This is a genomic window from Vibrio sp. 14G-20 (genome assembly GCF_026241515.1).
GTDB lineage: Bacteria > Pseudomonadota > Gammaproteobacteria > Enterobacterales > Vibrionaceae > Vibrio.
The window spans coordinates 230,686-275,206 of the sequence record NZ_JAPHPW010000004.1; the positions used below are offsets into that span (position 1 = coordinate 230,686).

Genomic DNA, 44,521 nt, shown 5'->3' on the forward strand with positions numbered 1-44,521 from the left:
TTTCACAATAGCCGTTGTCATCGCATTGCCCATTCATCTCTAGCAGAGAAAACGCAGCGTTTGATATCGAAATAAACGGCTCTTCGTAATCATCCATCATGACACGATAAAAGCTATCACCGACTTGCCCTACTCGAACTTCGATATGAGCAGGATAAAGTTCAGTCGCCTCGCTTTCCCCTTCTGACTGCGAATGAGCGACAAATGGAAACAATGAACAAAGCAATGCAACTCGACAAGCCAAATGTTGAAACATGAATCTTGTCGTTACTCAGTCGAGTGCACAATCACTGACAACACAGTTCAAGCTACAGAACACATTCGTACAAAGGCTGGTCGTTCTGCACCAATGAAACCTTCGAACCCTTTGGTAGCGGTTTGGTTAATTCTGCATTGCGAAGTAACACCACCTTTTCGCTGTGTTCGTCGACATTCAATTTAGCGCTGAACTGGAAATTACCGTCATTCGTAATCTTGAGGTTCTGATCATCACATTGAAACTTCACATCTTGTACCTGCTCGCCTTTTTGTACATAAACCGGTACATAGCTGTTGATATGAAAGTTGAGTTGAAACGCTGAACCGTTGTTAGAACGAACCTTTCTCGATAAATCTGGCGGGGAAGCTTCAGGCGCCTTCGCGATAGGCGAAAACCATAGATAAGCTCGATATTCGCCATCTGGCATGTCGTCTGGCAATGCGTTCATACGTAAGCGAACGGTGCGTCTTTGGTTGGGTTTCAATTCACGAATAATCGGCGGTGATACTTTAATCCAATCAGCGATATTTTCAGACTCAGCGATGTTTGCGTCGGTACGAACTAAGCCACTGGCCTTTACTGGTCGATAGATTGGTTTGATCTCCAATCGAATCGGTTCATCCGAATTGTTCTCCACCACGATTTTTTCCGTCACAGAGGTATCAGCATCTAAGACAAAACGAGTTGGAGCGATTAGGAGTTGAGCAGAGGCTTGTGCCGTGAAAAGTAAGCCGAGAGCACATGAGATAAACAACTTCATTTATAATTAACCTCAAAAGGAATTGTACTGGTATAAACGCCAGCGGGATGATTAGCGCCGATTTTCACTCTTGCACCAATGCACAGTAATTTGCTTCTTCCATTGCCTTTTATCTTGGCTCTGCCTCGCTTTGATAAGCCGCAACCAAAATAGAACTTTTTAATACGAAGACGTTTGGATTTACGAGAATGGTTGAGGTACTGCTTAGAGGGGAGCGAAACCACGATCTTTTTACCCGGCTCACCTTCTACATAAAAGCGAACTACGTAAATCTGACTATTAGCCGGATTAGCATCAGCATTTTGACCCGATCCAGAGATATACATACCCGGAAATTTCACCTCCATATTTTCAGGAATGATTTCGAGTGCATGAAACGGACTTGAATAAAAAGTCAGACCGATATAAATAGCGTATTTGAATAGAAACTTCATCGTAAAAATGGCTGCTCTACAACAGCCACAATATTATACTGGTTTCATTTAATTACTGGTAAGTTACATCTACTGCAACGTTTGCAGTATAAGTACCAGCAACTAATGTTGCACTTGAAGTACGTGCAGTGCCGCCAATATTAAGATTCGCATTGCCACCCGTTAGGGTTATAGCGCTATTAAAGTCGAATTCAGCCGCAATCGTATTTGCACCGTTAACTAAGTTAGTGTCAGAAATACTTACTGTTACTGCATCACCTGATTCTCCAGAAAGCGTAAACGCCGCAGCTCCCGCATCACCTTGAGCGATAACAACATCAGTTGTGTTATCTGAAGTGATGATACCGAAGTCTAGATCACTGGTTTTTGTCATTGTAATTGCTTGTTTTACTTCTAGTGTTGCATCAAAAGTGTCACTCACAGCGAAAACGTTCGCTGAAGAGATAGAAAGTGCAGATACAGCAACAACCTTAAAGACTTTGTTCATTTCTTTAATCCTTTATATAAATTCGGCTTTATTATTAGGGTTACCTAATAGTCAATCAGAGTTAACAATTAAGTAACAACAATCCTATTTAGAAAATATATATATTGACACTTATTTATAAAGAAATGAGGCGCAGTGAGAATAAGATCACGCAAATTGATATAAATAACACTAACAAAAATAGTGGTATTTAGGTGTTTTTATTAATTAGATATAAAACTGGTTTTACACTTAATCCCTTTAATTTTATACGTCATTATTTTTATAAAACACGCTTGATTTAAAACATCCGAATAACAAACAAAAATAATAACCAAGAACTTTATTTAAATGAATAACTATATAGATCACCGTGTTGCAATATAGTCTCACAAATGAAACAAACCAGCATTAATATCAAATTGTAATAAAAGTGAAATAATAGATTTTCGTATTAAAAAGTCTAGACCTAAGTTTTAAACATTGCTCTTAAACAGTATTAAAAATGAGACACGTAGATCTATCCAACTTAATTCCCCCTGCAATCATAAATACCCAATGACTCATCAAAACTAAGTGAATTATATTGCCGAAAGACTACTAAATTGGGGAGAGCATTAGACATTAGGATATGACGGTTTAAACGGTCGTCTGATAGCTTAAACATCTGTACCTTGATAGTGCCCGTGACTCTCGACCACCGCCGCTCATGTAAACCGTAAACAGGCAGAACCGTTACGAAGAAATCGCCACAATTCGATTCAAAAGCTTCCCTGTTGACTCGATTGAATAGTAAAGCACCGTTTTCCGGCAATTTATTTGTGATCTGGGTTGCACGCGTACCGCATACTATCAGATACTGAACAAAACTAACCTTCAGCCACAGTAAACGTCATCCGCTTACTGTTCAGGAAATTCAATGAGTTCAGATAATCAGCCAACCTACTTCTTTTTCGATTACGAAACATGGGGCGTGAGCCCAGCGAAAGATCGTCCGAGTCAATTCGCAGGTGTTCGTACCGACCAAGATTTCAATGTTATCGGAGAACCTTTGGTTATCTACTGCCAACCTCCTGCTGATTATCTTCCTGCACCTGAAGCTGCGCTGATCACTCGCATCACACCACAAAAAGCCATGTCTCAAGGCCTACCTGAGCCTGAGTTTATCGCCAAGATTCATGCAGAGCTTGCAAAGCCAAACACCACAAGCCTTGGCTACAACAGCATTCGATTCGATGACGAAGTAACGCGATACACTTGTTACCGCAACTTTATTGACCCGTACGCATGGAGCTGGCAAAACGGTAACTCACGCTGGGATCTACTCGACGTGATGCGTGCCGTACACGCACTTCGCCCTGAAGGTATTGTTTGGCCAGAGAATGAAGAAGGTTACCCAAGTTTCAAACTGGAACACCTATCTGTGGCAAATGGCATTGAACACGAAAACGCGCACGATGCGATGGCCGATGTTATTGCGACTATCGAATTAGCGAAAAAGCTGAAAGCTGCACAACCTAAGATGTTTGACTACCTCTACAACATGCGCCACAAACGCAAGTTGAACGAATTAGTCGACATCGTAAACATGACACCTCTTATGCACGTGTCAGGAATGTTTGGTCGTGATTGCAATTACACAAGCTGGATTGTTCCTATGGCTTGGCACCCGACCAACCAAAACGCCGTTATCGTGGTGGACTTAGCGAAAGATCCTAGCCCACTGCTTGAGCTAGATACTGACGAACTAAGAGACAGACTCTACACCAAGCGTAGCGAGTTAAATGAAGATGAGTTGCCAGTGCCGATTAAACTGGTACAGCTCAACAAGTGCCCTATCCTCGCACCAGCAAAAACCCTGACGGCTGAAAACGCGGAAACGATCGGTATTGACCGTCAGCAGTGCTTGAAGAACCTAGCACTACTACGTGAACACCCAGAGATTCGTGAAAAGCTGATTGGCTTGTACTCACAAGAACGTGAATACGAAAAAAGTGATGATGTAGACACACACCTTTACGATGGCTTCTTCTCTCCAGCAGATAAGACCGCGATGAACATCATCCGTGAAACTGACCCGAATAACTTGGCTGCTTTGGACATCACTTTCAGTGACGAGCGTATTAAGCCGCTGTTGTTCCGTTACCGCGCTCGTCATTTCCCATGGACACTTGATGAAGCTGAGCAGCTGAAATGGGCGAACCATTGTCGTGAGTTTTACGAGAGTCGCTTAGAAGAGTACATGCTGAATCTAGAAAACCTCGCACATGAAAACGAAAGTGACGAGAAGAAAATGGCTATCTTGAAAGCGGTTTATCAATACGTAGAAAAGCTAGCTAGTTAATTCATTATCAAGAGATGTGACACTTTGAAAGAAAGATTGATCAAACTCGTTTACTGCTTAATCTCCTTCACCTTAATCATAGGTGCTCTCACTGCAGGTAACGCGTTACAACAATATCTAGAGACCTCAATTCCAGGCAGTATTTTTGGCATGTTGATTCTGTTTGCTGCCATGGTGATAGGTATTGTTCCATCACACTGGGTACAACCCGGTGCCAGTCTGATTATTCGTTTGATGATCTTATTGTTCGTCCCAATCAGTGTTGGGTTAATGGATCACTTCGACATGCTTATCGCCAATGCATTGCCAATCATGGCGAGTGCCGTTGGTGGCACGCTCATCGTATTGGTGTCTTTATCATGGTTCTTAGACCGCTTGCTTTCGAGAGGTAAATAATCATGTGGATTCTACTGACCATCGTTGTGTTCCTGTTTGCTCGTTGGGTAAGCCAAAAAGTGAACTCACCACTGTGTAACCCTTTACTGATCAGCATTGGCATCATTATTCCAATTCTGTTGTTCTTCAAAGTGCCTTTCGAAACTTACTACGCAGACAACACTTGGATCACTTATATGCTTCAGCCTGCGGTTGTGGCTCTTGCTTACCCTCTTTATGAGCAGTTGCCTCAAATTCGAGCTAACTGGCGCATTATTACCTTTGCCTGCACGTTAGGCAGTGTGATGTCGATGACAACCACAGCTATCATTGCGGTAGCTTTTAAAGCCGACCTTAGCTTGATTGCGAGCCTGCTAGGTAAATCGGTTACGACGCCGATTGCGATGGAAGTATCGAGCCATTTAGGTGGTGAAGCAGCCATTGCGGCAATATTGGTTTTGATCGTAGGTCTGTTCGGGGCGATTTTTGCTTACCCTATCTATAATCTGATTGGTATTAAGAGCCCTATTGCCAGAGGTTTAACCATGGGTACGGTTTCTCACGCTTTGGGCACCGCGACTTGTGCGGAAAAGAACCAAGAAGATGCCGCATTCAGTTCATTGGCTTTGGTGCTCTGTGGCGTTATCACCTCAATCATTGCACCTAGCGTGTTCTCAGTTGTGATTTGGTTCTATTCTTAACCTAAACGATCACTGCGCGATTCAGCCCAACCAGAATGCTGTGATTACAGTGTCTGTTTGGGCTTTTTATTCGCCTTTATTCAGCAATAGCTGTCAAGTCACGGTCTTTTACGAGCAATAAGTGCGATATCAACTGTATAAATGGCTCTTGTAATCGATTTCAAGTGTGACCTCACTCTAATTATGCAAACCAATGTAACAACAACAATTCAATAGTGATCGTTATCACAGAAAATTCCTGAGTATTGCATAAACTTAAAGCCTAAGGTCAATTAAGGATTCAACATGAACAGTCGTATTACCCTGGCGCTGGAAAGTGCTCCATCATCAATGAAAGCGCTTTTGAGTGACATCGTATTAGCAGACAACTTTGACGCGACATTGTCTCCAGAACAGTTCTCTAGCCTACTTCAAGCAAGTGGTTTAGCAGATGACGAACTACGTATCGCACTACTTCCTTTTGCTGCTGCGTATTCATACGCTCCATTATCTGACTTTTACGTTGGTGCAATCGTGCGTGGTTTGTCTGGTACTTTGTATTTTGGTGCAAACCTTGAAATCGCTGGTGCTCAACTTGGCCAAACAGTACACGCTGAGCAATCTGCAATAAGCCATGCATGGATGAAAGGCGAGCAAGGCATCTCAGATATCACCATCAACTTTAGTCCTTGTGGTCACTGTCGTCAGTTTATGAACGAACTGACCACAGCGAAAGAGCTTAAAGTTCAGCTTCCACAACGCGATGAGATGTCACTACAAGAATACCTTCCAGACTCTTTTGGCCCTGCTGATTTAGGTGTGACGACTGGGCTAATGACTAAGCTTGATCATAAGTACACGACTGAAGAAACAACTCCTATTGTTGTAGAAGCACTAGCAGCACTAAACCGCAGTCACGCTCCTTACACCAAAAACCTAAGTGGTGTTTCACTACAGCTGACGTCGGGTGAGGTTTTCACCGGTGCTTACGCTGAAAACGCAGCATTCAACCCTAGCCTACCGCCTCTACAAGTGGCATTGATTCAACTCAAACTGGCGGGCTTCGACTTTGAACAAATTGAAAGTGCAGCTTTGGTTGAAATTGCTGAAGGCAGCATCAGTCACCTAGCGGATACGCAATCTACATTAGAAGCGATTAATCCCGACATTCCAGTGACTTACTTAGCAATCTAAGTACATCTATTTAACATAATTTTAAATAAGCGGCCCTATTTAACGGGGCTGCTTTTTTTATGCTTGTAATTAACACTGCAAGTTGCGCAAACGTTTGCTTTTGTCATTTAAATAAGTATGATCACCCCGTTTTCAATCAATCGTTCAAAAGATCGGAAGGAATTTCTATGTTTGGTACTGCTACTCGCGAAAATGCTACTCGTGTACTTCTATTAGGTTCAGGTGAACTCGGAAAAGAAGTTGCTATCGAGTGCCAACGTTTAGGTTTAGAAGTTATTGCTTGTGACCGTTATGCAGACGCACCAGCAATGCAAGTTGCGCATCGTAGCCATGTATTAGACATGTTAGATGGTGATGCTCTTCAAGCTATCATTGAGCTAGAAAAACCAGATTATGTGGTTCCTGAAATTGAAGCTATTGCCACCAGCAAGTTAGTTGAACTTGAAGCACAAGGCTTAAATGTTGTTCCAACGGCGAATGCAACCAAACTAACGATGAACCGCGAAGGTATTCGTCGTTTAGCTGCTGAAGAGTTGAAACTAAGCACTTCGCCTTACCGCTTTGCAGACACCTTTGAAGATTTTTCAGCCGCTGTTGAGTTCGTGGGTATGCCTTGCGTTGTTAAGCCAGTAATGAGTTCTTCAGGCAAAGGCCAAAGCGTTATCAAAACCGAAGAAGATATCCAGAAATCTTGGGACTACGCACAAGAAGGCGGTCGTACTGGCGCGGGTCGTGTGATCGTTGAAGGCTTCATCGACTTTGATTACGAAATCACACTGCTTACCGTTCGTGCAGTCGACGGTGTTCACTTCTGTGCGCCAATCGGCCACCGCCAAGAAGACGGTGATTACCGTGAATCATGGCAGCCACAGGTCATGTCTGACAACGCACTGAAAGCGGCACAATACACGGCAGAGCAAGTGGTTAACGCACTAGGCGGTCACGGCATCTTTGGTGTTGAGCTGTTCGTTAAAGGCGACCACGTTATCTTCAATGAAGTCTCCCCTCGCCCACACGATACTGGCTTGGTGACTCTGATGTCTCAAGACTCATCGGAATTTGCACTACACGTACGCGCATTTACAGGTATGCCGATCAGATCAATTACTCAGTATGGCCCTTGTGCCTCTGCGGTAATCCTTGGTCAAGGCACATCAACGAATATTCGCTTTGAAGGCCTTGCAGAAGCGCTAGACGCACCACAAACACAAGTTCGTCTGTTTGGTAAGCCTGACATTGATGGTCGCCGTCGTCTTGGTGTGGCGCTAACTCGTCGCAATAGCACAGAAACAGCAATTGAAGACGCGATTGAAAGCGCTTCGAAAGTAAAAGTGATTTACTAACCCGCGATTCAATTCTGAACAATCGCGAGTTCAAATCTGAACAATAAAAAAGACGGGCTATCGAGCCCGTCTTTTTGTTGGTGTTATCTTTTTATTTGAACAAACTGAACTTAAACGTCTGACTCAATCAAATACACTTCCTCACAGAAGCGAGACAAACCTTTCTTCGCAATCTTAGGATGTTCATCGTCTGCGATGTCCTGATTCAACAATGTGATCTTATAACCTGCGAACAGCTGATCGATTTCTAGCTTAGGTACGCTAAACGGAGGCCCTGCCATTTCGTTTTGATTGTAATCCAGCGTCACCAGAAGAATCTTGCCACCCGGTTTCAGTAGTTGTTTCAAACGCTCGACATACTGCACTCGCATCTCTTGAGGCAATGCCACTAAAGAAGCGCGGTCATAAATAATGTCGACAGGCTGAATAGGTGCTGTGAAGTAATCTCCTGTGTAAACACTCAATTCATCGAATTGGTAAAGCTCATGCTGACCACTGATTTGAGTCACAGTCGGCGTGTAAAAATGCTCTGAGAAAAATGCGCGTACCGCGATTTGGCTAAGCTCAACTCCTTGAACCTCTTCATGCTTAGACGCTAACCAAATAAGATCTTCGCTTTTGCCACAAAGTGGGACAAACACACTCTTCTCGTAGCTAGGGTCGGTTTTTTTCCAAAATTCAATCAGAAGTGGGTTTACATCTTCAAGGTGGAAACCAATTTGGTTGGCTGCCCATTTATTGTGCCAAAATTCAGGATTATTCATCTTTCGTTCATGTTAAACAGTCATAATGCAAGGGTACAGTATAGAGAGGTAAGAGCAACCTTAGCTTGGTTTAAAGTTCCAAATTGGTTTCAATAAAATCAGAAACTGGCCGAGTTCAAAGTTCTTAAAATTGCGGAACAAACGCTTGAATTATTTGTCTATATGTTCACATTTTAAAGCAATATTAAACGTTAGAGTTGGTTTCTGCCTTAGCTAGCCCCATTTAATATGTAGTGAGTTTAGTTAAGCTGTTTTTACTCTTATGCGTTACTGGTTACCCCTTTTGACTACCCGTTTTTGTAACCTTGTATTTTGGAGTTTGAATGAGTGTATTTCTCCGTACGACGGCCCTAATGCTTCTAGTATTGAGCCGAGCGCCTGCATTCGCAGCAGCACCTGTTTCAACGAGTTCAACTGATCAATCGCGCACTCCAGCGCAAAACCAAGTTTCATCAAACGTATTCCGCCATAGCCTAAGCGGTCTATATGGCATTAAAGCATTCGACTCACGTCCGACTCAGCCTTATACCGATTTCGACATCCTTTACAGCAAAGCTCACCAAGCACAAGCTGAGCTAGAAACTATCTGTAAAAGTACTGCCCTACTAACCAATTCAGAAGCCCTGTTCGCAGGTGTTAAATCTCAAGCTCGTGCAGAAGAGAAAATTGACCTTGAGCTTGATGGCGATGTAACAAGAATTACCGATCTAGCTCGTGCAACGATTATCGCAAACGACGTAGAAAGCTTGGTTGAAGTGTATGAATCACTAAGCCGTGAAGCGGACGTTGTGAAATTGAAAAACAAGTTTAAGTCACCTGCTGATTCTGGCTACCGTGACCTTAACCTGTTAGTTCGTTTGCCTAAAACCAACATTATTGCTGAAGTTCAGCTTCACTTGAAAGCAATCGCTGACGTGAAAAGTGGCCCTGAGCACGAGCTATATAAAATTATCCAAGGTATTGAGCGTCACGCCATTGCAGAACATCGCCCAATCAACGATATCGAAGCGGCGCAAATTAATAGCCTAAGACGCCAATCTTTAGAGCTTTACCAACAAGCATGGCAACCGTATATCACGACTCATATTAAAGCCGCGTAAACCGTTTAGAACACCACAGAATATCAACTCAAAGGGCTGCCATTAATTTGCAGCCCTTTCTTTTTGGCTATATTACATTCTGGAGATCAGTTAGGCAGCGTAGCTAGCCGAAAAGCTCAAAGTGAATCTATCGGCTTATAGCTCTAGAAAGCTAGACGAGATAGAGATAGAGATAGAGATAGAGATAGAGATAGAGATAGAGATAAGAATAAAGGGAATAGTTTTAACGCAGTTTAAAATTAGACGTCACATACAAAAAGACCACGCTAGGCGTGGTCTATTGCTTGGCTACTTCTCGATTTTAATATTTTCGACACGGGCCTTTAGTTTTTGTCCCGGTCTAAAAGTAACAACACGTCGAGCAGAGATTGGAATGTCTTCACCAGTTTTCGGGTTACGACCAGGTCGCTCGTTTTTCTCGCGAAGATCAAAATTACCAAAACCAGACAGTTTTACCTGTTCGCCATTTTCGAGCGCTTTACGAACTTCTTCGAAAAACACTTCCACCGTTTCCTTGGCATCCCGCTTGCTGTATCCGAGTGTCTCAAACAGGTTCTCAGCCAAATCGGCCTTCGTGAGTGCCATAAAACTTTCCTCAAAGCTATGTTAAACATTGCTACCATCGCCAGTAGCGCCAAAGCATTTACCCTATTCAATCAATGAGATAAGGTCATTTACAAGGAAAGTGTATGCCAAGCTTCTGATTTTCGCCAACTTTTTTATCCTAACTATTTAATTATTCTTTCAAATCAGAAAGATAACTCACTTAAAATTTCACACATATAGCTAAAAACCATCTAATCCATAGCTACCAAATGGAATTATACTCCACACAAACACCACAATACAGAATTTAAAACTTTAGCGATCTAAATAATAATTTTTGAGACTTTTCTCTGATACCCAATAAAATCAGCCACTTGATTTGATATGAGACTCAACAGAGGTTACTAAATAAGCGTTATTAAATATGAGATTTGTATCATTTCAGAATTTAATTCGAATTCACTTATAATAACCCATGTTCTTTTAGGCTTTTAATCAGTAATTCAATCATTATAGGAAAGCTTCTTTGGCACAACATGCAAATGGTGGGCAATAAATAGCTCATGTTCGTCTATGTGCATCTACGAGGTACGCACCAAAAGAGAGATCCCACCTAAAAGATTCTTGAAGTAAAAGTTCGTTTCTTGAAATTGATTGTTATGTTATAACATATCTGTATTATCACTAATTTTGTGGATTGAATGAGAGACATCGAAGCGATCATTGAGCACGTAAAACAAGGCTGTAAAACAAACGGAAAACAGTTTACCGCTAAGAGACTGTTGATACTGCGAGCACTGGTTCATGCCGACAAAGCTCTGTCTGCGTATGAAATCGTTGAATACTGTAAGGAACACTTTGATCAACACGTTCAAGCGATGTCGGTTTATCGAGTGTTGGAGTTCCTAGAAGAGCACCACTTAGCGCATAAACTGAAAGTCTCCAATAAGTTCATACTTTGCGACCATATTCTTTGCGAACATGAACATGGCATCCCCCAATTTTTGATCTGCTCCAAGTGCGACAAGATCAGCGAGCAAACCATCCACCCTGCCATTATTCGTGACCTTCAATCTCATGCTAAACAAGAAGGCTTCACCGTTGTTAGCCCTCAGTTAGAGATAAGCTGTGTGTGCGACGAATGTGCGAACCAAAATGAGCCCGCTTCCACTCAATGATGCTCCTACTCTCTTAAACACTCTCAACAGTATTAGCCCTATCAACAAGGAGAAAGTGAACCGCTATGTCTGCAACACTCATCAAGAATGCCCGTTTGGTCAATGAAGGCATCATTACCGAATCGGATCTATTGATCATTAACCAGCGAATAGAAAGAATAGCCAACAACATCGAACCAAAGCCAGATGATGAGATTATTGACGCTCAAGGTTGCTACCTCCTTCCTGGAATGATTGACGACCAAGTCCATTTTCGCGAACCGGGATTAACACACAAAGGCTCAATCGCCACTGAGTCACGAGCTGCGGTTGCAGGCGGTATTACCAGCTATATGGAGATGCCAAACGTAAACCCTGCTACAACGACCATTGAAGCCTTAGAAAGAAAGTTTGATATTGCAGCACAAAGCTCGTTAGCAAATTACTCGTTTTATCTCGGAGCAACCGAAGACAATCTCGAACAAATTAAACGTCTCGACCCAACCAAGCACTGCGGTGTAAAGGTGTTTATGGGCGCTTCAACGGGCAACCTGTTGGTTGAAGATCCTCAAGCACTCAATGCCATATTCCGTGATTCTCCCGTCCTAATTGTCACTCACTGTGAAAGCGGGCCTGTTATCGCGAAAAACCAAGAACAATTAAGAAAAGAGAAAGCGGTTTTCACGATTGAAGATCACCCCATTCTAAGAGATGACAAAGCTTGTTATGCCTCTTCTTCCTATGCGATTGAGCTAGCCAAAAAACACAACAGTCAACTTCATGTGCTGCACATCACGACAGAAAAAGAACTCGCTCAGTTTGAAGCCGGCCCCATTCAGGGAAAACGTATTACCGCAGAAGCGTGTGTCCATCACCTATGGTTTAGCAATAAAGATTACGCAACGCTCGGTAACCAAATTAAGTGCAACCCTGCCGTCAAATACCCTAGTGATAGAGACGCTCTATTAGCAGCATTGAGCACGGGCCAAATCGACATCATCGCGACAGATCACGCGCCACATACATGGGAAGAGAAACAAGTTCCTTACGAACAAGCACCTGCAGGATTACCTCTGGTACAACATGCCCTGTTGAGCCTATTTGACCACGTACGCACTGGAACCTTAACTGTCGTTCAGGTGGTCGAGAAAACCGCACATAACCCAGCGATCCGTTATGCGATACAGGAACGCGGCTATATCCGTGAGGGCTACTTCGCCGATTTAGTATTAGTCGATCCACAGACACCAACTCTAGTCAGCCATGACAACAGCTTGTATCAATGTGGGTGGTCACCGTTCGCAGGGCACGAATTCTCTGCTCAGATAAAACACACATGGGTCAATGGTGCCAAGGTTTATAGCAATCCAGAATCCCCTGATAACCAAAATACGCATATCGCTGATGCACCAAAAGAAATATCGAGTGACATGGTCACTCCAGCAATGAGGCTGTCATTCGAGCGCTAGTTCAGCAGTTATTACCATCAATAAAAAGAAATCAATATGTTAAGAAGAAATCCAAGCGGTCATATGCCAGAAGTATCGGAGACCGCTTTCATTGACCCGACCGCCATCATCTGCGGCAAGGTCATCATTGAAGACAACGTGTTTATTGGCCCTTACGCTGTGATTCGAGCTGACGAGGTCAACGAACAAGGTGACATGGAAGCCATTGTGATTAAGCGCGACACCAACATTCAAGATGGTGTGGTTATTCACTCTAAAGCTGGCGCTGCCGTCACTATTGGTGAACGCTCATCCATCGCTCACCGATCGATCATTCATGGTCCTTGTAAGGTCTGTGATGACGTATTTATTGGCTTCAACTCAGTCGTCTTTAATGCGGTGATTGGCAAAGGTTGTGTGATTCGCCATAACTGTGTGGTGGACGGACACGACTTACCTGAGAACTTCCATGTACCACCAATGACTAACATCGGTTCAGGGTTTGATTTGAACAATATCTCAAAAGTACCACCCGAGTATTCTGCATTTTCAGAGTCCGTTGTTTCGGCAAACCATACCCTTGTGCAAGGTTATAGGAGAATTGCCAATGAGCTCTGATAAAAAGCCTCTCTTGGGTATTCCAACCAATATCATTACCGGCTTTCTCGGCGTAGGTAAAACGACCGCAATTCTCAATCTAATGAAGAATAAACCCGCAGATGAAAACTGGGCTATTTTGGTGAACGAATTTGGAGAAATCGGCGTAGACGGCAGTTTGATCCAAGGGAACGACAACAAACAACAAGTGTTTATCCGAGAAGTGCCTGGCGGCTGTATGTGTTGCGCGGCTGGTTTGCCGATGCAAATCGCACTGAATCAACTACTGTCTGAGGCGAAACCAGACCGCTTATTGATCGAGCCGACCGGGCTTGGTCATCCTAAGGAAGTGCTAGAAGTCTTGTCTTCAGAGCACTATCGTAAGGTGTTGTCACTACAAAAGAACGTCACTTTGGTCGATGCCCGTAAGCTTTCTGACACACGCTACTCTGAACACGATACCTTCAATCAGCAAATCACCATTGCCGATACTATCGTGGGTAATAAAGTCGATCTGTACAAAAGTGGCGATGCAGAAAAACTGGCTGAGTACGTCGCGCAGGTTTGTCACCCAGACACCAAACTCATATTTGCCCATCACGGTAAGATCCCTTCTGACGAGTTTGATGGAAACACCAACTTTTACCATCATCAAGCTCATGGGCACCATCATCACCATCATCATAAGGAAGACAAGCCACTCGCTTCAGAATTACCGATGCCAGAAAGCGGCATGATCAAAGCGACCAACCAAGGTGAAGGTTTTGAAAGTGTTGGTTGGCGATTCGCGGCTGATAAACTGTTCGATCGCCAGCAATTGCTTAAGGTATTAGTTGGACTCAAAGCCGAACGAATGAAAGCGGTGTTCATCACTCAAAGCGGCATCTTTGGTTACAACCTAACGGAAGATGGCCTAACAGAGTGTGAGTTAGATGAGTGCAATGAAACCAGAATAGAAGTCATTGGTTATAGCATCGACAACGATCTAGAAAACCAATTGTTGGCGTGTCAGATCTAACCAGAACTGGTTAATTCTCCCGCTCCCTAAAATCAAAACCCTATGAATTGATACATTCATAGGGCTTTTTAACTAATCCGTTATAGGTTCAAAACGCTAGTTCACTGAGACCAAGCGCTTGTCGGCCAGTGCCATAGCAATGTTGGCTTTAGCGTAAGCACTTTCATTAATGAAATGTGGATAGATGTCTTGTTCACGCTCCCAGTAAATATCATAGCCAAAGAAAGTCGCCAGTATCGGCTCACCTTGCTTCACTACCTCGAAATTTCGACCACAGATCGCTGGATGCACAGTAGCAACACGCATACCGTCTGGGCCAAGCGGAACATTCACCTCTTCAACATAAAAGAAAGCATCGTAGTCTTCTAACGCTTGTACTTGGTTGAGGTTGTGCTTCTCAACGTAATCAAGAACCATGGTCAGCATCTGCTTCATCAGTTTAAGAGTATCGAATTTAAGTGAGCCATGTGCCTGAGCGCCAACTTCAATCATTACTCCACACTTCCCAGCAGTACAAAGGTAAGGCTGCTCATCCCAAGGCTTTCTATCTTCAAACAGAATATTGGCTTCAGGCATTCGTTGTTTCACATACGCACCCATTTTCTGATAGAAAGCATCATTGGAAAGCAAGATTAATGTCGCCCCCATATTGCTGGTCGTGTTGTGTAAATCCACAATCAGTTGTTGTTCTTTGCTTACGTGTCTATCTATAAACTGTCGCGCCACTGTGTATTCAGCTAAACCAGCAGTGTCGTCGTGGTTAGCATTAGAGAACTGACGGTTTAGGTCCGTATCAAGGTATCGTACGTTCTGCTCTACCGCTTTAGGGTTTGCGATAACTGAATTCGTAGAGAATGTCGAACGATCGGCGGCATACATACGCTCTTTAATGAGTTTGTTTAAGTAGATTCCAGAAAGCTCGTTACCGTGAGCTCCGGCAACCAGTAAGACTTGATTGATGTTATCCATGTAATTGATTTCCAAGTATCGAAAGTGCAAGTCGCCCTTGCATTTTTGTTACGATATAACATAACAACAATATACCAGTTTCTCCAGAAGACTTAACGAGCAAGCATCAGATAATTCCAAGGAACCACAAGAACGCTAGACCGTAACGATATTTCACCTCGAAATATACACATGAAAAGGCCCCGCGATTGCGAGGCCTTATTTCATTAATCAACACTGTAGCTTCAATGATTAGTTTACATTGCGCTTCTTTACCGCGAACGACATCATGATTGTTTGGCGAGTTTCCCTTCCGCTTCTTTGTCATCTACTGTTTTTGAGGTCGCTGCCTTCGCAGGTTTCACGATTAAGCCAATCCCAACTAAAAACAGCACCGATGCAACCACTTGGGCGACTGACAATACTTCGTCATACATAAAGTAACCGCTGATCAATGCGAAGATTGGTACTAGTAAGGTTAATGGTGCGGTCGTGCTTAACGGATATTGGATTAACAACTTATTCCACACCCAGTAACCAAACAATGTGGTTGGGTAAGCCTGAAACAACACAGCAATCGTTGTGTTCCAATCCCATTGTTCAATCCCCTGCCAGATGATTTGCTCACCGTGTAACATCACAGCAAACAACACCAACGGCACTGGCGCAAACAACATTCCCCATACATTGAATGCAAAAGCCTGCTTAGTTTTAGATGCCTTAACAATTACGCCCATTAGTGTCCAACTGCACGCCGCAATCATAATCAAGACAACACCATTAACGGTGACATTACTCTTTGCCGCCGAGACTAAGACCGCAAGTGCACACATAGCTAACAGAGCACCCATTAACTTACGAACCGACGCACTTTCTTTGAAAACCCATACCCCAACGGCCATACCGATTAATACGTTGGTAGAAAGCAATACCGACGACAACCCTGATGAGAGTCCTGCTGTTATTGACCATGAAGCCATACCCCAAATACCCACACCAAACACGAAGCCATAACTCACTAAATAGCGCCACGCGACATTCGGTCTGGCTACAAAAAATATCACTGGAATCACCGCTAGCGAGAAACGCGCAGCCGTTGCCAACAAAGGATGCACATTGGTCACACCCATTTTTATCATCGAGAAATTGAATCCCCATATTGCCATCACGAACACCGCTAACAACAAATCATTTCTTTTCATACTGACCCCTCCTATGTTTTGAAAGAGTATCCCTTGAACAATAAAACCGGTACAGATACAATTTTTACAATAAAAACCAGTACAGTTAACAACGGTCGTGACCATGAGCATCTACAGAAAACTTGCGAATCAGTTCATTGATGAGATTGAAACCGGGAAAAGGCCAGAGGGTGGGCGCATGCCTTCGCTTCGTCAATTAGCTAAACAGCAAGCCATCAGCATGTCGACCGTAGTAAGCTGTTACCAAGAGTTAGAATCACAGGGTTGGATTCACTCTCGCCCGCAAGCGGGGTATTTTGTCTCACCTCACAAGCCTGTTCATTCAACGCCTGAGTGGGCACAGTTTGAGAGTAAAGTTTCCAAAGTTAGACAAACTTCATCGACTCACAACTCAATCAATGGACCTTTAGGAGTCTCTAGCACCACCAATGATGAACAATCGATTGTTGAGCTAGAACGCAGCTTCCGCCGTTCTATCAAACGTATGGGCGACAGGCTTAATCACTACCCTGATACACAGGGCGAGCCGATGTTAAGACAAGCTTTGTCCACCCACTTTGCCAAGCTTGATATCCACTTTTCACTTGAAGATATGGTGATCACTGCAGGCTGCATGTCGGCGATTAAAGCCGCTCTCGAATCCTGTACCAAAGAAGGCGATACCATTGCCATCAGTTCTCCTTGCTTCAACGGTATTTTGGAGTTGCTCGGCAAGATGTCACGCCAGATCATCGAGATCCCGTCTTTGGATGACGGTATCGACCTAAAACAACTGGAAGCACATCTGAAAAACAAACGTGTGAATGCCGCTATCTTCTGTACCTCTCATATGAACCCTCAAGGGATCAATATGTCTGCCAGCCAAAAGCAGAAATTGGCGGCACTGGCGAATGAATATCGAGTACCGATCATCGAAGACGATGTGTATTTGGAGTTGTCATACTCATCACACACGCCACTGCCAGCGAAATACTACGACAAAGGCGGATACGTGTTGTGGTGTGGGTCGGTATCGAAAAGCCTTTCACCCAGTTATCGTTTAGGCTGGTGTTTACCAGGAAGGTACATAGACGAGTACAAGGCTCAGTTTTCTGCTGCGAGTTATGGTGTTGCCCTGCCGACTCAACTTGCGGTTGCTGACTTTATCGAGTCTGGCCAATACGCCAAACACGTTAGAAGAAGGTGTACACAGATCCTCTCTTTGCGTCAGCAATACCTCAGCTATTTAGCCCAACACCTTCCTAAGGATGTGAAGATCAGTAACCCACAAGGTGGCATGGTGCTTTGGCTACAAATACCCAATCTAAATCAACAAACTTTTACTCAAGCGGTAGCTGATCAAAACCTTGATATCAGGCTTGGCCATCTGTTCAGCACTCTTGATCTCTATAGTAACTGTCTACGCATCAATTTTGGTTATTCGTTAGAGGAGGAAGCTAAGCAGCAGTTAGATGACTTGATTAGGCTTATCCACCAATGCGTGAACGGTTAGCCTGACCTAATCCAATTTACTCATAATAAGCACGCATTAGTTGTTTGAGTTCGACTTTATCATGGCCGTCTTTGATGGCTTTTGTTCATAACTTTTTCATAGCTATTTGTCATAAAGGAAGAGGCTATTATTCCGATTTAACCTAGGCTAAAGCCCCAAACCGTAAGGAAATCCATTCGCCTCAAAACCCTTAAATGCTGAGTTTGCAAGCACCCACAAAATTATGCAACTTGGCTAATGACACATCACTTTTTATCTTCAATATACAGCCGTCAGCGCTGGCGTTATCCTGTATTTGAAGAGAACTATTATGAGTGATAAAACCAAAAACAAACCATTACCTTCCTTTATTGAAGAACGCTTGAGCTTCTATATTCAAGACCTAATTACCCAGAACCAAAGCCAAAAACACTTGGTATTGGGTAAACGTCCATCGCGCGACGCCGTTGTCTTGCAAAGCAATGATTATTTGTCTTTGTCGCACAACAAAGCAATCCAACAAGCTCACCAAGCTGCGATCTGTGAGCACGATGACAACGTCGTGATGTCTGCGATTTTCTTACAAGATGCAGACTCTAAACCTGCGTTTGAAACCGAACTCGCGAACTATGTTGGAATGGAAAGTTGCCTACTTTCTCAGTCTGGTTGGGCAGCCAATATTGGGTTGCTTCAAACGATCTGTCCGCCAAATACGCCTGTGTATATCGACTTCTTTGCACACATGTCGCTATGGGAAGGTATTCGCGCGGCGGGTGCGACGGCTCACCCATTTATGCATAACAATATGAGTCATTTACGTAAGCAACTGGAACGTCATGGTTCCGGTGTGATTGTTGTCGACTCGGTTTACAGCACCATCGGTACCATTGCCCCGCTCCGCGACATCTACGAAATGGCGCATGAGTTTGACTGCGCTGTTATCGTCGATGAATCGCACTCATTAGGAACGCACGGTGAAAAAGGTGCAGGCTTGGTGCAAGCTCTCGGGCTCAATGACCGAGTCGACTTTATCACGGTCAGCTTAGCCAAAACCTTCGCTTATCGTGCAGGCGCGATCCTTGGGCCCAAACAGCTATCCGATACTTTGCCGTTTGTCGCTTATCCCGCCATTTTTAGCTCAACTGTGTTGCCGCAAGAGGTGATTCGTTTAGAGAAAACATTGGAGGTGATTAAAGGTGCAGATGACAAACGAGAAACCCTGTTTAAGCGAGCACAATCGCTCATTACGGGTTTAAAGCGGATCGGCTTTAACATCCGTAGTGAATCTCAAATCGTCTCGCTAGAGTGCGGTAATGAAAGAAATACAGAGCGAGTACGCGATTTCCTTGAAGAGCGGGATGTGTTCGGCGCAGTGTTCTGCCGTCCAGCGACGGGTAAGAATAAGAACATCATCCGATTTTCAGTGAATGCTGACATGACGCTACGAGACATTGACCATGTGCTCACGGTTTGTCACGAGGCGTACCATCACCCAGAGTTAGAATTCGTGTAACTCTGTACGCACAAATTCTATAACTAACGGCAGGACTGAATGGACGCTATCATGTCGCGATACAAAAAGAGCCCAGCAATTCGCTGAGCTCTTTCTTGAATCCATGCCTACCCAATACCCCTGTACTTCAGACTGTTACATCCACTAAATCCATGCCTACCCAATACCCCTGTACTTCAGACTGTTACATCCACTAAATCCAGTGAGCTATTTTATCGAACAGTCGGTTTTTATCTGCGGGCTTGACGATGAAATCAGACATGCCTGATGATTCCATTTTCTCCAAAGTGACCGGCGAACTGTCACCGGTATGGGCAATAATCGGTACAGAAGAGTATGCCTTGTTGGCACTTCGAATTCGGCGGGATGCTTCCACACCATCCATGATTGGCATTTCGATATCCATGAGAATCAAGTCAATATCATCATTATCCAAAGCGTCTAATGCTTGTTGGCCATCCTCTTTCTGCACAACATCAAACCCCTGTTTTTCCAATAACATCGCAGTAAATCGGCGTAGAGATTCGTTGTCATCCACCACCATGATCGTACGCTTATTCGTAGCCTCTAGCGGTTTTACCGGCACAGACGGCATCACGTAATTGGAATCAAACAGTAAACGATCGATGGTCGCTTTGGTATTGAGTAGCCAAACTTGTGTTTCCACCCAAATAGGCTCGAAAGAAACGTTACGTACACGCCTAATCGGATGATGCTCATAAAGGTAAATGATTCGAGCTTCGGTAAACGAAAGCAGTGACTCAATTCTCTCCAAACAGCTAACTCGTAGATCCAAGCTCTCCATATCCACGAATACCAAATCAAATTCGAACTGATATTCCTTATTTTTAAGCGCAGAGGCGACATCCATAATAGTGACGTCAAAGCCCATAAAACGCGACATCTCGGTCATTTTACTGGTCAGAACCTTCTGGTCACTGATCATCACTACAGTCTTTAACTTAGTCAGTTCGCTCTTAATTTCTTCCACTGAATTGGATGTCAGAGATGGGAACGTCATCGTGAACTGCGTCCATTGTTCCACTTCCGACTGACATTTAATTTCGCCACCAAATGAGCGCATTACCTTCTGACAGAAGGGCAAACCTAAACCGTAATTACCCGATTGGCCTGTGGTGTAGAAATCTTGGAAGATGCGGCGAATCACATCGCTTGATATGCCAGATCCGTTATCCGTCACCATGATTTGATTGGTTACTTCATCACTGCACATCGTGACATGAATATGGAAATCTTCAGGGCTGCGATGATGGAATGCGTTCTTGAACAGGTTATACATCACATACTTCAACAAGGTATCGCTGCCTAAGAAGTCAAAGCCGCTTTGTACGTCTAAAGAGATTGCAGATTTATCGGCTGCGCGCTTGTAGTTAAAGCTGACTATCGAATCCTCAACGACCGCTTGCGCCGAATGCTTTTTAAAGGTCGAGCGAGATACACGATTTTCATCAATTGAAGTCAGTAGCAGATCAATCGTTTCGTTACCGGAATGAATGATCTCCATCGCTTCATCACCCACTTCTCGCAACTGGATAACGTCTTCATTGCTCAGCGCATATTGCCCTTTATGGTCGCCACTTTTAGGGTTCGGCAGTATGGATTGTATGACATCTATCGAGGTCAATAAACCACTTAACGGGTTTCGCATCTCATGGGCAATACCGGCACCAAAAGACTTCGCCAGTGACACCTTATTTTCATGTTCCATCTGATTACGGAAGTAGAATAAGTTACCGAATAAGTAGATAAACAAAAAGATTGGCACATGCGTCCAATCCATTGTGAGCTCTAGGTAGAAACCTTGTGCCACCCAAGCACATAACGTCGCAATTCCGATTCCGGCAAAAGTTTGAGCGAACATAACTTTAGTGACGTGCACCAACAAAATATGCAGGAATATAGCCGACATGAAAGACATGACCCAAACGTTGGACCAATTGTTCATCAGCAACATATAAAAGAAGAAACCCGGCAAACAGATAGTTACAGCGACTTGATAATAAGCCGGAAGGTATTTTCGCCATTCAAATGGGACGCGATTGCGAAATATAATGCCAAAAAACAATACCGAACACGCTAGACGCAGCGGTAGGTTTTCATAAGGTTGAGGGAACAAAAATTCCCACACAATGTAGTAAATGGGAAAGCCGACAAAGCCCATCCAACCCACGAGGGTAAGGTTTGGTTCTGCGTACTGGTAAACTTTACGAATCGCGTTCATACGAATTACTTTGTTCTCTAAGCCCTGACGTTTATCAATTCTATGATTTAGTTTTTATACTTATAATTTGGCGCCGATTATATTACACATCACCTCCGAGCAGTGAGGTTTCAATCAAATATGTATTAACGCTTTTGTTTTAATTATTGACTAGGTGAATGAAGTCTCAGTTTTATATTCTAATTCAGACACTAAACCTGAGTTCCTAAGATTTGTCCGCTAGCGTTTACACCAATTACCCCTCTTACTTACCATTATGTCACTGTAACGCGATGCATCTTTCTTGGGGTATCGCCGTAATCAATCACCGCATAATGTTGAGTGACTCTATTATCCCATATCGCCATTGAGCCTTTGCCCCATTTAAAACGAACTTGAAACTCGGGACGTCGTGCAATTTCAAACAGTTGGCAGAGCAACTCATCACTTTCTTGACGAGGCAGTTCGTTGATATAGCGAGTAAACTGCTCATTGATATAAAGCGTTTCCTTTCCTGTTTCAGGATGAATTTGAACAACGGGGTGAACCACTGGCGGATTCTCCTGTGCTGTTTTAATTAAGGATTTGTGCCAATCAAGCTCAATTTGATCTGACTCTATACCTTCAAAAGCCACCAGCGAGTGAGTCGCTGATAAGCCTCTCAGTTTTGTTTTCATATCTTCATTTAGAGATTCAAAAACCGCCGTCATAGAACACCAGATCGTATCACCACCGACGCTTGGAATGTGTTGAGCATGTAACAGGGAAGCTTTCGACGGCAAGCTGCGCCACGTTAAGTCGGTATGCCAATAACTTTCCATTGGCGCATTGCCTCGGGTTGTTTCAATCAGGCTCACCTGAGGCGCACTTTCCACATGAGGGAAGAAAGGATGTACAGGCTCTAACGTTCCAAAACGTTCTGCAATCTCCAAGTGTTGTTCTGGAGACAAAGTCTGCCCGTCGAGAAAGATCACTTGATGGGTAATAAGTGCCTGATACACCTTATCGAGTTCATCAGCACCGCAGGCCGAAAGACCTAATCCGTAGATGCGAGCGCCGATGTGAGGAGTAATGGGTTCTATTTTCAACATACTTTCGCTTTTTGGTGATATTGAGTTGCGGGGCTGATCTGGCTATTAAGCAAATCTGACTACTAACGAGTAAACCGGGAAAATGCAGATTTTCTTTCCCACTTGAAATAGAAAATCTCTTCTCCGAAACAAAAAAAGAGCCCCTAAGCTGGAGCTCTTTTTGTTTTTTGATACTTCCTGTATCCATAGACAAGTCCAATCTGTAGTACTTTCACTGAAAGCCAGATCATCGATATCTCCAGTTGTGTATCACCAATAAATCTAGCATACAATCTTCAAACTGTTCTGCGACACAACCGAGATTATCAACTCTAGTGCCAAACCATCTCGCCGCTCAGCACTTTCGCACCCAGTTCTAGGTCGCCTTCCGTCGCCTTGAATTGTGGGTATGCTTTCTTCATGTAATCACTGATATCAACAGACGTTGGCTTACTTGTACTTACCAGCGCATCTTCGATGTCAGCAACGTAATCCAATGTAAATTGAACGCCACTTGTACCCGTTGGCATTTCACCTAAATAGTGACCCGGAATCACCACCTCTGGCTCAAGAGCTTTCATACGCTCTAACGATTGTAACCACTGGCTACGAATCTCTTTCGATGCGGTATCTGCCATCCATACATGCACACCGCTATACACCGACACGCCACCAAATACGGTTTTTTCAGACGGAACCCATAGGTAAGCTTGGTGTGTGTTTATCTCTTTCACTTCGATGGTTTCACCTTCGATGTTCAACGTGGTGTCGTTAAGCACGGTTGGGACAATGACTTTAGACGGGGCGTTGTCTTCTAAGATTGGGCCCCAGTACTCTAGCTTTGCATCTTTAGTACGCTTGATGTGGGCAACGATCGCTTCACTGGCAACGACCTCAACGTTTGGAAATGCCGCAACAATCGGTTCTAAGCCAAAGTAGAAATCTGGGTCGCCACTGCTGATGTAAACCATCGATAGCTCTTTGCCTGTGGCTTTGATTTGCTCCACCAGCTTTTGCCCATCTGCGACGCTAAATTGTGTATCAAACAGAATCACTTCTTTCTCTCCCGAAACCAGTACAGAGGTTGCTGGGAATATCGCATTTTCACCCGGATTGTAATGAGTGATGTTTAGCTCAGCAGCAGAGACAATACTCGATGCCGCTAGCATGGCTCCTAAACTCATTGATCCTAAAAGCGCGGTTCTTGATAAAAGGATTTTAGATAACTTTTTCATAGCTTTATTCCGTTATTAAGAGCTGAACGCCTGCCAACTCATTGAGTGTGCAAATATCTTATTTGATTGGAATTAGATAAAATAGACATCAAATTAACTTTAACTGTTGCGGTTTTCGGACATATACTGAGATCTGTTTGACTCTCTAGGCAATAAAACAATGGATAAACTCGAGGCAATGAATGTCTTTGTCACCATCGTGGAACGTGGCAGTTTGAGCGCAGCGGCAGAGCACCTTGATCTCTCACGAACCAAGGTTACTCGCTATTTAGGTGAGTTAGAAACATGGATGGACACACGCTTGCTTCACAGAACAACACGAAGCTTGAGTTTAACCAATGCGGGGAAAGAGACGCTTGAAGTCGCGCGAGAGCTGCTTGCCCTTGAGGCGTCGTTAGCAGGTATCAGAAATCAAAGCCGCGAGCACTTAAAAGGCCAACTGCGTATTACCGCGAGTTATTCGATTGTCGACAGTTTCTTGATGGACGTGATCAGTCGCTTCATCGCCAAATGGCCAGAGGTTTCTATCGACATTATCTCGACTGATCAAACCGTCAATCTGGTTGAGTCACGCATTGATTTGGCCATTCGCATAACCAATGAACTCACGCCTAACATTGTTGCCAAGCAGTTAGGTGATTGTCGCTCAGTAATATGCGCATCGCCCCAATACCTAAAAGCGAAAGGAACGCCACAAAGCGTGCAAGATCTGGCGCACCACAACTGTTTATCGTTCAGTTACTTTGGCAAATCCGCTTGGACATTCAATGGCCCCAATGGACTCGAATCGGTTCCAATTAAAGGGAATATCAGTGCGAATACCTCAGAGGTTCTGCTTTCTGCCACCTTGAAAGGTAACGGGATCTGCTTACTACCCTTTCCTTCAGTGGAAGGCTTAATAGAAAACGGATTATTGGTGCCTCTGCTCTCCGAATGGAAACCTAAAACGCTGGGTGTACACGCGGTTTACGGAACGCGCAAACAAGTCACACCGTTGTTAAGAGCCTTTATCGACCATTTATCTGACGAGATGGAACATTCGACAAGTTGGTAGAAATACAATGCCATCAATAAAGAGGAAAACTTCTCATTAGCAAAACTGATGCAGAATTAAAATTATTAATTTTACTTAACTACCAGTTACTTCTATCGTGACTGCATACATCTTCAATAAGCTTATTAACGCAGGGAAACTGACTATGACTGCCATTACCGACCTAGACGTCCTACTGAAATCCATGTCACCAGAATTAATCGACGGGAATTATGTTTTTTGTACTGTCGACGGAGCGTTAGCAGACTATGTTCAGCTCAATCCAATCTCGACTTTTCGTGAGAAAGAAGGTTTAACGCTAGTTCTTGAAGAAGACGTTGCGAGCAAAGCTCAGCTAGACTTCGACGGTGTGTTTAACCTTATCACTTTATCGGTACACTCAAGTCTTGAAGCCGTTGGATTAACGGCTGCATTTGCGACAAAACTTGGCTCATACGGCATTAGCGCTAACGTTGTTGCAGGTTACTATCACGACCACATCTTCGTTCAAACAGACAAAGCAGAAGCTGCAATGAGTGCGCTGAAAGAGTTTTCAGAAACTGACTAATTAAGAGTTCGATTACTCACAAATACAAAAAAAGCGACGTAATCTACGTCGCTTTGCTTATTGCTTACCGCGCACTCACTGATCAGGCATCAGTGAGTGAACCAGTTAAGCAAGCTTAAAAGTCGCCACTTTGTCACTTAAGCCAGCGGCTTGACTCTTAAGTTCGTTCGACTCAGTTAAGCTGTCCTGTGCGCCCACAACTAAGTGGTCAGTAACATCTTTAATGGTCGTAATATTTTGGGTAATTTCACCCGTCACGTGTGTTTGCTCTTCAGCAGCCGTCGCAATTTGAGTCGCCATATCACTAATCAAAGCCACCGCCGAGTTGATCTCTTCAAGCGCATGCGAAGCTCTGTCGGCATCTTCTACTGAATGTACCGCCAGTTTAGAACTGCTCTGCATCAAATCAACCGCTTGAGCTGTCGTGCGCTGTAGGATATCAATCGTTGATTTGATCTCTTCCGTTGAAGAGTGAGTACGCTGCGAAAGCACACGTACTTCATCAGCAACCACAGCAAAGCCACGACCTTGTTCACCAGCACGAGCCGCTTCAATCGCAGCATTCAAAGCAAGTAAGTTGGTTTGCTCTGCGATGCCTTGGATTGTCGCTAATACTGTCGAGATCTCTTGAGCATGCTTGTTAAGTTCGCTAATCACACTACCCGCTTCGTTCACTTCATTGGCTAGGTTATTGATTGAACCTTTGGTATCCAAAACCAGAGCGTGACCGCTGTTAGTGCTTGTCGCTGAATCTTGCGCCGCTTTTGCTGTTTGCTCGGCATGCGATGCAATCTCTTGCGTTGCACTCGCCATTTCCGTTACAGCCGTCGCGACCATGGTGATTTCTTGCTGTTGATGATTAAGCTCATCCACCGAACGGTTTGCACGCTGAGCACTTTGCTCTGACTGACTGTTTAGCTGTTCTGACTGCCCACGAATATGGCCAATTAACTGCTGTAAACTCCCAACAAAGGTATTGAAGTTATGAGCCAGTTCGCCCACTTCATCTTGGTTTTCAACATGAATGCGTTGAGTTAAATCACCGCTACCATTCGCGATTTGCGCCAGTGCTTGAGAAACGTGGTTCAACGGGCGGAATAGAATCGTACACAGCAAGTTAAACAATATGGTACATACGACCACCACAAGTAGCGTCACCAACACTTGACCAATCACTGCATCAAATAGTGGCGCAACCAATGAATCATGATTAACAACGCTCACAGTAATCAAGCTCGTTCCATCAATCGTACGTGCGTACAGAACATAGTCGCTACCATTCAGGTCAATAGCCGTATCTTTACCACTCGCTAGTGCCTTTTGTACATCCGCAAAATCTAACCCAAGTGAGTTGATGTTTTTGTTCAGTAACTTGGTGTCAGGGTGCGTATAAACCGTGCCTTTATTGGTCGCGATGAACATGTAACCTTCACCCGGAAGAATCACTTGCTCTAGGCTATTAAGAATGTCGGTAATTTCAACATCCGCACCTAACACAACCTGCTGACCATGTAATTGCATGGCAGTACCCAGCGACACAACATTCGCCCCAGTTGCAGCTGCAACCGTTGGATTATCCATGAACACCTTACTTGGGTTCGCAACCGCATTGGTGTACCAGCCCCACAAACGAGGATCATCATTGCCCGGCGGAAGCACGACTCCATTCGCGTTCTTTTGCGAACCGTCAGGAAACGCCAAGAAGACATTATCAAAAGACGCAGAATCACGAACCTGTTTTAGGTGAGTCTCCAAGCTTTCTTGTTTGGATTCTTTCGAAAGAGAAGTAAGCGCACGCTCTTTGGATAAGATCCAATCCGATACATATTGATTGTACGAAGCCGATGCGCCCTCTAAGCGCTGTTCAACTTCAGTATCCAACCGTTGCAGTGAAGCACGAAAAGACAATGCCTCGACCAAAATCCCCCCCAGGATAATGGCCATACTGGCTGAAATCGCCAGTTTATTTTTAAGCGAGAGTTTCTTGAACATAGGAAACCTATAATTTGGAAGTAAAAAGACCGTGGCGAACAAATTGGTTGCCAAATCGGTTTGCAAGCGGGATATATTTTACGCTTTAAAATAAATTAATAAACCGATGAGGGACTGAATTATTGATATATGTGAGCAAGTGCACTCATCGTAACCCATTGATTTAAAGAATGGTAAACTCTAAATCTTGAATTAACACGCTAATTAAGGTCGGCTGATGGGTGTCTTTATTTGGGAATAATAACGGCACAGATCGCGCTATGCCGTTAGCTCATTTAGATAGGTATTTTAATGTGTTGAACACCTGAAAAGAAACAGATAGCAAACTAAATAGTCAAAAGTTGATCAGCCAAAGTCCAACGTTAACAGCAATCGTGTCTCGTCAGATGAAGTGACTGGTGAACGATGCACAAGACCTGCATTTTCGTTGCCACTCCAGCGCTCCCCTTTTAGTAATGCTACATCACCACTCAAGAGCTGTTGGATATCTGACTCATGATTGTATAAGCCTGATGCTGAATCTGCCTGTCCGTTTGATCCTCGCCCTAGCTTAGAACGGTCGACTAAGTCGTTTGGCAACCATTGAGTGGCAACACCATGATAAGTGGTCACCAAGCGGCAAGGCACTTGATCAAAATGGAAACGTGGGCACATCGCTTTATTCAGAACGGCTAAACGCAATCCGACGTCTTCAAGCTCGAACAAACAACAGAACATATCCACCAACTCCGCCATGTTTTCTAATAACGCTTTAGAGGCGGTGCCATCAGTGGCAAATTCCAATTTATCGAAAGCATTTTCAGGTGACACGTTAACAGACTTACTAAAGTTTGGATTCAAGGCGATAAATTCACTGATTGCCGCCGTTATACCTTCATCAAACTGTCGCTGCCATACCGCCATATTAATATCGCTTTGGTAGATATCCGTTAATACCGTCGGCTGATCAGAAACGCTAAAACCTGACTTGTGATTCGCCTGATCCTTGATATTCACAACTGAACTAATGTTGAGTGTCTGGTTATTATTACTTGCCAAAGGCTTGGTTAACAACGCATTCATTACGTCGTCTCCTTGATACATGCTTATCGCTTCCCTCCTACCAACACAATAACGATTCTAAGTAAGAGCGATTTTTAGTTATGTTATAACATAACTAAAAATAAGCAAGTCACATACCCGATCATGATTCCAGAAATACAGCGACGCCCTTCTTTGCCTGCGGTAATTTTTCGAATGCTGAACTAAGCTTCTATCAATCACTCTTTCCCAAAAGCCATTTTAAAGACGCACGACTCAGAACTTAAACTTGTGAATTCATCAATCCGGTGACAACTTATGAAAAAACTAATTTCTACATTCGGCCTCTTATGTACCGTTATCTCCGCTCAATCTTTTGCAGAAACGGGCTACACATTAGATCCCAAGCTATCGAACATTACATTCGCGACCATTAAAAAGCAGTTTGTTGTTGAGCCCGCATCCATCAAACCCATGTCTGGAGGGCTTACCGAAGAGGGGCAGTTTTCAATAGTATTGGACTTGAAAAGCGTCAGCACCGGTGTCGCTATCCGCGACCAGAGGCTCAATGAGCTTTACTTTGAATCAATGACTTTTCCTGAAGTGAAGATATCTGGGAAGGTTGAACCGTCAATGCTATCCGGAGACCCTAAGAGAACAACAATAGCAGCGGAAGTTACTTTACACGGCGTAACCAAAACGATCGATTTTCCTGTTGTGGTGGTTCCATCCTCAGGATTTATCATGGTTAGCTCAGCCTCGACAATTATCGTCAACGGTGCCGATTTTGGGATATCGACAGAGAATCTAAACAAACTTTCGGCAACCGTGGGGGGATTAGCGATTTCCGACAAGATCCCTTTAAGCTTTAACCTACTTTTCGACCAGTAAAGGATTTATAACTCTTCTTTAAACCCACCTCATTTCACATTCATCAATCGTTTAGATCGGCGAATGTGAGTGAGAGTACACAACATTACAATAACCTCGTCGGCTTCGGACTTAGGTTTGAATAAACTCGACCAAAACTTCCACTCAATTTCCCCCAAGCCGGTCGGATAAACATCCCTCACAAAGTATGGAATTGAGCGTGAGATAAGCTCAGAGATGTCGTTGATGTCACATGTCGTTACACAGCATGACGCCTTAAGGCTTTACATCTTGGGCGAGGTAAACAACAATCCCTGAGAATAAATCCATAACATAATGTATTTAGAAATTATGAGTAGCACAGAAAACAAAAAATCGAATCCTCTTTTCGAAGTCGTGTTTAACGTCTTTCTTCCTTCATTCATCTTAATGAAGTTCAGTGGAGAGGAACACCTTGGAACAGGCTTAGCACTACTTGTCGCCCTTGCTTTCCCTATCGCTTACGGCGGTATGGAGTTAATCCGCAATAAGAAGTTCAACTTCATCGCGGCGCTTGGCTTTGTCAGCGTGCTATTAACGGGCGGTATTGGTTTCTTCGAACTAGACACTCGTTGGTTAGCACTAAAAGAAGCATTAATCCCTGGCCTAATTGGTTTGGCGGTTCTTGGCTCAACCTTCACCCGCTACCCGTTTATCCAAAAAGTTATCTTCACACCGGCTCTGTTAAACATCTCTCTTATTGAAGAGCGCCTAAAGCAGTTCGGTAACCAAGCAAAGTTTGATCGTTGCCTAATGACATCGAACTACCTATTCGCCAGTACCTTCGCTTTCTCTTCTGCGATGAACTACTTCCTTGCGACTTGGATTGTGACTAGCCCAGCGGGCACGGTAGCCTTCAATGAAGAATTAGGTAAGCTGACACTATACAGTTACCCTGCTATCGCCATCCCAAGCCTTCTAATGATGCTGGGTATCTTCTACTACATCTGGCGTCAAGTTCGCGACATGACTTCGCTAGAGACAGAACAAATCTTTATTACTAAGTAGTTTTCGTGGCTTTAGCTTTTAAATAGAGAGCCGCTTCAAATACTAGATTGCATCGATACCAAAAGCTCAGCATTGCCGCTGAGCTTTTTTGTTTATAATCTCCACTTCGCAAGTCCAACGGCATTACCTTTGATTGCCCTTCCATACAACCAGGACATTTTTGGCCACAGATCTCACGAGATCGATTTAAATCCATAATAATCAATGAATTCCATTGATTGAGCCGGCAGATGCTTTTATAGTCAATTCTGTTGGTTACTTTACAAAGCTCTACCCAACCACTGACAATATTTCAGTTGCCGTTGATAAGATCGCATAAGCTAGGTGCTAAAGGTAGACGCCAGCCGTACTCAATAAGGAATATAGATTGTGAACAAATCTCAATTAGTTGAACACATCGCGACTTCTGCAGACATCTCAAAAGACCAGGCAGGCATGGCGCTCAATGCGCTTGTTGAAGGTATCTCTACTTCGCTTGCTAACGGTGATGACGTATCGATCCTTGGATTTGGTAGCTTTAAAGTTAACTCTCGCGCCGCTCGAACTGGTCGCAACCCGCGTACCGGAGAAGAGATTCAAATTGCAGCGTCAAAAACGCCAGCATTTAAAGCAGGTAAAGCACTGAAAGAGACGTGCAACCTGTAATATAAAAAATACAAGGAAGGTTACGATGACGACTAAGGAAAAAGCGAAAACGAGTCGAAGCAAAAAAGCAGGCAAGTCGACTAAAGCGCAAGCCGAAACGCCTAAAACTCGTCAACGCATTGAAGAGCTTCTCGAAGAGCGTGAATTGGCCAAACTGTTAGAATTATAGTTTCGGTAAAAATACAGTTTGAACAAAGTGATAGTTTGTTATCGTTTTAATGCCACTGCAGGTCTGTAGTGGCATTTTTTAGTTTTAGAACAACCCCATTACATCAATTCCCCTCTCCCTTTCCAAAAACGAAATTTTAGCTTACTGGCTTTTGGCTGATATCGCGTTGACGGTTACGTTTGAGAAGCGCATGATTTTATTTCGAGCAGAATAGTTGTTTAACGTGTTAACTGTGTAATCGTCCCATAACTCATTCTGTGCAACGTACTCAATTGAATGGCAGGTCACATGAATAAAATTGTTATGTTAGTAATGGGGCTGCTTTTTACCAGTCGATTGTTTGCCAGTATTGTGCCGCATGTTGGTCAACTTGAGCATGATGCACCTATTCTCCTTCGTTCGGCATTGATTGTGGGTGTTGCGGCTTACGCGGTTTGGAGTGCATTCAAATACTTCAAAAAGACCAAGGCCTCAGGTTCAGATCAACTGTAACGGCGAAAGTCCAAAAGCTTTTGAATAGGCCTTTAATTTCGATTACTGGTCGGCAAAATAATCGACCAAGATTTTACGCCACTTTCGTGATTCACGAATCTTCAACAGTGCACGGTTAATCTCTTCTTCGTACACGTTATTTTCAGTGATGATAAAGCCATAATTCTGCTTTTCTAACTGATACGGCAACACTTCCAGATCTTCAAACTGCCCGCTTACTCTACCATTACCGATCATATATTTGAGCACCACATCATCGGCGACAATCGCTTCAACTTCGCCTTCCTCTAAAGCCGCTAGAAGCCTTGGCATATCAACATAACTCTTGTGTCGAATACCGAAGCTTGTGAGCATCAAAGAAGACGTCGTGGCAACCTTTGCACCCACCTCCACATTCGCAAGATCATTCACACCTTCAATATGGGAAGCGCCTTGGCTGAGCGTCAGTTTACTGGCTAATACAGCGGTAATACTTGCTATGAAAAGCATACTAAACACGCCAATGAATACCGTGGCAATTCGTCCAGTTAAGCTCTTAAACTCAAAGTAATTGAATGGACCTCGAGTGATAAAAAGCAAGCCCATGATAAAGCTTTCCAACAAACGTCCCGTTCGGCTTTTCATCGAGTAGAGCTTTTCATTCTCGCCATGCTCCAATAGGTAAAAAAACGCGCCTATTAAACCAGCGACAAAAACGACGGCGCCAATGATCAGCCACAACGCGGGATTGAAGAAAATGGCGTGTAAAGTTTGCAGGTAGCCCTGTTTCTTAACAGCAATAGCGAGGTGAGTTTCGTAAAAAGAATGAGAAAAGTCGGCAAACAACTCTCGCTCTGGAGTGATTGAAATACAAGATACACCCACATCAATTTGATCGCTTTCGATCGAGTTGAGTAAGTCATCTAAGCGGTGGGTCTCTAGCGTGTACTCAACGTCCATCTCTTTGGCGATCTGCTCCCAGAGCTCGACACTCAGGCCACTCCACTCGCCTTCCATAGAACTGATGACAAAAGGAGGACATGGATAAACGCCGACTTTAAGCGGGTCGGAAGATGCATAACTACTGAAGAATGGAAAAAGGAAAACGATTGATAGAGCACAATATTGAAATATCGATTTGAAGAATTTTGGCATCAGCAGCCCTCCGAAAAAAGGCAGTGATGAATTGAATCGAGTTCGAGAAAGCTCGCTCCAATGAATGCATTCAAGCGTGCTCAGGAAACTAAAAGGTGGATAATGAATTCAATACTGCCCTAGCTTTAATAGTTGTAACTTTAACTATAGAGAACCCTATTTATTGTGCAAAAGAATGGGCTCACAAAATGCCTTTTAGCGACTGAGAATTGAGAGTTGAGAGTTGAGAGTTTTAAGCGTTGAAATTTCAAGCTTAGAACCGATAGAACAAAAGGGAAAACATGACACAAATTTAATGTAAAAAAACACGAATTGTTATAATATAACATCACACTAAATAACCATCATCCCTCATGAAACAGCTATTTATTCTAATCGATGTCATCAATCGCCTCTTCTCACACTATGTAAGCCGTTTCGCGACATGCTTTCGCTCTATCAAGAGCTTGACTCTTGGCCTAGCAGTATTGTTTTTTGCGCCAAATCTATATGCCCACCCTCACTCTTGGATAGAGATGAAAACTCATATTGAGGGAGAGAATGGCATGATCACTGGTCTTTCTATGGAATGGTCTTTTGACGCAATGACATCTATGTACATGTTGGATGGAGAAGACGTATCTGCCGATACAGAAGCTGAGACATTCAAAAAGCTCGCTGCGTCTGTTATTGAAAACATGATGTACGAGCACTACTTCACGTACTTTTATGATGGAGAAGAGCCCATCAAATATCAGGTGGTTGAGAACGCAAAGTTTGAGCGTGATAAAGCCAAGATGGTTCTAACATTTGACCTACCACTTTCTAAACCAAAACCAGTGACACGAGACTCGCTTCGCGTATTGATTTTTGACCCTAGTTACTTTGTCGACATGTCATGGCTATCCAATAGCGACGTGACCTTGTCACCTGAACTCGCGAGACAATGCCAGTTAGAGTTAATCGAACCTAACCCAACTCCAGAACAGATGAGTTATGCGATGTCTTTACCTGTCGATGCTGATCCAGATAACACGCTAGGCCAACTGTTTACACAATCGGTTGAGCTTCACTGTGCTGCGGTTCCCGCTTCTTAGTCGCAGTGTTTCATTTCAGCCATTAAGTAAGCGTCTAGCTGATTAAGCATTGCAGCTAACTAACAGAAAGATTTCAGATATAGGTTATTGTTAAATGAAAAAAAATCAATCAAAACTCAATCACTATCTCATTGGTGCTGGTGCTTTCGTGCTTATTGCTATTGGGGCATATCAATTGTGGTCTATGTGGCCATCGTTAGTTATCTCTAGCATCCAATGGCAAAGAGAAGTCAATTCAGAGCTTGCAGATTTACTCTATGAAGCTAAATCGAATCCTTGGGGCGCAGGCAGTTACCTTATCGGATTCAGCTTTATCTATGGCATGCTTCATTCTCTAGGGCCTGGGCACGGCAAAGTTATCGTGTCTACTTACTTAGCAACTCACCCAACCAAAGCCAAAGCGAGTTTAGTGCTTACGATCGTCTCTGCTTTTTTACAAGCACTGGTCGCAATCGTATTGGTAAGCGTCTTGATCTGGGGCTTTAGTGCTTCCATGCGAGTCGTGAATGACAAAGCGAATATGTTCGTCTCATTAAGCTTTGCCTTAGTGGCGGTCGTCGGCGCACTTATATGCTGGAAAGCTTTAAAAAACATCTACACCACGATGCGTAAGCCTAAGCTGAAAGTGAAAACCATCACTACATTAGTTACTGATACGTCTTCACCAATTTCAGTCCAATCACCAATGGCGTTTCGCTCATCAGTATCTGCTGGCTCAATGATGTTGAACCCATCTAACGCATTACAACCTACAGAACACTCTCATGCAGATCATTCTCAAGCCGATTGTGGTTGCGGCCACCAGCATGTAGCCGATGCAGACGCAATAAACAAAGCTTCAACGCTCCGAGAATATGCGGGAATCATAGTGACGATTGGCGTAAGACCGTGCACCGGAGCAATCATGGTTCTGCTTTTCGCAAACATGGTTGGTCTATATTGGATGGGCGTACTGAGTGCCTTTGCGATGGCCGTGGGTACAGCATTGACAACCTCATTAATTGCAATGATGACGCTAACAGGCAAGCACTTAGTGAAGCGCTACTTGGCAGCTGGTAACAAAAACAGCAACGCCTCATTGAAAACCGCAGGTCATTATTTGCAACTCTTTGGCGGCATTTTGCTTGTGTTGATTGGCTTGTTATTAATGAATGGCCAAGACAGCGGCATGTCCCCTGTTTTCACTATGTAGCGCACAGTCGAGTAGCAATTAAACTCAGGATATTTTCACTCGAACCGTATACATCAAGGCCTCGTAATCGCGAGGCCTTAGTTTTAGTCACCATTTGAATCAATCCCGGTAACAAGTGGACTACGCAAAGAGTAGACACCCTGACGGTATTATTGATTTACAAAAGAGAAATAAAACCGTTAAAGAAAAGTACCGAGAAGCGATACAATGCTCGAGTTGCGAGATCGCAGCATGAAATTCCAATTCCAAGAAAACCCACTAACAAGAAACATTAAAGTAGCCTTACATGTCTAAAGAACCCGGTTTCACTACAGAATATAAACTCGACAAGACGTTTTTCGCGGAGTGTTATGATCAAACTAGCCTTCCGACTCAATTTCCAAAAGCCTACTTAAAAGGAATACTGTTTCTTATTTTTGGTGTGGTTCTACTGGAGTTTGAACTATTACCTAACGGTTATGTTGGCTGGTTCTTTATTGTTTTGAGTGTGATTGAAGCATTCAGTGTGTACTGCAAGAGAACATGGTGGTTATGGCGACAAAGAATCAGCTCTGGCGCAGGCAGTAAAATCGTCTTTCAAGGTGATGTAAACGGTGTGAGTTACAAGAACCACAAAGCGACCAACACTATCGCGTGGAGTGACATCGACCAACTTGAGCAGACCGACCTTGGTTTTATCCTGCATATCGGTAAACAGCGCCAATATGTGAGTAAATCTTGTTTAAGCGATGAAGCCATTGCGTTCATGATTGAACATCACACCGCATCAAAATCGAAATAACACCAATAAATGCCTGCTGATTTAGCAGGCATTTTTGTACCAACTTTAATTCTATGTATGGAATGACCGGACAACAACAATGAATACCGTGTACCAAATCAGTGATTGCCACCTTTCAGATGAATCCAGCTACGAAAACCTGCGTAGAGCACTGGAATACGTCAGCAAAGACACAGCATGCAAGACCATCTTTCTGACTGGTGATATCTGTTGTAGTCCAAAGTCTGGCGACTACATTCGATTAGAGGCGTTCATTAGGCAGCACATTAGCGACCAATCCATTTACGCGATTGCAGGCAATCATGATGACTCTTCCTTAATGCGCACAGAACTAAAAGGCTCGACGATTTGTGTCACCGACAAAGCCACCATCGGTCAACGAGAGTTTGTGTTCCTAGACTCAAGCTTCAAGCCGCTTGATAACCAACACCCACTTGGTTCAGGTCGTATTGATAACCGCGGCATGGCTCACCTAAAACAACAGTTAAGAAAAGCCAATGACCCTATCGTGGTTGTTCACCACCCTGTTATTCCAGTCGGGGCAGATTGGATGAAAGCGATTCGCCTAGAGAACGATGCTGATGTGATGAGCGTACTTCGAAAATATCGCGTTCGTGACGTGATCTGCGGTCATGGCCATGATGGAATAACAGCAACACAACAAGGCATAACTCAATATATGGCCCCGTCGACAGCCTATGGTTTTGACCACTTTATCAATGAATACAATCGCAGCGAGAAGGTCGGATTAAGTCGAATCTCGTTCTCTCTTGATTCCATCGACTACCAAGCTGTTTATTTCTAATCTTGCTACTTTAGTCCGTTTAGCTTCAATTTATCAATTTGTGATTGAAGACAGCACTTGAAGTGGTTTGGCGTTGCACTCGGTAAGTTCGAACAAATTAAGAGTGTCTATGACGTTTTCTCCTGCCACTTTGCGTAAAGTCTGGTACTCCGCCCTTCCATTAACCTTGGGCTCCGCGCCACCAGTGCCATAGTGCTGATTCTCGGTTTAGAGGTGTTATCCCTTTGCGATAAATCTTGGTCTATTCTTATCATTTAGGCTACTAATGTCCGAGGCTTTTAGCATGAATAAACTGTTTTTAATTTTATTGGTTTTTATTTTGTCCGGATGTGGAACAAGTGACAGCGCTTTGATTGAGAGCGGTCACAACACATCTTACATACAGGGCTTTCATGACGGTAGACATAGCGGCATGCAAGAAAGCGGCAACAGTTTTGAAAACTATATAAAAGATGGAAAGCGTTTTGAGTCAGATAATGACTACAAGCAAGGCTGGATCGCGGGTGAATCTGAAGGGAAAAAGCTACAAGCCGAAGCAACAGCGATAGGTAAAGGTGCCGCTGGTAGTTACCCTCAAGAATCAACAACGACGGATTTAGATAAAGTAGCAAAGGACACCTTAAAAGGCGTCGATACATCGGGCTTGGAGAATTTAAAATAAAGGTATAACAAAGCCAAGGTTGGGCTCTGGAATAACTCACGCATTGCCCAACGCTTGCCAGCGCACCTGAGCATAAATTGATCTGCATCAGCATATGGTTTAATAATGTTTAACCATTAAGCATTCATAATACAAATTGCGCAATACTGAGATGAGAGAGTTCATTTTCTACGTTGTTGGTGATTTCATGGATGTACACACCTTAGCTATATATACCTCTTTATTAACAGCCACGGTTGCGAGTGCTATGTTGTTAACTCATAAATATATACTCGCTGGAACCACGTTAGGGGTTAATTATATTGCTTATGCTGCTTTGCTGTTAGGAGCCAGTGTTACACCACTTTCACTCGGCTTTACTCAATCTTCAGAATCGATAGTTTTTCTTTCCAATAGTGCATACGCAACGGCTTTTGGGTTGTTGCTCGTTGGAATAACCGTGTTACGAGGAGCAAGTCGATCTTTTCTCGTAATATCATTCATCATTAGCTTCCTTGGCATTAGCTTCTTTCTTTATAGCGCCCTAGTTGCGCCTTCTGTTACTTCTAGGATCGAAGCTCGAAGTATTCTCGTTGTGACGATATGTATCTTGGCCCTCTATGCGAACTATTCAGGGGAAGAACACGACAACAGAGAAGCAAAGTGTCTGTTGAATCTGATCCTGTTTATCAACATTCTCTATATGGTAATTAGGGGTGTACTTGCTCATACCAAAGGAACGAACTCGAACTATTACCTGATATCAGATATTCATAAACTGTCTTTCGTTCTCATGACAATCACAATTATTGGCGTCGCATTTTCAGTGTTTTGGATCTTAACTGATCGTTTATTAAAGCAAACCTATCGTTCTTCGATCACTGATGAACAAACAGGCCTTTATAATCGTAGAGGTCTAGCTGAGCTGATACCCAAGCTTGTTCAACCAGGTCGAGAGAGTAGTATCTCTGTACTGATGGCCGACCTAGATCATTTCAAAAAAATTAATGATACTTATGGTCATGACAAAGGGGATGATGTGATTCAGCACTTTGGAAAAACGCTTCTAGATACATGCCGCGCAAGCGATTTCTGTTTTCGCTATGGTGGAGAAGAGTTTGTTGTCATTTTACCTAGAGTTAATAAAGTTCAAGCAATGCAGATAGCTGAAAGAATAAGAAACAACGCAAAACACAACTCCAATGAAAAGCTCTCTTCTGGAAGGTATACCGTTAGCATCGGAGTAACTCAAGCTCTCATAAATGATGACTGGAATTCATTAATTAAACGAGCGGATAACGCACTATATGAAGCAAAATCTCAAGGCCGCGATTGCATCGTTGATCGTTAACCAGAGCAGTAAAACTGTGTAAATATTCTTCCATAGAAAAGCATGTTGGCGTCATCCCCTAAAAGCAACTCTAGAACTTCCCGCCATTTACCCATTCTGCGCAAGCTGGTTATTCTGACGCTATGTATCAACTCGCGTTTGATACGCTAAAGGTCAAAGCATCGTTCAGGACTTTTCTATTTTATAGGCTAGGTAAATCTCGTATTCCGTGGTTTTTCTTGATTTATTCTGATGGCTCATTGTCAATTATGAACCCGTCGCACAGTTTGTATCAGGCTTAATTGCCGTACGTAATGATCTTCGCTAGTGTGCGGCCAAATTACGTGCGGAATTAAGGTATCTGAGTTGTTTCCTATGCTAAAGCGTCATCGCTTCAAATTGAGTTTATGCTTCGTAAGTTTATCACTGCTATCTGCATGTGGTGATGGCGATTCGGGAGGCGGCACGACTCCCGAACCGAACTACCTAACACAAGATCAACGATACGATCTTCTCTATCGTTCCACATTTGGTCCTGAGCCTGGGTCCTATCAAGAGTTGGCCAATATTGGCTATGAAGCTTGGTTAGATAGGCAGTTTTCTTTGCCCCCGAGTTTGCATTTTACGCGCCTAAAAGAGTATCCGTTTGTTGGTGATGCAGACAGCTACAATCAATCGGATCGTGTGGCCGTATGGTGGGATGTCAGTTTGAATGCTCCGGATCAACTGCGACAGCGTGTCGCCTTTGCGTTAAGTGAAATTTTCGTAATTTCACGCTATGGCGCAAGCCTGAATGGTCGTGCACTAGAAATGGCCAACTACTACGACATGCTTATCACACATGCTTTTGGCAATTATCGAGACCTTATTGAATCAGTGACGCTTCACCCTGCGATGGGGGATTACCTATCAATGATGGCCAATCAAAAGGCTGACCCAGACCGCAATCGCTACCCAGATGAGAACTATGCACGTGAAGTGATGCAATTATTTAGCATCGGCCTTTATGAATTGAACCAAGACGGCAGCGATAAACTGGATACTCAAGGACAACTGATTCCAACTTATTCTCAAGATGATATTGAAAACCTCGCGCGAGTGTTTACTGGCTGGCACATTGCTGAAAAGAACAAACCATCATGGGGCTCTAAAGACGGCAATTGGTTTTTGCCAATGATCGCTTACCCTGATTATCATGACGATGAGCAAAAGGTCGTGATGGATGAGATCTTTGTACAAGGACAAACCGCAGAGCAAGATATGGCGCAAGCGATGGATATGTTGCTTAACCACCCAAATACTGCACCGTTGATAAGTAAACATCTAATTCAAAGGTTGGTGACATCCAACCCGTCCCCAGCTTACGTCGCTCGAGTAAGCGCACTATTCGCTGACAACGGCGAAGGAGTCAGAGGGGATCTTAAAGTGGTTATCCGTGGAATCTTAACAGACGGAGAAGCGCTTAATGGTGGAGATCGCTCACCGGTTAAGATGAAAGAGCCATTGGTAGCAATGGCTAACTTTTTCCGTGCACTAGAAGCCAAATCAGCCGACCCTACTGGGCGATTCCATAATTCCATTAATACATTTGGGGCATATGGACAATCGCCACTTGGTTCTCCAAGTGTGTTTAACTTTTTCTCTCCTGATTATGCTCCGAATGGCGAGATCTCTGCGGCGAACGATGTTGCGCCTGAGTTTGAAATATTGAGTTGGAATAATTTCATTCTGACCAATAATCAACTTTGGTCAGCCACAGGCAGAACGAATTACGACGGCGAAGAGAACCCCAATCGTATAGTCATTAATACTGCGCCATTGGAAATGCTAGCCAATGATCACCCGGCATTGATCGAAGAGATTGAAAGGCGCCTGCTTTCTCAAAGAATGAGCGAGCCGCTTAAGGCCATCGTACTAGAAGCATTAGAAGACCTTCGCGATACCCAACAGAGTTTAAAGGTTCGCAATGCTCTCTATATTGTTGTGACCAGTCAAGAGTTCCATATTGAGGAGTTAGCCGAATGATTTCACGTCGTCAACTGTTAGCAGCTATGGCCTCAACTCCCATTGTCTCGATGATGGGGACTAGCTCAGCACACGCGTTGCCAAACAATGACTACAAAGCACTGGTTTGTGTGTTTCTGTTTGGCGGCAATGATGGTTTTAACATGGTGGTGCCTTACAATAATGCACACTACGATGAATATACAGCTGCTCGTCCAGATATCGCCATCCCACAAGCCTCATTGTTGCCTTTGGCCCTGAATACCGGATCAGATCTGACATTGGGCTTACATCCATCAATGATTGATGTGCAAAACCTGATTAACAATGGAAAAATGGTTCCAATTGCAAATAGCGGAGTCTTGATTGAGCCTTCTACAAAAGAAGGTTTAGAGAGTGGTACCCACTTAATGCCACCTTTTTTATTTTCCCACAATTCACAACAAACGGAGTGGCAACGCGGTTGGTCTGGCAGTACTACTACGCTCGGTTGGGCAGGACGAATGATGGACGTACTTAGCAGTGCTGCAGATGAGATTAGCCCAACTTTCAGTCTTAATGGGTATAGTCAGCTACTCAATAGCAGCATGCATAGTGCTAATCTCATCAATGCATCGTCACTACCTCAAGTAAATGCGATTAACAATACTCAGCGTCGTAAGAGTTTTGACCAGGTGATGAGCTTATCTCCCTTAACAGCATTTGGAAGAGAGTTTGATCGTGTGAAAGGGGATTCGATTTCAATACGAGATACACTGGCAACAGCTATCGATTCGGTACCAGAAGAGGGGCATTTCCCCGATAGCTCTTTGAGTCAACAACTTCATACGGTAGCACGATTGATTAAGTCGAGTGATCAGTTAGGCCATCAAAGACAAGTGTATTTTGTTGGCTTCGGTGGGTTTGACACCCACGCTAACCAATTAAGTGACCATGCTGAGTTAATGACAGTTTTAAGCCAATCACTTGCAGCGTTCAATCAGTCAATGGAAACATCAGGGTTGGGTGATAAAGTGACGACGATGACCATGTCTGATTTTGGACGACGATTAGCCAGTAATGGCACAGGTACCGACCATGGTTGGGCAAGCAATCACTTCGTGATGGGTGGTGCACTCAACGGAGGACAATTGTACGGACAATGGCCATCGTTAATCTTAGATGGAGAGAATGATTTCAATAAAGGGCGAATGATTCCGACCACTTCCGTTGAACAAATTGGTGCAACTATTGCTAAATGGATGGGGGTTAGCAATAACAGTGCAATGGATTATATTTTTCCAAACTTAGTCAATTTCTCAGTGCAAGATTTAGGGTTCTTAAAGAACGAATAAGTAAGAAGAACCCTACTGCATTCCATTGGATTACTGTACTTTCACTAGCTTCTTATGGTTAAAATGCCTATTGTACAAACCATAAAATTATAATGACTTGCGGCCTTTGCCAAAGAGACTTTCCATTTAAACGAAAAGACTGACTATGAATTTTGATATCAATGCACTGAAACATCACCAACTGGTCGAAGATGGTCAACTTGAAGGGTGTTACATTCATCAGCCTGTGCAAGGCAGTCAACCCGACGATAAAGCGGTTTTGTCAGAGCGCCAAGCGCTTGAAAGCCAAGGATATAAGGTGGTTCAGGTTAAAGCAAAAGGCGGAACAACTACGTTTGCCGAGGCTATGCAAGAGCTTGCGAAGAAGACAGGCCACCAGCCAAAATAGTAAACGAGTGAGCAGAGAGAGTTACAACGTTCTCTAACGACAGTTTTTTGAGTCTCTCTGCCGAGTAATCTCAACATTAGCCATTTCATGCTGACAACCAATGGAGCAGACACTTTTTGCGTCAGTGAGTTAGCTCCTGTTCTCACCGTTTTCCCCAAAATGAGTCACCGCTATATTTGGTCCCAAACACAAAAATGGGTTGGTACAGCCGAAATTCAGTCTATTACCTAAGAATCTAGCTTTATTAGAGACGGAGACTGTTTACTGAATTAATGTTGGGCGGGTATGGCACTTAGCTATGAGTTATGAGCAATAACACAAAGTAAATACATGTTCTCTATTTGTCATAGTTCTAAAACTTTAAAGGAGCCACAATGAGCTCCTTTGAGGTTTAAGTTGTCGCTTCAGTTACTACTGCATTCACTCGATTTAGCTACCAATCGCAATTCTATCAACTTCAATTGTTGCCTCTTCCCAGCTATCTTTTTCAACGTTGCCAACAATCGTTATCTTGTCATTTGGAGCAATCGTCAAACCAGCCCAAGCTTCATCCTCTACTTCGATCACAATTGTGTTTTTACCATCAGTAAACTTGTACTCGTCATCTCCCAAAGAGTGCACAATGTTACCCGTCACCTGAACTTGGGTATCATCTCTTGCTTCTAGGACTTGAGCAACCGTAACAGGAGCGCTAGCCGTCGGGCCATTAAATCCGCCCGTTGCTGGTAAAGTGTTTGCTGTTGCTAAGCCTGAAGCCAGAACCAGTGTAGTAGCAATAAGTACGTTTTTCATAAGAACCTCTAAGGAGTCATAGTTTGTTTTGATGGGTGTACTATGCAGGAGGTGGTATTAATCGCGGATGAAAGTAGCGTTCATAATTCATTCATGTTGAAAATACGTAGAATGACAATACCCAAAAAAACCATAACCACATGATCTTAATGGTGATTTTAAACGCTATCTTAATCGAATAATTTTACTTTTTACGAAAATCATTCCTTTCCTAGAGCTCTTGCTCTTTGTTATTCAGTATTAGCCCAGTAATAAGTCATCAACAGAGTCGCTTTCCAAGCACCAATTGAATAGCACTCGATGAAGCTACACAATGAGAGCTTTCTAAAACTAAGGCCTCGCGCGCGGCCTTAGTTTTTCTACCTAGCGATTATAACTGTCCTATAACGGTTACAGTTACCCGACTTCACTGACTTTTCTTGCTAACCTTTATTGCCAGCTTAGCTTACTTACTGACTAAGTTGACTGAACTTCGGCAAGCTCTTCACAAACCTCTGATGAACATCCATATAGGTTTGCATATAGATTTCATCGATATTGTCGCCACTCGGGAAGCTAGATGAGAAATCGACGTGTTTACGGTCAATCGACAATTTAGCGGCCTCAACAATGTGAGCAATGAACATTCGAGGAGCTTCCAAGCCGATAGAGTATCGCTGTCGCCCTCTCCTTGTTTGCGTCGAGTTCGAGCACTGGAGAAACAAGGGATTATACGTGGCTATCACGCCAGTGTTGACCAAGAGGCGTGTGGCTTACCTGTGAATGTATTTGTGTTAGCGAAGCTTGAAAAGCCGACAGAAGAGAACATGTGAGACTTCGAGCAGCATATTGAAGTGATAGATGAAGTATTGGAGTGTTTTTTGATGACAGGCAATCACGACTACCTATTGCATGTGGTCAGTGAATCGCTCAAAAGCTATGAGCAGTTTATCCGCAAGCAACTAACTCGCCTACCCAATATAGCTTCGATTGAATCCAGCTTCGCCTTCGGTCAGGTAAAAACAAAGACTGTAGTGGCATAGTGAATTTGGTCACTTAGTTAGAGGTGATATCATCACCTCATA

Annotated in this window: 43 protein-coding genes and 2 pseudogenes (1 of these 45 cut by a window edge); 29 read left to right on the forward strand and 16 right to left on the reverse strand. The window is 43.6% G+C overall.

Features of this window, described 5'->3' with window-relative positions; all coding sequences use genetic code 11:
* The 4 genes in view from OQJ75_RS05495 to OQJ75_RS05510 are tightly spaced (at most 52 nt apart) and all read right to left on the reverse strand, a layout consistent with a single transcriptional unit that may run on beyond the window.
* A protein-coding gene (locus OQJ75_RS05495) for a carboxypeptidase-like regulatory domain-containing protein (protein ID WP_265971299.1) crosses the window boundary here: on the reverse strand, positions 1-256 show its start. It extends 2,213 nt beyond the left edge of the window; only the first 256 of its 2,469 coding nucleotides appear in the window; its start codon is at positions 254-256; the stop codon falls past the left edge of the window.
* A gap of 52 nt (positions 257-308) precedes the next feature.
* Positions 309-1,019, reverse strand: coding sequence for a molecular chaperone (locus OQJ75_RS05500; RefSeq protein WP_265971297.1), 711 nt, complete (start codon positions 1,017-1,019; stop codon positions 309-311).
* Complete coding sequence (locus tag OQJ75_RS05505) at positions 1,016-1,453, reverse strand: DUF4402 domain-containing protein (protein WP_102433211.1); 438 nt, start codon at positions 1,451-1,453, stop codon at positions 1,016-1,018. The genes OQJ75_RS05500 and OQJ75_RS05505 overlap by 4 nt, the downstream gene beginning before the upstream one ends.
* A 52-nt stretch (positions 1,454-1,505) precedes the next feature.
* Positions 1,506-1,940 carry a DUF4402 domain-containing protein gene (locus OQJ75_RS05510; RefSeq protein WP_055318636.1) on the reverse strand — a complete coding sequence of 145 codons (435 nt, stop codon included), beginning with the start codon at positions 1,938-1,940 and terminating at the stop codon, positions 1,506-1,508.
* An 898-nt stretch (positions 1,941-2,838) separates the two neighbouring features.
* Between OQJ75_RS05510 and sbcB the strand changes: the two genes are divergently transcribed.
* The 5 genes from sbcB to purT all read left to right on the forward strand — a co-directional run bounded on the left by sbcB (position 2,839) and on the right by purT (position 7,855).
* Entirely contained in the window at positions 2,839-4,263 is a 1,425-nt protein-coding gene (gene sbcB / locus OQJ75_RS05515) for an exodeoxyribonuclease I (protein WP_176681394.1), read from the forward strand.
* 24 nt (positions 4,264-4,287) lie between these two features.
* Positions 4,288-4,659, forward strand: a complete 372-nt coding sequence (locus tag OQJ75_RS05520; protein WP_265971295.1) for a CidA/LrgA family protein — start codon at positions 4,288-4,290, stop codon at positions 4,657-4,659.
* A 2-nt stretch (positions 4,660-4,661) separates the two neighbouring features.
* Positions 4,662-5,339, forward strand: a complete 678-nt coding sequence (locus OQJ75_RS05525) for an LrgB family protein (RefSeq protein WP_017629975.1) — start codon at positions 4,662-4,664, stop codon at positions 5,337-5,339.
* 285 nt (positions 5,340-5,624) lie between these two features.
* Entirely contained in the window at positions 5,625-6,512 is an 888-nt protein-coding gene (cdd, locus tag OQJ75_RS05530; RefSeq protein WP_265971294.1) for a cytidine deaminase, read from the forward strand.
* Between the two features lie 167 nt (positions 6,513-6,679).
* Positions 6,680-7,855, forward strand: a complete 1,176-nt coding sequence (purT, locus tag OQJ75_RS05535) for a formate-dependent phosphoribosylglycinamide formyltransferase (RefSeq protein ID WP_265971292.1) — start codon at positions 6,680-6,682, stop codon at positions 7,853-7,855.
* A 110-nt stretch (positions 7,856-7,965) separates the two neighbouring features.
* Here purT and OQJ75_RS05540 read toward each other — a convergent pair whose 3' ends face one another.
* On the reverse strand, positions 7,966-8,619 hold the full coding sequence (locus tag OQJ75_RS05540; protein WP_265971290.1) for a thiopurine S-methyltransferase: 654 nt from the start codon (positions 8,617-8,619) through the stop codon (positions 7,966-7,968).
* A 323-nt stretch (positions 8,620-8,942) separates the two neighbouring features.
* Here OQJ75_RS05540 and OQJ75_RS05545 point away from each other — a divergent pair, with 323 nt between their 5' ends.
* Entirely contained in the window at positions 8,943-9,719 is a 777-nt protein-coding gene (locus tag OQJ75_RS05545) for a RelA/SpoT domain-containing protein (protein ID WP_265971288.1), read from the forward strand.
* A 288-nt stretch (positions 9,720-10,007) separates the two neighbouring features.
* Here OQJ75_RS05545 and ihfA read toward each other — a convergent pair whose 3' ends face one another.
* Positions 10,008-10,304: an integration host factor subunit alpha gene (ihfA, locus tag OQJ75_RS05550; protein ID WP_004734853.1), complete on the reverse strand. Its 297-nt coding sequence runs from the start codon at positions 10,302-10,304 to the stop codon at positions 10,008-10,010.
* Positions 10,305-10,966: 662 nt separating this feature from the next.
* On the opposite strand from ihfA, the gene OQJ75_RS05555 reads away from it, so the two are divergent.
* From OQJ75_RS05555 to OQJ75_RS05570, 4 genes are all read left to right on the forward strand, one after another.
* Positions 10,967-11,443 (forward strand): Fur family transcriptional regulator, encoded by a 477-nt coding sequence (locus OQJ75_RS05555; protein ID WP_265971251.1) that lies wholly within the window; start codon positions 10,967-10,969, stop codon positions 11,441-11,443.
* Positions 11,444-11,508: 65 nt separating this feature from the next.
* Positions 11,509-12,891 carry a dihydroorotase gene (locus tag OQJ75_RS05560; protein ID WP_265971249.1) on the forward strand — a complete coding sequence of 461 codons (1,383 nt, stop codon included), beginning with the start codon at positions 11,509-11,511 and terminating at the stop codon, positions 12,889-12,891.
* Between the two features lie 36 nt (positions 12,892-12,927).
* The gene (locus OQJ75_RS05565) at positions 12,928-13,488 is read left to right on the forward strand and encodes a carbonate dehydratase (protein ID WP_265971248.1); all 561 of its coding nucleotides are present in this window, start codon (positions 12,928-12,930) and stop codon (positions 13,486-13,488) included.
* Positions 13,478-14,485 carry a CobW family GTP-binding protein gene (locus OQJ75_RS05570; protein WP_265971246.1) on the forward strand — a complete coding sequence of 336 codons (1,008 nt, stop codon included), beginning with the start codon at positions 13,478-13,480 and terminating at the stop codon, positions 14,483-14,485. Before OQJ75_RS05565 ends, OQJ75_RS05570 begins: the two co-directional genes overlap by 11 nt.
* 96 nt (positions 14,486-14,581) lie before the next feature.
* Here OQJ75_RS05570 and OQJ75_RS05575 read toward each other — a convergent pair whose 3' ends face one another.
* Both OQJ75_RS05575 and OQJ75_RS05580 read right to left on the reverse strand, forming a co-directional pair.
* A complete protein-coding gene (locus OQJ75_RS05575) occupies positions 14,582-15,454 on the reverse strand; it encodes an aspartoacylase (RefSeq protein WP_265971245.1) in 873 nt (290 codons plus the stop codon).
* 266 nt (positions 15,455-15,720) lie between these two features.
* The gene (locus OQJ75_RS05580; protein ID WP_260810817.1) at positions 15,721-16,635 is read right to left on the reverse strand and encodes an EamA family transporter; all 915 of its coding nucleotides are present in this window, start codon (positions 16,633-16,635) and stop codon (positions 15,721-15,723) included.
* Positions 16,636-16,738: 103 nt separating this feature from the next.
* Here OQJ75_RS05580 and OQJ75_RS05585 point away from each other — a divergent pair, with 103 nt between their 5' ends.
* Both OQJ75_RS05585 and cqsA read left to right on the forward strand, forming a co-directional pair.
* Complete coding sequence (locus tag OQJ75_RS05585; protein WP_260810816.1) at positions 16,739-18,127, forward strand: PLP-dependent aminotransferase family protein; 1,389 nt, start codon at positions 16,739-16,741, stop codon at positions 18,125-18,127.
* A gap of 310 nt (positions 18,128-18,437) precedes the next feature.
* Positions 18,438-19,619: an alpha-hydroxyketone-type quorum-sensing autoinducer synthase gene (cqsA, locus tag OQJ75_RS05590; RefSeq protein WP_265971240.1), complete on the forward strand. Its 1,182-nt coding sequence runs from the start codon at positions 18,438-18,440 to the stop codon at positions 19,617-19,619.
* A gap of 193 nt (positions 19,620-19,812) precedes the next feature.
* Here the strand turns inward: cqsA and OQJ75_RS05595 are convergent, their stop codons facing one another.
* From OQJ75_RS05595 to OQJ75_RS05605, 3 genes are all read right to left on the reverse strand, one after another.
* Positions 19,813-21,861 carry a response regulator gene (locus OQJ75_RS05595; protein WP_265971238.1) on the reverse strand — a complete coding sequence of 683 codons (2,049 nt, stop codon included), beginning with the start codon at positions 21,859-21,861 and terminating at the stop codon, positions 19,813-19,815.
* Positions 21,862-22,115: 254 nt separating this feature from the next.
* On the reverse strand, positions 22,116-22,931 hold the full coding sequence (locus OQJ75_RS05600) for a TauD/TfdA dioxygenase family protein (RefSeq protein ID WP_265971236.1): 816 nt from the start codon (positions 22,929-22,931) through the stop codon (positions 22,116-22,118).
* A 311-nt stretch (positions 22,932-23,242) separates the two neighbouring features.
* Positions 23,243-24,145: a Vmh family MBL fold metallo-hydrolase gene (locus OQJ75_RS05605; protein WP_265971234.1), complete on the reverse strand. Its 903-nt coding sequence runs from the start codon at positions 24,143-24,145 to the stop codon at positions 23,243-23,245.
* A 160-nt stretch (positions 24,146-24,305) separates the two neighbouring features.
* Here OQJ75_RS05605 and OQJ75_RS05610 point away from each other — a divergent pair, with 160 nt between their 5' ends.
* Positions 24,306-25,199: a LysR family transcriptional regulator gene (locus OQJ75_RS05610; protein ID WP_265971232.1), complete on the forward strand. Its 894-nt coding sequence runs from the start codon at positions 24,306-24,308 to the stop codon at positions 25,197-25,199.
* Positions 25,200-25,344: 145 nt separating this feature from the next.
* On the forward strand, positions 25,345-25,746 hold the full coding sequence (locus tag OQJ75_RS05615; RefSeq protein WP_248387706.1) for an ACT domain-containing protein: 402 nt from the start codon (positions 25,345-25,347) through the stop codon (positions 25,744-25,746).
* 105 nt (positions 25,747-25,851) lie between these two features.
* On the opposite strand, the gene OQJ75_RS05620 is transcribed toward OQJ75_RS05615, so the two are convergent.
* The gene (locus OQJ75_RS05620; RefSeq protein ID WP_265971231.1) at positions 25,852-27,738 is read right to left on the reverse strand and encodes a methyl-accepting chemotaxis protein; all 1,887 of its coding nucleotides are present in this window, start codon (positions 27,736-27,738) and stop codon (positions 25,852-25,854) included.
* A 345-nt stretch (positions 27,739-28,083) separates the two neighbouring features.
* Positions 28,084-28,800, reverse strand: a complete 717-nt coding sequence (locus OQJ75_RS05625) for a DUF1826 domain-containing protein (protein WP_265971622.1) — start codon at positions 28,798-28,800, stop codon at positions 28,084-28,086.
* A gap of 276 nt (positions 28,801-29,076) precedes the next feature.
* On the opposite strand from OQJ75_RS05625, the gene OQJ75_RS05630 reads away from it, so the two are divergent.
* The 5 genes from OQJ75_RS05630 to OQJ75_RS05650 all read left to right on the forward strand — a co-directional run bounded on the left by OQJ75_RS05630 (position 29,077) and on the right by OQJ75_RS05650 (position 31,981).
* Positions 29,077-29,649 (forward strand): YceI family protein, encoded by a 573-nt coding sequence (locus OQJ75_RS05630; RefSeq protein WP_265971229.1) that lies wholly within the window; start codon positions 29,077-29,079, stop codon positions 29,647-29,649.
* Positions 29,650-29,979: 330 nt separating this feature from the next.
* Entirely contained in the window at positions 29,980-30,675 is a 696-nt protein-coding gene (locus OQJ75_RS05635; RefSeq protein ID WP_248374709.1) for a VC0807 family protein, read from the forward strand.
* Between the two features lie 369 nt (positions 30,676-31,044).
* Positions 31,045-31,320, forward strand: a complete 276-nt coding sequence (locus tag OQJ75_RS05640) for an HU family DNA-binding protein (protein WP_248387710.1) — start codon at positions 31,045-31,047, stop codon at positions 31,318-31,320.
* Positions 31,321-31,345: 25 nt separating this feature from the next.
* Entirely contained in the window at positions 31,346-31,489 is a 144-nt protein-coding gene (locus OQJ75_RS05645) for a hypothetical protein (protein ID WP_017059112.1), read from the forward strand.
* 288 nt (positions 31,490-31,777) lie between these two features.
* Positions 31,778-31,981 carry a hypothetical protein gene (locus OQJ75_RS05650; protein WP_248374706.1) on the forward strand — a complete coding sequence of 68 codons (204 nt, stop codon included), beginning with the start codon at positions 31,778-31,780 and terminating at the stop codon, positions 31,979-31,981.
* Between the two features lie 42 nt (positions 31,982-32,023).
* On the opposite strand, the gene OQJ75_RS05655 is transcribed toward OQJ75_RS05650, so the two are convergent.
* Positions 32,024-33,115 (reverse strand): transporter substrate-binding domain-containing protein, encoded by a 1,092-nt coding sequence (locus OQJ75_RS05655; protein ID WP_265971213.1) that lies wholly within the window; start codon positions 33,113-33,115, stop codon positions 32,024-32,026.
* 353 nt (positions 33,116-33,468) lie between these two features.
* Here OQJ75_RS05655 and OQJ75_RS05660 point away from each other — a divergent pair, with 353 nt between their 5' ends.
* From OQJ75_RS05660 to OQJ75_RS05700, 9 genes are all read left to right on the forward strand, one after another.
* Positions 33,469-34,191: a DUF1007 family protein gene (locus tag OQJ75_RS05660; protein ID WP_265971211.1), complete on the forward strand. Its 723-nt coding sequence runs from the start codon at positions 33,469-33,471 to the stop codon at positions 34,189-34,191.
* A 94-nt stretch (positions 34,192-34,285) separates the two neighbouring features.
* A complete protein-coding gene (locus tag OQJ75_RS05665) occupies positions 34,286-35,383 on the forward strand; it encodes a nickel/cobalt transporter (protein ID WP_265971209.1) in 1,098 nt (365 codons plus the stop codon).
* A 286-nt stretch (positions 35,384-35,669) separates the two neighbouring features.
* Complete coding sequence (locus OQJ75_RS05670) at positions 35,670-36,164, forward strand: YcxB family protein (RefSeq protein WP_265971208.1); 495 nt, start codon at positions 35,670-35,672, stop codon at positions 36,162-36,164.
* A gap of 79 nt (positions 36,165-36,243) precedes the next feature.
* Positions 36,244-36,969 carry a metallophosphoesterase family protein gene (locus OQJ75_RS05675; protein WP_265971207.1) on the forward strand — a complete coding sequence of 242 codons (726 nt, stop codon included), beginning with the start codon at positions 36,244-36,246 and terminating at the stop codon, positions 36,967-36,969.
* A 283-nt stretch (positions 36,970-37,252) separates the two neighbouring features.
* Positions 37,253-37,630 carry a hypothetical protein gene (locus OQJ75_RS05680; RefSeq protein ID WP_248374698.1) on the forward strand — a complete coding sequence of 126 codons (378 nt, stop codon included), beginning with the start codon at positions 37,253-37,255 and terminating at the stop codon, positions 37,628-37,630.
* Positions 37,631-37,817: 187 nt separating this feature from the next.
* Positions 37,818-38,960, forward strand: coding sequence for a sensor domain-containing diguanylate cyclase (locus tag OQJ75_RS05685; protein WP_265971204.1), 1,143 nt, complete (start codon positions 37,818-37,820; stop codon positions 38,958-38,960).
* A gap of 354 nt (positions 38,961-39,314) precedes the next feature.
* A complete protein-coding gene (locus OQJ75_RS05690) occupies positions 39,315-40,964 on the forward strand; it encodes a DUF1800 domain-containing protein (protein ID WP_265971203.1) in 1,650 nt (549 codons plus the stop codon).
* Positions 40,961-42,277, forward strand: coding sequence for a DUF1501 domain-containing protein (locus tag OQJ75_RS05695; protein WP_265971202.1), 1,317 nt, complete (start codon positions 40,961-40,963; stop codon positions 42,275-42,277). Before OQJ75_RS05690 ends, OQJ75_RS05695 begins: the two co-directional genes overlap by 4 nt.
* 145 nt (positions 42,278-42,422) lie before the next feature.
* A complete protein-coding gene (locus OQJ75_RS05700; RefSeq protein WP_265971200.1) occupies positions 42,423-42,665 on the forward strand; it encodes a hypothetical protein in 243 nt (80 codons plus the stop codon).
* Between the two features lie 429 nt (positions 42,666-43,094).
* Here the strand turns inward: OQJ75_RS05700 and OQJ75_RS05705 are convergent, their stop codons facing one another.
* Positions 43,095-43,457: a NirD/YgiW/YdeI family stress tolerance protein gene (locus OQJ75_RS05705; protein WP_017075181.1), complete on the reverse strand. Its 363-nt coding sequence runs from the start codon at positions 43,455-43,457 to the stop codon at positions 43,095-43,097.
* Positions 43,458-43,906: 449 nt separating this feature from the next.
* Positions 43,907-44,113 (reverse strand): annotated as a pseudogene (locus tag OQJ75_RS05710) (Cys/Met metabolism pyridoxal-phosphate-dependent enzyme); the annotation flags it as partial.
* On the opposite strand from OQJ75_RS05710, the pseudogene OQJ75_RS05715 reads away from it, so the two are divergent.
* Positions 44,099-44,479: pseudogene (locus OQJ75_RS05715) on the forward strand (Lrp/AsnC family transcriptional regulator); the annotation flags it as partial. The pseudogenes OQJ75_RS05710 and OQJ75_RS05715 sit on opposite strands and share 15 nt — an antisense overlap.
* Positions 44,480-44,521 lie beyond the last annotated feature (42 nt).

Bases quoted from the DNA above. Each gene is read 5' to 3' on its own strand.
- OQJ75_RS05500 (WP_265971297.1), bottom strand. From the start codon at position 1,019: ATGAAGTTGTTTATCTCATGTGCTCTCGGCTTACTTTTCACGGCACAA.
- OQJ75_RS05505 (WP_102433211.1), bottom strand. From the start codon at position 1,453: ATGAAGTTTCTATTCAAATACGCTATTTATATCGGTCTGACTTTTTAT.
- OQJ75_RS05510 (WP_055318636.1), bottom strand. From the start codon at position 1,940: ATGAACAAAGTCTTTAAGGTTGTTGCTGTATCTGCACTTTCTATCTCT.
- sbcB (WP_176681394.1), top strand. From the start codon at position 2,839: ATGAGTTCAGATAATCAGCCAACCTACTTCTTTTTCGATTACGAAACA.
- OQJ75_RS05525 (WP_017629975.1), top strand. From the start codon at position 4,662: ATGTGGATTCTACTGACCATCGTTGTGTTCCTGTTTGCTCGTTGGGTA.
- cdd (WP_265971294.1), top strand. From the start codon at position 5,625: ATGAACAGTCGTATTACCCTGGCGCTGGAAAGTGCTCCATCATCAATG.
- purT (WP_265971292.1), top strand. From the start codon at position 6,680: ATGTTTGGTACTGCTACTCGCGAAAATGCTACTCGTGTACTTCTATTA.
- OQJ75_RS05540 (WP_265971290.1), bottom strand. From the start codon at position 8,619: ATGAATAATCCTGAATTTTGGCACAATAAATGGGCAGCCAACCAAATT.
- OQJ75_RS05545 (WP_265971288.1), top strand. From the start codon at position 8,943: ATGAGTGTATTTCTCCGTACGACGGCCCTAATGCTTCTAGTATTGAGC.
- ihfA (WP_004734853.1), bottom strand. From the start codon at position 10,304: ATGGCACTCACGAAGGCCGATTTGGCTGAGAACCTGTTTGAGACACTC.
- OQJ75_RS05555 (WP_265971251.1), top strand. From the start codon at position 10,967: ATGAGAGACATCGAAGCGATCATTGAGCACGTAAAACAAGGCTGTAAA.
- OQJ75_RS05560 (WP_265971249.1), top strand. From the start codon at position 11,509: ATGTCTGCAACACTCATCAAGAATGCCCGTTTGGTCAATGAAGGCATC.
- OQJ75_RS05565 (WP_265971248.1), top strand. From the start codon at position 12,928: ATGTTAAGAAGAAATCCAAGCGGTCATATGCCAGAAGTATCGGAGACC.
- OQJ75_RS05570 (WP_265971246.1), top strand. From the start codon at position 13,478: ATGAGCTCTGATAAAAAGCCTCTCTTGGGTATTCCAACCAATATCATT.
- OQJ75_RS05575 (WP_265971245.1), bottom strand. From the start codon at position 15,454: ATGGATAACATCAATCAAGTCTTACTGGTTGCCGGAGCTCACGGTAAC.
- OQJ75_RS05580 (WP_260810817.1), bottom strand. From the start codon at position 16,635: ATGAAAAGAAATGATTTGTTGTTAGCGGTGTTCGTGATGGCAATATGG.
- OQJ75_RS05585 (WP_260810816.1), top strand. From the start codon at position 16,739: ATGAGCATCTACAGAAAACTTGCGAATCAGTTCATTGATGAGATTGAA.
- cqsA (WP_265971240.1), top strand. From the start codon at position 18,438: ATGAGTGATAAAACCAAAAACAAACCATTACCTTCCTTTATTGAAGAA.
- OQJ75_RS05595 (WP_265971238.1), bottom strand. From the start codon at position 21,861: ATGAACGCGATTCGTAAAGTTTACCAGTACGCAGAACCAAACCTTACC.
- OQJ75_RS05600 (WP_265971236.1), bottom strand. From the start codon at position 22,931: ATGTTGAAAATAGAACCCATTACTCCTCACATCGGCGCTCGCATCTAC.
- OQJ75_RS05605 (WP_265971234.1), bottom strand. From the start codon at position 24,145: ATGAAAAAGTTATCTAAAATCCTTTTATCAAGAACCGCGCTTTTAGGA.
- OQJ75_RS05610 (WP_265971232.1), top strand. From the start codon at position 24,306: ATGGATAAACTCGAGGCAATGAATGTCTTTGTCACCATCGTGGAACGT.
- OQJ75_RS05615 (WP_248387706.1), top strand. From the start codon at position 25,345: ATGACTGCCATTACCGACCTAGACGTCCTACTGAAATCCATGTCACCA.
- OQJ75_RS05620 (WP_265971231.1), bottom strand. From the start codon at position 27,738: ATGTTCAAGAAACTCTCGCTTAAAAATAAACTGGCGATTTCAGCCAGT.
- OQJ75_RS05625 (WP_265971622.1), bottom strand. From the start codon at position 28,800: ATGAATGCGTTGTTAACCAAGCCTTTGGCAAGTAATAATAACCAGACA.
- OQJ75_RS05630 (WP_265971229.1), top strand. From the start codon at position 29,077: ATGAAAAAACTAATTTCTACATTCGGCCTCTTATGTACCGTTATCTCC.
- OQJ75_RS05635 (WP_248374709.1), top strand. From the start codon at position 29,980: ATGAGTAGCACAGAAAACAAAAAATCGAATCCTCTTTTCGAAGTCGTG.
- OQJ75_RS05645 (WP_017059112.1), top strand. From the start codon at position 31,346: ATGACGACTAAGGAAAAAGCGAAAACGAGTCGAAGCAAAAAAGCAGGC.
- OQJ75_RS05650 (WP_248374706.1), top strand. From the start codon at position 31,778: ATGAATAAAATTGTTATGTTAGTAATGGGGCTGCTTTTTACCAGTCGA.
- OQJ75_RS05655 (WP_265971213.1), bottom strand. From the start codon at position 33,115: ATGCCAAAATTCTTCAAATCGATATTTCAATATTGTGCTCTATCAATC.
- OQJ75_RS05660 (WP_265971211.1), top strand. From the start codon at position 33,469: ATGAAACAGCTATTTATTCTAATCGATGTCATCAATCGCCTCTTCTCA.
- OQJ75_RS05665 (WP_265971209.1), top strand. From the start codon at position 34,286: ATGAAAAAAAATCAATCAAAACTCAATCACTATCTCATTGGTGCTGGT.
- OQJ75_RS05670 (WP_265971208.1), top strand. From the start codon at position 35,670: ATGTCTAAAGAACCCGGTTTCACTACAGAATATAAACTCGACAAGACG.
- OQJ75_RS05675 (WP_265971207.1), top strand. From the start codon at position 36,244: ATGAATACCGTGTACCAAATCAGTGATTGCCACCTTTCAGATGAATCC.
- OQJ75_RS05680 (WP_248374698.1), top strand. From the start codon at position 37,253: ATGAATAAACTGTTTTTAATTTTATTGGTTTTTATTTTGTCCGGATGT.
- OQJ75_RS05685 (WP_265971204.1), top strand. From the start codon at position 37,818: ATGGATGTACACACCTTAGCTATATATACCTCTTTATTAACAGCCACG.
- OQJ75_RS05690 (WP_265971203.1), top strand. From the start codon at position 39,315: ATGCTAAAGCGTCATCGCTTCAAATTGAGTTTATGCTTCGTAAGTTTA.
- OQJ75_RS05695 (WP_265971202.1), top strand. From the start codon at position 40,961: ATGATTTCACGTCGTCAACTGTTAGCAGCTATGGCCTCAACTCCCATT.
- OQJ75_RS05700 (WP_265971200.1), top strand. From the start codon at position 42,423: ATGAATTTTGATATCAATGCACTGAAACATCACCAACTGGTCGAAGAT.
- OQJ75_RS05705 (WP_017075181.1), bottom strand. From the start codon at position 43,457: ATGAAAAACGTACTTATTGCTACTACACTGGTTCTGGCTTCAGGCTTA.